The 57,671-nt window shown below is 52.6% G+C and carries 53 protein-coding genes and 2 pseudogenes (2 of these 55 only partly in view); 20 read left to right on the forward strand and 35 right to left on the reverse strand.

All coding sequences use genetic code 11. The features are described 5' to 3' along the window. Positions 1-648 carry the 3' portion of a sugar phosphate isomerase/epimerase family protein gene (locus ET464_RS05630; protein WP_129438996.1) on the forward strand. It extends 201 nt beyond the left edge of the window, so the window shows 648 of its 849 coding nt (coding positions 202-849); its start codon lies beyond the left edge, outside the window; its stop codon occupies positions 646-648. 230 nt (positions 649-878) lie between these two features. On the opposite strand, the gene ET464_RS05635 is transcribed toward ET464_RS05630, so the two are convergent. From ET464_RS05635 to ET464_RS05660, 6 genes are all read right to left on the reverse strand, one after another. Further along, on the reverse strand, positions 879-1,328 hold the full coding sequence (locus ET464_RS05635) for a hypothetical protein (protein WP_129438998.1): 450 nt from the start codon (positions 1,326-1,328) through the stop codon (positions 879-881). Next, positions 1,241-2,617: an RNA polymerase sigma factor gene (locus tag ET464_RS05640; RefSeq protein WP_129439000.1), complete on the reverse strand. Its 1,377-nt coding sequence runs from the start codon at positions 2,615-2,617 to the stop codon at positions 1,241-1,243. Before ET464_RS05640 ends, ET464_RS05635 begins: the two co-directional genes overlap by 88 nt. Before the next feature lie 159 nt (positions 2,618-2,776). Beyond that, a complete protein-coding gene (locus ET464_RS05645) occupies positions 2,777-3,337 on the reverse strand; it encodes an SLOG family protein (RefSeq protein ID WP_129439001.1) in 561 nt (186 codons plus the stop codon). 30 nt (positions 3,338-3,367) lie between these two features. After that, on the reverse strand, positions 3,368-4,294 hold the full coding sequence (locus tag ET464_RS05650; protein WP_165279918.1) for a phosphotransferase family protein: 927 nt from the start codon (positions 4,292-4,294) through the stop codon (positions 3,368-3,370). Between the two features lie 305 nt (positions 4,295-4,599). Then, positions 4,600-5,169 carry a GNAT family N-acetyltransferase gene (locus ET464_RS05655; protein ID WP_129439005.1) on the reverse strand — a complete coding sequence of 190 codons (570 nt, stop codon included), beginning with the start codon at positions 5,167-5,169 and terminating at the stop codon, positions 4,600-4,602. 8 nt (positions 5,170-5,177) lie between these two features. Beyond that, complete coding sequence (locus ET464_RS05660) at positions 5,178-6,182, reverse strand: GNAT family N-acetyltransferase (protein ID WP_129439007.1); 1,005 nt, start codon at positions 6,180-6,182, stop codon at positions 5,178-5,180. A gap of 235 nt (positions 6,183-6,417) precedes the next feature. On the opposite strand from ET464_RS05660, the gene ET464_RS05665 reads away from it, so the two are divergent. The 4 genes from ET464_RS05665 (at position 6,418) to ET464_RS05680 (ending at position 12,949) form a co-directional block, all read left to right on the forward strand. After that, positions 6,418-7,215 carry an SDR family NAD(P)-dependent oxidoreductase gene (locus tag ET464_RS05665; protein ID WP_129439009.1) on the forward strand — a complete coding sequence of 266 codons (798 nt, stop codon included), beginning with the start codon at positions 6,418-6,420 and terminating at the stop codon, positions 7,213-7,215. Next, the gene (locus ET464_RS05670) at positions 7,212-7,979 is read left to right on the forward strand and encodes an SDR family NAD(P)-dependent oxidoreductase (protein WP_129439011.1); all 768 of its coding nucleotides are present in this window, start codon (positions 7,212-7,214) and stop codon (positions 7,977-7,979) included. The genes ET464_RS05665 and ET464_RS05670 overlap by 4 nt, the downstream gene beginning before the upstream one ends. A 24-nt stretch (positions 7,980-8,003) precedes the next feature. Beyond that, complete coding sequence (locus ET464_RS05675; RefSeq protein ID WP_129444126.1) at positions 8,004-9,398, forward strand: mandelate racemase/muconate lactonizing enzyme family protein; 1,395 nt, start codon at positions 8,004-8,006, stop codon at positions 9,396-9,398. A 221-nt stretch (positions 9,399-9,619) separates the two neighbouring features. Then, positions 9,620-12,949, forward strand: coding sequence for a DEAD/DEAH box helicase (locus ET464_RS05680; RefSeq protein ID WP_341869753.1), 3,330 nt, complete (start codon positions 9,620-9,622; stop codon positions 12,947-12,949). 110 nt (positions 12,950-13,059) lie between these two features. On the opposite strand, the gene ET464_RS05685 is transcribed toward ET464_RS05680, so the two are convergent. From ET464_RS05685 to ET464_RS05700, 4 genes are all read right to left on the reverse strand, one after another. Next, positions 13,060-14,043, reverse strand: a complete 984-nt coding sequence (locus ET464_RS05685) for a mannonate dehydratase (RefSeq protein WP_129439015.1) — start codon at positions 14,041-14,043, stop codon at positions 13,060-13,062. A 62-nt stretch (positions 14,044-14,105) separates the two neighbouring features. Then, positions 14,106-15,386, reverse strand: coding sequence for an ABC transporter substrate-binding protein (locus ET464_RS05690; RefSeq protein WP_341869754.1), 1,281 nt, complete (start codon positions 15,384-15,386; stop codon positions 14,106-14,108). A gap of 23 nt (positions 15,387-15,409) precedes the next feature. Continuing rightward, positions 15,410-16,240, reverse strand: coding sequence for a carbohydrate ABC transporter permease (locus tag ET464_RS05695; protein ID WP_129439017.1), 831 nt, complete (start codon positions 16,238-16,240; stop codon positions 15,410-15,412). Further along, positions 16,237-17,199, reverse strand: coding sequence for a carbohydrate ABC transporter permease (locus tag ET464_RS05700; protein ID WP_129439019.1), 963 nt, complete (start codon positions 17,197-17,199; stop codon positions 16,237-16,239). The genes ET464_RS05695 and ET464_RS05700 overlap by 4 nt, the downstream gene beginning before the upstream one ends. 271 nt (positions 17,200-17,470) lie before the next feature. Between ET464_RS05700 and ET464_RS05705 the strand changes: the two genes are divergently transcribed. Next, on the forward strand, positions 17,471-18,376 hold the full coding sequence (locus tag ET464_RS05705; protein ID WP_129439021.1) for an RraA family protein: 906 nt from the start codon (positions 17,471-17,473) through the stop codon (positions 18,374-18,376). Positions 18,377-18,497: 121 nt separating this feature from the next. Then, positions 18,498-19,076 carry a hypothetical protein gene (locus tag ET464_RS20825; RefSeq protein ID WP_425271783.1) on the forward strand — a complete coding sequence of 193 codons (579 nt, stop codon included), beginning with the start codon at positions 18,498-18,500 and terminating at the stop codon, positions 19,074-19,076. Here the strand turns inward: ET464_RS20825 and ET464_RS05715 are convergent. The 5 genes from ET464_RS05715 to ET464_RS05735 form a co-directional block, all read right to left on the reverse strand. Then, positions 19,021-20,190 (reverse strand): helix-turn-helix domain-containing protein, encoded by a 1,170-nt coding sequence (locus tag ET464_RS05715; protein ID WP_129439023.1) that lies wholly within the window; start codon positions 20,188-20,190, stop codon positions 19,021-19,023. The genes ET464_RS20825 and ET464_RS05715 overlap by 56 nt on opposite strands. A 31-nt stretch (positions 20,191-20,221) precedes the next feature. After that, on the reverse strand, positions 20,222-20,860 hold the full coding sequence (locus ET464_RS05720) for a GntR family transcriptional regulator (RefSeq protein ID WP_129439025.1): 639 nt from the start codon (positions 20,858-20,860) through the stop codon (positions 20,222-20,224). Between the two features lie 342 nt (positions 20,861-21,202). Further along, the gene (locus ET464_RS05725) at positions 21,203-21,568 is read right to left on the reverse strand and encodes a GNAT family N-acetyltransferase (RefSeq protein ID WP_244226686.1); all 366 of its coding nucleotides are present in this window, start codon (positions 21,566-21,568) and stop codon (positions 21,203-21,205) included. Between the two features lie 299 nt (positions 21,569-21,867). Continuing rightward, the gene (locus ET464_RS05730; RefSeq protein ID WP_129439029.1) at positions 21,868-22,380 is read right to left on the reverse strand and encodes a hypothetical protein; all 513 of its coding nucleotides are present in this window, start codon (positions 22,378-22,380) and stop codon (positions 21,868-21,870) included. Between the two features lie 206 nt (positions 22,381-22,586). After that, a complete protein-coding gene (locus ET464_RS05735; RefSeq protein ID WP_129439031.1) occupies positions 22,587-22,937 on the reverse strand; it encodes a hypothetical protein in 351 nt (116 codons plus the stop codon). A 134-nt stretch (positions 22,938-23,071) separates the two neighbouring features. Here ET464_RS05735 and ET464_RS19755 point away from each other — a divergent pair, with 134 nt between their 5' ends. Then, complete coding sequence (locus tag ET464_RS19755; RefSeq protein WP_165279919.1) at positions 23,072-23,218, forward strand: hypothetical protein; 147 nt, start codon at positions 23,072-23,074, stop codon at positions 23,216-23,218. Positions 23,219-23,305: 87 nt separating this feature from the next. Here ET464_RS19755 and aroC read toward each other — a convergent pair whose 3' ends face one another. Then, a complete protein-coding gene (aroC, locus tag ET464_RS05740) occupies positions 23,306-24,361 on the reverse strand; it encodes a chorismate synthase (RefSeq protein WP_129439033.1) in 1,056 nt (351 codons plus the stop codon). Between the two features lie 120 nt (positions 24,362-24,481). Here aroC and ET464_RS05745 point away from each other — a divergent pair, with 120 nt between their 5' ends. After that, entirely contained in the window at positions 24,482-25,381 is a 900-nt protein-coding gene (locus tag ET464_RS05745; RefSeq protein WP_129439035.1) for a LysR family transcriptional regulator, read from the forward strand. Here the strand turns inward: ET464_RS05745 and fabI are convergent. Next, entirely contained in the window at positions 25,378-26,133 is a 756-nt protein-coding gene (gene fabI, locus ET464_RS05750) for an enoyl-ACP reductase FabI (protein ID WP_208543928.1), read from the reverse strand. The two genes, ET464_RS05745 and fabI, sit on opposite strands and share 4 nt — an antisense overlap. A gap of 270 nt (positions 26,134-26,403) precedes the next feature. Here fabI and ET464_RS05755 point away from each other — a divergent pair, with 270 nt between their 5' ends. The 3 genes from ET464_RS05755 (at position 26,404) to ET464_RS05765 (ending at position 29,201) form a co-directional block, all read left to right on the forward strand. Then, positions 26,404-27,063: a phosphatase PAP2 family protein gene (locus ET464_RS05755; protein WP_129439039.1), complete on the forward strand. Its 660-nt coding sequence runs from the start codon at positions 26,404-26,406 to the stop codon at positions 27,061-27,063. A gap of 233 nt (positions 27,064-27,296) precedes the next feature. Next, positions 27,297-28,460, forward strand: coding sequence for a ParB/RepB/Spo0J family partition protein (locus ET464_RS05760; protein ID WP_129439041.1), 1,164 nt, complete (start codon positions 27,297-27,299; stop codon positions 28,458-28,460). Positions 28,461-28,556: 96 nt separating this feature from the next. After that, positions 28,557-29,201 (forward strand): hypothetical protein, encoded by a 645-nt coding sequence (locus tag ET464_RS05765; protein WP_165279920.1) that lies wholly within the window; start codon positions 28,557-28,559, stop codon positions 29,199-29,201. 134 nt (positions 29,202-29,335) lie between these two features. On the opposite strand, the gene ET464_RS05770 is transcribed toward ET464_RS05765, so the two are convergent. Both ET464_RS05770 and fabF read right to left on the reverse strand, forming a co-directional pair. After that, a complete protein-coding gene (locus ET464_RS05770) occupies positions 29,336-29,686 on the reverse strand; it encodes a hypothetical protein (protein ID WP_129439045.1) in 351 nt (116 codons plus the stop codon). A gap of 102 nt (positions 29,687-29,788) precedes the next feature. After that, a complete protein-coding gene (fabF, locus tag ET464_RS05775; protein WP_129439047.1) occupies positions 29,789-31,033 on the reverse strand; it encodes a beta-ketoacyl-ACP synthase II in 1,245 nt (414 codons plus the stop codon). Between the two features lie 149 nt (positions 31,034-31,182). On the opposite strand from fabF, the gene ET464_RS05780 reads away from it, so the two are divergent. Then, a complete protein-coding gene (locus ET464_RS05780) occupies positions 31,183-32,013 on the forward strand; it encodes a helix-turn-helix transcriptional regulator (RefSeq protein ID WP_129439049.1) in 831 nt (276 codons plus the stop codon). Between the two features lie 92 nt (positions 32,014-32,105). Here ET464_RS05780 and ET464_RS05785 read toward each other — a convergent pair whose 3' ends face one another. From ET464_RS05785 to ET464_RS05805, 5 genes are all read right to left on the reverse strand, one after another. Further along, positions 32,106-32,873, reverse strand: coding sequence for a GNAT family N-acetyltransferase (locus ET464_RS05785; RefSeq protein WP_129439051.1), 768 nt, complete (start codon positions 32,871-32,873; stop codon positions 32,106-32,108). A gap of 199 nt (positions 32,874-33,072) precedes the next feature. Continuing rightward, entirely contained in the window at positions 33,073-33,366 is a 294-nt protein-coding gene (locus ET464_RS05790; protein ID WP_129439053.1) for a DUF6509 family protein, read from the reverse strand. Continuing rightward, complete coding sequence (locus tag ET464_RS05795) at positions 33,363-35,300, reverse strand: ATP-dependent DNA helicase (protein WP_129439055.1); 1,938 nt, start codon at positions 35,298-35,300, stop codon at positions 33,363-33,365. Before ET464_RS05795 ends, ET464_RS05790 begins: the two co-directional genes overlap by 4 nt. Before the next feature lie 169 nt (positions 35,301-35,469). Beyond that, positions 35,470-36,219, reverse strand: a complete 750-nt coding sequence (locus tag ET464_RS05800) for an ABC transporter permease (RefSeq protein WP_129439057.1) — start codon at positions 36,217-36,219, stop codon at positions 35,470-35,472. After that, positions 36,219-37,139 (reverse strand): ABC transporter ATP-binding protein, encoded by a 921-nt coding sequence (locus ET464_RS05805; protein WP_129439059.1) that lies wholly within the window; start codon positions 37,137-37,139, stop codon positions 36,219-36,221. The genes ET464_RS05800 and ET464_RS05805 overlap by 1 nt, the downstream gene beginning before the upstream one ends. Positions 37,140-37,285: 146 nt before the next feature. Between ET464_RS05805 and ET464_RS05810 the strand changes: the two are divergent. Then, a pseudogene (locus ET464_RS05810) lies at positions 37,286-38,604 on the forward strand (MFS transporter). Positions 38,605-38,724: 120 nt separating this feature from the next. Here the strand turns inward: ET464_RS05810 and ET464_RS05815 are convergent. Then, positions 38,725-39,246 (reverse strand): YfiT family bacillithiol transferase, encoded by a 522-nt coding sequence (locus ET464_RS05815; protein ID WP_129439061.1) that lies wholly within the window; start codon positions 39,244-39,246, stop codon positions 38,725-38,727. Positions 39,247-39,370: 124 nt separating this feature from the next. Between ET464_RS05815 and ET464_RS05820 the strand changes: the two genes are divergently transcribed. The 5 genes and pseudogenes from ET464_RS05820 to ET464_RS05840 all read left to right on the forward strand — a co-directional run bounded on the left by ET464_RS05820 (position 39,371) and on the right by ET464_RS05840 (position 42,478). After that, the gene (locus ET464_RS05820; RefSeq protein ID WP_129439063.1) at positions 39,371-39,586 is read left to right on the forward strand and encodes a hypothetical protein; all 216 of its coding nucleotides are present in this window, start codon (positions 39,371-39,373) and stop codon (positions 39,584-39,586) included. Positions 39,587-39,751: 165 nt separating this feature from the next. Further along, entirely contained in the window at positions 39,752-40,633 is an 882-nt protein-coding gene (locus ET464_RS05825) for a DMT family transporter (RefSeq protein ID WP_129439065.1), read from the forward strand. Between the two features lie 178 nt (positions 40,634-40,811). Next, a pseudogene (locus ET464_RS05830) lies at positions 40,812-41,290 on the forward strand (DUF2975 domain-containing protein). A gap of 244 nt (positions 41,291-41,534) precedes the next feature. Further along, on the forward strand, positions 41,535-42,035 hold the full coding sequence (locus tag ET464_RS05835) for a MarR family winged helix-turn-helix transcriptional regulator (RefSeq protein ID WP_129439066.1): 501 nt from the start codon (positions 41,535-41,537) through the stop codon (positions 42,033-42,035). A 5-nt stretch (positions 42,036-42,040) separates the two neighbouring features. After that, positions 42,041-42,478 carry a flavodoxin domain-containing protein gene (locus ET464_RS05840; RefSeq protein WP_129439068.1) on the forward strand — a complete coding sequence of 146 codons (438 nt, stop codon included), beginning with the start codon at positions 42,041-42,043 and terminating at the stop codon, positions 42,476-42,478. 142 nt (positions 42,479-42,620) lie between these two features. Here ET464_RS05840 and ET464_RS20225 read toward each other — a convergent pair whose 3' ends face one another. The 3 genes from ET464_RS20225 to ET464_RS05850 all read right to left on the reverse strand — a co-directional run bounded on the left by ET464_RS20225 (position 42,621) and on the right by ET464_RS05850 (position 45,040). Next, entirely contained in the window at positions 42,621-43,091 is a 471-nt protein-coding gene (locus tag ET464_RS20225) for a DUF4097 family beta strand repeat-containing protein (RefSeq protein WP_244226687.1), read from the reverse strand. After that, on the reverse strand, positions 43,088-43,531 hold the full coding sequence (locus tag ET464_RS20230; protein WP_244226688.1) for a DUF4097 family beta strand repeat-containing protein: 444 nt from the start codon (positions 43,529-43,531) through the stop codon (positions 43,088-43,090). Before ET464_RS20230 ends, ET464_RS20225 begins: the two co-directional genes overlap by 4 nt. Positions 43,532-43,753: 222 nt before the next feature. Next, positions 43,754-45,040, reverse strand: coding sequence for a stalk domain-containing protein (locus ET464_RS05850; protein ID WP_129439069.1), 1,287 nt, complete (start codon positions 45,038-45,040; stop codon positions 43,754-43,756). Between the two features lie 252 nt (positions 45,041-45,292). Here ET464_RS05850 and ET464_RS05855 point away from each other — a divergent pair, with 252 nt between their 5' ends. After that, complete coding sequence (locus ET464_RS05855) at positions 45,293-45,736, forward strand: DUF441 domain-containing protein (protein WP_129439071.1); 444 nt, start codon at positions 45,293-45,295, stop codon at positions 45,734-45,736. 279 nt (positions 45,737-46,015) lie between these two features. On the opposite strand, the gene ET464_RS05860 is transcribed toward ET464_RS05855, so the two are convergent. The 7 genes from ET464_RS05860 to ET464_RS05890 all read right to left on the reverse strand — a co-directional run. Continuing rightward, complete coding sequence (locus ET464_RS05860) at positions 46,016-47,884, reverse strand: ABC transporter ATP-binding protein (RefSeq protein WP_129439073.1); 1,869 nt, start codon at positions 47,882-47,884, stop codon at positions 46,016-46,018. Then, complete coding sequence (locus tag ET464_RS05865; RefSeq protein WP_129444132.1) at positions 47,877-49,616, reverse strand: ABC transporter ATP-binding protein; 1,740 nt, start codon at positions 49,614-49,616, stop codon at positions 47,877-47,879. The genes ET464_RS05860 and ET464_RS05865 overlap by 8 nt, the downstream gene beginning before the upstream one ends. Positions 49,617-49,748: 132 nt before the next feature. After that, a complete protein-coding gene (locus ET464_RS05870; protein WP_165279921.1) occupies positions 49,749-51,170 on the reverse strand; it encodes a serine hydrolase domain-containing protein in 1,422 nt (473 codons plus the stop codon). 89 nt (positions 51,171-51,259) lie between these two features. After that, positions 51,260-51,922 carry a ribose-5-phosphate isomerase RpiA gene (rpiA, locus tag ET464_RS05875; protein WP_129439076.1) on the reverse strand — a complete coding sequence of 221 codons (663 nt, stop codon included), beginning with the start codon at positions 51,920-51,922 and terminating at the stop codon, positions 51,260-51,262. Between the two features lie 156 nt (positions 51,923-52,078). Continuing rightward, a complete protein-coding gene (locus ET464_RS05880) occupies positions 52,079-56,800 on the reverse strand; it encodes a DEAD/DEAH box helicase (RefSeq protein WP_129439078.1) in 4,722 nt (1,573 codons plus the stop codon). A 193-nt stretch (positions 56,801-56,993) separates the two neighbouring features. Beyond that, complete coding sequence (locus ET464_RS05885) at positions 56,994-57,332, reverse strand: antibiotic biosynthesis monooxygenase (protein WP_208543901.1); 339 nt, start codon at positions 57,330-57,332, stop codon at positions 56,994-56,996. A 59-nt stretch (positions 57,333-57,391) separates the two neighbouring features. Further along, positions 57,392-57,671, reverse strand: partial view of an iron-hydroxamate ABC transporter substrate-binding protein gene (locus tag ET464_RS05890; protein WP_129439082.1) — the end only. It continues 716 nt past the right edge of the window; 280 of the gene's 996 nt are visible here — the last part of the coding sequence; the start codon falls outside the window, past its right edge; it ends in the stop codon at positions 57,392-57,394.

The raw sequence follows: 57,671 nt of genomic DNA on the forward strand, positions 1-57,671 counted from the left end.
ACGGATGAAGCTTATTTGCTGGAGCTTCGCAGCTCATTTGCAGCTGCCGGCATTTCGTTCGATACGCTGCTGCTTGACTACGGCGACTTAACGTCTGAAGACAGCCGCCGCGTTGAGGCCGATCTTCAGTTGATGAAGCATTGGATCGATTCGGCGTCCGTATGCGGCGCCAAGCAAATCCGGATTGTAGCAGGCGAAGCGCAGCCGGCGGATGAAGAGGCAATCGCGAGATCTGCCAAGCTGCTTGCAGAGCTGCAGGCTTATGCCGCTCCACAAGGCGTGCGGGTCATCACGGAAAACTTCAAGCCGCTTACTTCTACAGGAGACAGCAGCATGAAGCTGCTGGCGCAAGCCGATGAAGGCGTCGGCTTTATTACCGATTTTGGCAATTTTAAAGGTTCCGCCAAATACGGCGAAATTCAGATGACTGTTCCGCGCAGCGTATCGGTTCATGTTAAACCGTCTTATGACGACAGCGGTTATCCGGACAGCGATGAGCTGAACCTATGCCTGCAGGCGGTGGAAAAAGCCGGATTTAACGGCGCTTATGTGCTTATTTACGATGGACCGGGCGACATGTGGGCCGGCTTGGAGCGCGTCAAGCAGCTCGTGAAGCCGTACGTGGAAGCAGGAGCCTCGCACGTATAAACCAATTGCCGAATCGCCGCTTTACGGCACATGTCCGGTGGAAGTTTCAATAAACCGATGGCGCAGGCGAAGAGCGGCGAGCGAGCGGCACATCCCTATCGAATAGCAACAAAAGGACTGCCCCGATGGGGCAGTCCTTTTGTTGCTGCGTACATCAGCCGCAAGGGGCAGCCTGCCTCGTCCCGGCACACCATCCGCCGGCGGCAAATCCGCCGCTGATTCGAGAGGAGTTAGGACAGTATTCGGTGAAGCTGCTCCAGCAGCGCAAACGCTTCGGTCTCCAGCTTATACGCTTGCTGCAAAGCGGCAATGGCTGCATTGGCTTCTGCTGCTGCATGCGGATCTCCGCCCGCCGGGAACGGAAACCTTGTTGTCAGCGTCTTCAGCTGCTCCGCCGTTTCCCCATACAACGCCGCCGCCTCCCGGCATATCGCGCGGACTTCGGAATCCGCATCCGCATCTGCATCTTGCCCGCTTTCCCAGCTTTCCGCCAGTTCACTCAGGAATAGGGAGGCATACATTCTTGCTTCCTGAATAACAGCCGCATTATAGGCGTTGCCGTTAGGTTCGATTTGTCCGCCCCGGAACGCATCTATCCATGTTTCATAGGCGGCAAGCCCGTGAACAATCGTACCGTTTGGCGCCTCGACGCCGTTATAATGACGGATGATTTGCTCCAATGCAGAGCGGAGTCTATCCTTCGGTTCCCGCCCGTTTCGATCAGCGATCGACAACACAAACAGATCCTCCAGAAATCCCCGTCCCAAATGATCGTAAGGAATCGTATCCCATTTGCCGCATTCGTGCGCGTACAGCTGCCGCTCATGGTCGTCATAACCGTAAATAACGCCAAACTCCGGTATAAACAAATCCCAGGACAACACCGGGTATCCCGGTCAATCGCATAATGGATCAGCTCCAGCGCTTGCGGCAGCTCTTCCTGCTGCTGCCGTTTCTCTTTAGCGGATGGCGTCAGCAAATACGGATCAGCCAGGCTGGCGTTTGGTCCAATTACAGGCTTGAGTGCGGAAACCACGTTTGCTTGATAGCCAAGCTGGCTGAGCCCTCTTGTCAATACATCTTTGAAGCTATAGCTCGTTGGCCCCGCGATATGAACGTCACCTTGGCTAATGCTGATGCGAAACGCAAGCGACGTATAACCCATAACAGCAGGCAAAGAAAAGGCAGATTCCTTGTAATTCACGAGAGCATACAGCGCAGCCCCTGCGGAAGTCCATGCGCATTGCCCCAATATGTCTTTCTTATCCAGCAACTTTGTTTTCATTCCGGTCCAGTCCTTCCTCATATTCATATATTGGTCGACCAACAGGCGGGCTTTCTCCGCGGCAACCTTCTTCCTTGAACGGGAGATCAGCTGATAGACGTTCGACGTGGTCAGCTGGAACAGACCGGCAATTTGTTGGGGCGACAGCTGCTCGAAAAAATACGCCTCGAACACCTTTTTTTCTCGGCCATTCAGACAGCGCATCATCGCTTCAATCAATTCGAGCAGCTCTGCCCGCGCCAGCTTCCGCTCCGGTTCCAGTTCGTCAGCCGGCCTTACAGCCTGCTTCGATAATTTCCGCAATAAGGATTCCATATCGCCCCAGTCCTCTTGCTTCTCTTCCTGTGCGGCTGCCGTAAGTCCGGTAAACGGCTGCTCATGCTTTAGCGGCCTGCTGTTTAGTTTCGTATAGGCCTGATTGCGGACAATTTGGCGCAGCCAAGGGAGAAAACGTCCCATGTCGGCCAGCGTGCCCATATGCAAGAAGGCTTTAATAAGCGCATCCTGCACAATATCCTCCGCTAAATACGGCTCGCGTGTAATTGCTCTGGCATAACCGTACATTTGACCGCGATGCCGCCGGACCAGTTCCCCAAATGCTTCCCGGTCTCCCGTCTTGGCCAGCGCTGCCAGAACGTCATCTTCCAATTGCTCCATCCGGCCGCGCCGCTCCTCTTCCATCATTAGCCGCTGCCCTCCTTTTTAAGTTCGCCTGTATGATAGACTCCGCACCGGATTCATTTCTGACAAATCGGCCAAAAAAATTGTCCCTTAATCATTTTCAATGATTTGGGGGACAATTCCTGTTCTTTATTCTCCTTTATTCGTACAGCCGCAATCCGTTTACGCCCACTCTTCGCCGTGCATGCCCTCATTTGCTATATCTTGAACATCCTCTGCCGTAATGCCGATATAGCCGTATCCTTCTTCCACATGTTTTTTCCAGGCACGCTGCTTCATATATTTAGGGCTTGCTTCACCCGAGTCCTCATCGTAAAACAATAAAATTCCGTCTGTTTTGCGGAACAGCAGCTCATCTCTTGCCTTCAGCTGCCAGACGCCGTTATACGGCTGCTTGCTGACGATGCCGTAATAATCGGCCTGGCGGACTATCTCGCGGTAATACTGCTGCTTATCTTCCTTCCACCGGGCCTCCTGCCCTTCGTAAGCGGCAAGAATAGAAAGCTTTAAATCCGGGTAGTGCCGTTTCATGGCAATAACTACTTCACACGCCCACAGATCAGCGCCGTATTGTCCCGGTGTAATAACCCACTCCAGCCCATTTTCCGCCAGCGGCAGCAGCCGTGCTTCAATCGCTTTTTTAATAAACGGTATTCCTTTATGCTTTTGGTCGAAAATGCCCAGCTCATGCGCCCGGTAACCGGTCGCCAGTATATTTTTCACGTATGCCTTCCCCTGTTCTGCTTCTCCGCGTTATCCTTTCAAGCTTCTAATAATGCCGGCGGCGTATTCATCAAGCCTGTCCCGCACGATTTGATCGGTTAATCCGGCAACGCCAGCCGCGGTCCAGCCCTCATAGACGGAAGGCGGCCCGAATAAAATATCCGTCAAGGATACCAGATCCCAATAAGGTTCATATTGAAACAAATAACCGGCACATTGTGAATACGCAGCCAGCATCATATCTGCGGCGGCTTTCCCGTGAAGCTGCGCCAAGTTCAGGCGGCAATGCCCCAGATCGGCGCCGGCCGGGCCTCTGCACGCGTTAACCCAATCCACAACACCGCTGACCCGCTTATCTTGCCATAATACATTCCCGGGATGATAATCCCGATGAATAAATACCGGATCATAAACAGGCGGAGGCGTCTGTACAACCGCGATCACTTCATCCCAAATCCCCGGGTCCGATGACCAGGTTTGCTTACCAAGCCTGGACGCATCCATATATGAACGATAAGGCCATGGAAAATCCGCAGCCGATGTCTGATGAATAGCAGCCAGCGAATGCGCCATCCCCCAAATCCAGTCATCCAAATACTCCGGCTCCAGCACAACCTCGCCCTTCAGCTCCGTCATTAGCACAGTCGGCAAGCCGCATGCATGCCCCGTTTCGTCAAAGGCAAGCAGAGCAGGTGTTTTCACCGCCGTTTCTTCGGCGAGCCTCAGACTGGCAGCTTCATGCAGCGCCAAATCCGGCTCCTGCTTTAACCAGTCCGCTTGATCAAACTGCCTTAATATATAAGAAGATTTATCGTATCGGCCGCTGATTTCAATCCGGTAGACCGCGGATGATGTTCCGCCCTGCACACGATTCACGCTTGTCACATCCGCGTGCTGATCCGTATGCTGAATCACCCAGTCCAATACGCCATCTGATAACAGCCATGTGTTTCCCACTGCGGATAACCCCCTTCCAACGACCCGGTAAAATATCTCTATTGATCTATTTTACCATAGCCGGCGCAAAACAAAGAAACGGTATTCGGGGCATTTGCATAAACATTTACGTCCGGCAAACATATAGTTAATTATGTGTTGAATAAAACCGTCTATAATCAGGTTTGAAAGGAGGCCAGCCGAGAATATGTATTATGACGAAGATCGTGTTCCTTTTGAGGAACCGGACCCGGCAGTTCATGATAAAGAAATGAATGAAACAGAGCAGGCTGGTGAATAACCCTATGCCTGCTCTTTTTAATGGTTTAATTCATTTGCAGATGGACCCATTCCTGCTGATCCAGCCTGTACCGGTTATACATTTCGTTTTCGATGGCGATTTGGCCTTGTAAACGGAACCCGCACTTTTGGATGACTCGATTTGACGGCGTATTGTCCGGCAGCGCAATCGCGCTAATCGTTTCAGTGTCTGTATATTTAAATAAGTAGTTTATCATTCCTTGAGCAGCTTGGGTTGTGTACCCTTTGCTTCTATGAGCTCTGGAGATCGCATACATAATTTCCCGGCTCGGAGACGGCAATTCGTCTTTGATTCCGGTGCAGCACCACCCGATCCATTCGCCGGTTTCCTTCAAAATGATCCCCAAACGAAAGCGAAGCTGTCCGATGCTTTCCCCGTTCCAAACGGCTTGTAAAAACCGCTTGTTTTCCGGAATTTCGTACTGAAGCAGCCACTCTTTGCGCTGCTCCATCGAGACGTTCCAGCCGGGCAAATACGTGTAAATTTCAGGCTGCCAGGTAAGCGAATGAAAAGATTTCAAATCCGTTGCGAGAAACTCCCTTAACATAATATCTCTGCAATTAATAGTAAACATGGTGCCTCCTATTCAGAGCGCGCGCTGCCTTTCATTTCACCAAACTTGCCTGCCATCCGGTAAGTGCCGCGCAGCGCCTTGTAGCCCAGCCTGCGGTTCACGGATAAAATGGGGGCATTCGCGGAATCATTATCCGTCTTGATATAGGCCGCTTGATTGTTTACGGCCAGCCGCACCGCTTGTATTTTTAAATCCTGGGCAATTTTGCGGCCGCGGTACGGCCTGCTCACGCCCGTAAATTCATGGTACATCCCGTTCGTCTGCAGATTATGCAGTACATTCGTTACGCCTACAAACCTGTCGCCGTCTACTGCGACAATCACCCGCTCCGGCGCATAACCTTCTACCATCAGATGCCATTTGCGCCATTCTTCCAGCACCGGCACTTCACCCGTAAATCCGGGAATATCCACCAGCGTTTCTTTGTAAAGCTCATACAGTTTCTGTTCGCTTGCTCCATCCTGTTGCAATTCGGCGTAAGTGGCGTACCGAATATCGGGATTATATACATCCTGCTCCAGCCATTTCGGATCTGCCGCGCTTATCTCGAGCACGGACTGGAACGCATGCGTATCGATGTCAAGACCGGCGCGCCGCGCGAAACGAAGCGAATCCTCCTCATCGTCCCAGATCGTCGTCACGAACGTATCCGCGCCAAGAAGCGTCCCCCATTGCAGCGCATGCTCCAGCAATCTGCTGCCAATGCCCTGTTTGCGGAACGGTTCAGCGACTACAATCGTATGGTTGAGATGCCCCCTCTCCGTCCATGGTGCCCGCCAGCCCCAAACATAACCGGCAATAAGTCCATCTTCTGTGGCGGCAACGATTCGGGTCCGGTCATAGCCGGCAAGCCGGCCTTCCTCATCTCTGTACGTATGGCCAGTCGTATACAGCTTGCGGTCATCTTCTTCCAGCCTCTCCGAGGTCACCGGCTCCGACCAGTGTGTGTTAAGAAGCGCCGCCAAACCCTTATAATCTTCCGGCAGCCGCAGCTCCCGAAGTATAATCCCCATTGGTTCTCCCCCAGTCCTTCATTCAAACATACCTAATTATTCCATTGAATGACGCGCCAAGTATAGATAAAAAACGGCTCTATTTGTTTTTGCCTGCCTCCGGGCATATGCCATACGCCGGCGCTTTGAAAAAAAACAAACAAAATCATAAGTTTAACGTGTCGCGTAACCATCCGCCCGTTCATTATGATGGAAGAGGAATAATATCGCTTACAAGCACTGTTGGAGGTGATTTATGACACGTCAGGCTCAAGTTGTACTTATAACGGATGCAGACAGTCCTTCCGGCAAAGCGTTCATTCAGGCGTTCTCCGCTGCAGGGGCCAAGCTGGCTCTGAACAGCCCGTCCAAAGGGGCGGCGATTGGGCAGGAGCTGGACGCTGCCCGCTCATTCGGTATCGGACTGTTCATTGGATCAGCCGATTTGACCGACAGCGTCCAGGCCAATATGCTGCTGGAGGAAGCGGAGCAGGAACTGGGTCCGTTGGACGTCCTCATCCATAACGATGATGCCTATATGCCCGCGCTTATCGAAACTTGCGAGGAGCAGACTTTTCTTGCCGTCATGGATGCCAACGCCAAAACCGCTTTTGTATGCACGCAGCAAGCCGGCAGACGGATGGCGGAGCGGGAATCCGGCTGTATTCTGTATTTGACCTCTATCCATGCCGAAAAGCCGACGGGCTCTTCGTTTGCGTACAGCTCCTCCAAAGGAGCCGTCAAAATGTTATCCAAGGAAGCCGCGTTATATTGGGGCCGCAGCGGCATTCGCGTCAATACGATCGAGATGGGACCGGTCGAAGGCGCCTCCTCCCGTTTTCCAAGCACAATGACTACGCTATACGACAACTACGAATATAAAGTGCCCAGCGGAAAGGCAGGCCGTTGCGAGGATGCGGCCAAGCTCGCTTTATTTCTATGCTCGGAAGAGGCGGGATACGTGAACGGAGCCGATATCCGGCTGGACGGCGGCTTCCTGCTGCACTACATGGATCATAAAATGAAACGTCCAAGGCCGGGTGATCGCCAATGAGCTTAACCGGAAAAACAGCGCTTGTAACCGGAGCCGGAACAGGCATCGGCAAAGGTATTGCGCTTGAGATGGCCAGACGCGGCGCTAAAGTAGCCGTTCATTATAACCAAAGCGAAGCCGGCGCGCTTGCCACCAAACAAGCGATTGAAGCAGCTGGCGGCGAAGCGTTCACCGTACAGGCGGATGTTGCCGTGAAAGCGGACATCGACCGGATGACGGAAGAAGTGGCGGCAAAATACGGAGGCGTCGATATTCTCGTCAACAATGCCGCGCTTCAGCTGAACAAAGATTTGATGCAGCACGATCTCTCGACGTATGACCGGACGATGAACATTAATCTAAAAGGATATTGGCAGTGCATGCAGGCGGTGGTGCCTTATATGAAGGCTAACGGATTTGGCCGTATCATCCATATTGCCTCCGTCCATGCCAAACGGCCAACCGACTTTGACCCGGTATATGCGATGACCAAAGGCGGCATCCGGATGCTTGCCCGGGAGGCCGCCATCGAGCTTGCCCCGTACGGCATTACCGTAAACGCCATTGAGCCAGGCGCTGTGGATGTCGGCAAGCAAAAAAAGCCGCCGGACAGAACGCCGGAAGAGCAAGAGCAGCATCTCAAGCGGCTGCGCCTTAAATTTCCCGGCGGGCGGGTCGGTCTGCCGCATGATGTCGCCCTTCTCGCCTGCTTTATCGCTTCCAGCGAGAACGAATTTCTAAACGGCGCCGCCATCCGGCTGGACGGCGGGAGTATGCTGCTGTAACCGATTCATTAACACGAAGGAGTGATGCAAGTGGCGCATAAAGAAACGTTCGAACAAACGGTCGCCCATGTTTCAACCTATTCCAGCCCTTCCGAGCTCCGCATTACCGATATCCGGTTTACCGACGTCGTAGGCGGCCCGTTCCACAGCAGCCTGATCAAGGTATACACCAATCAGGGAATTGTCGGCTTCGGCGAAGTGCGTGACGGAGCGGATAAAGTATACGCCCAGCTGTTAAAAAGCAGGCTGCTTGGGGAAAACCCATGCCAGATCGACAAGCTGTTCCGCCGCATTAAGCAATTTGGCGGCCATGCCAGGCAAGGCGGCGGCGTAAGCGGCCTGGAAATTGCGCTTTGGGATATTGCCGGCAAAGCGTACGGCATCCCGATCTATCAGATGCTCGGCGGCAAATTCCGCGACCGGATCCGCATGTACTGCGACACGGATGTAAACGGCAAGGATACGGGCCTCGCCATGGGCAATGCACTCAAAAAACGGATGGAAGACGGCTTCACGTTCCTGAAAATGGATCTCGGCATCGGCCAAATCATCCACGAGCCGGGAACACTCAGCGCGCCGCTTGGTTTTCTGGAAGAAATGCGCGAGCTTTCGCAACAACGGTACGCTGCAGACAAAAGCCTGCTGACCGAGGAGCAAATCCGTTACAATGCCAACCGGCATTACGATATCTACAATATCCCTCACCCTTTTACCGGCATCCATGTCACCGAAAAAGGGCTGGATCTGCTCGAACAATATGTTGCCAATGTCCGCAGCGTCATCGGCTGCGAGGTGCCGCTTGCGATCGACCATTTTGGCCATATCGGACTGGAAGACTGTATCAAGCTGGGCAAACGGATCGATAAATACAATCTCGCCTGGATGGAAGATATGATTCCTTGGCAGTATACCGATCAATATGTGCGTCTCTCGCAATCCGTTACAACGCCGATATGTACAGGCGAAGATATTTATTTGAAGGAAAACTTCAAGCCGCTGCTGGAAGCCCGCGCCGTCTCCGTCATCCATCCCGACGTGCTCACAACGGGCGGCATCCTCGAAACGAAAAAAATCGGCGATATGGCGCAGGAATACGGTGTTGCGATGGCGATTCATATGGCGGAAAGCCCCATCGCCTGCCTCGCTGCCGCCCATGTCGCCGCAGCAACGGAAAACTTCCTGGCGCTCGAATATCACTCCTGCGAGGTGGATTGGTGGGACGATATGATTATCGCTTCGAAGCTGCCGAACAAACTGGTGCAAAATGGCTTCATTACGTTGTCCGACGCGCCGGGGCTAGGCATCGACGACCTGAACGATGAAGTGCTCGCCGAGCATTTGCATCCGCAAATTCCGGGGTTGTGGGAGTCCACCGACAACTGGAACCGCCATTATTCCAACGACCGTTTGTGGAGCTGAAGCCGCCGCCTTATTCGAAGCCATCCTGCTCCAGCCCTCCGTCCGTTCCTCTCCTGTCCGATCAAAACCTGCTTTCAGCCGCCGGGATCGCTTTGTCCCGCCTGCGGCAGAAAGCAGGCTTTTTTTTGCCGCTCCCTCTTCCCTTCTGGTAATATAGTTACCAATTAGAACAACAGAATCGGGCAAAAATTCTGGTTAGGAACAGCAGAAAGGTCGGTTACATGGCTATGAGCTTTCAATTGACGAATCGGATTATTAAATTGTTATGCGGCGCGCTTTCGTATGAACGGGGCGAACGCTACTGGAAGGAGGGGCGCGTTCGGCTGATAGACACGGACCAGGCCGGAATGCGCTTTACCGCAGAAGTAGCCGGCGGCAAATCCGGCAGTTTCGTGCAGGTGCACATCGACGGGGACGGAGATGTCGAGGCGGAATGCACCTGCCTCTCTTCGCTGGCGGAGCAGCATTATTGCAAGCATATTGCCGCCGTTCTGCTTGCCGTACATGATCTTGTCAATGGCGGTTCCGCACCTGTACGGTCTTATTCGCATCTGCTTGGAGAAACAGAAGCTCCTTCAGCCGGGCTGACGGAGCGCCGGCTTTCCTCCCGAACCCGGGCTGCTTTCGTCAGAGAGCTGCCTGTGCCTTCCTCCGACAAGCTGCTCCGAATGTTCGGCGGCAAGCCACGCCGTCCGCCGGTCATGGGAACCTTTGCCGATAACCGCTTGCTGCTGGAATGTGAATTCAGCTGCCGACTCCATCCTTACGGCGACGGCAAGCAGCTGTTTGGCCTTTCCGTCAAAATCGGGCCTAAAAAGCTGTACACCGTGCAGCGGATCCGGGATTTGCTTATCCATATCGAACGGGGCGAGCCGTATACCGTATCCAAATATTTCACCTATGATCCGGAAGCCCACTGCTTCCGGACAGAAGATTATGAAGCCGTTCAAGAGCTTGTACAGGCCTGCCGCAAAGAGCAGCTGTACTGGGAAGCCGCCAGTGTAAAAGCGGGGCAGCCTTTCCCCGGCGGAGACCGGATGCTCCTTCTCCTGCCCGATACGTGGGAGGCGCTGATGCCCAAGCTCGCAGCCGCTCCGCGTGTGAATCTGGAGTATGGCGGACAATCCTATAACGGCTTAACCGTTTCCGATGAGCCGCTGCCGCTCCGGTTCGAATTCAGTGAAACCGGGCAGGAGCAATATGTGATGGAAGCGGAAGGATTACGGGCTGTCGGCATATTGGAGCCGTACAGCCTCGTCCTGCACGAAGGCAAGCTGAAGACTCTGCCGGCGGAGCTGTGCCGCAGCCTGCTGCAGCTGCAGCAAATGCTGGAGCCGTACGACAGTCCCGCTGTCCCCATTGCTCCGGGACTTATGGAGCCTTTGATCGAACGGGTTGTTCCAAGCTTGAAGCGGCTAGGCGCAGTCCATATCGCCCCTTCCGTATCGGATCGGATCGTGCACAAGCCGCTCAAAGCCAAGCTGTTCCTCGACCGTATCCGGGACCGGCTGGTAGCCGGACTTGAATTTCAATACGGGGAAATCGTAATCAATCCGCTGGAGCCGGAGCGGAGACGGGCGGCGGAGCAAATCGTCATGCGCGACAGCGACCGGGAGAACCGCATCCTGCAGCTGATGGAGCAGGCTTCTTTTGCCAAGACGGAAGGCGGCTATTTTCTCCACGAAGAGGATGAACAATACCGTTTCCTGCACTATATAGTGCCGCAGCTGGAACCGCTGCTTGACGTATACGCCACGACAGCCGTTAAAACGATGCTCGTCCAAGGGCTTCAGCCGGTTATGAAGGTGCAGGCGGATGAACGGACGGACTGGCTGGACATCCAGTTCACCATCGACGGCATTCCCGAATCGGAAATCCGGAAGCTTCTTCAATCACTGGAGCAAAAAAGAACGTATCACCGCCTGCCGGACGGCGCCTTCGTACCGCTAGATACGGAAGAGATGCGCGCGGTCGCGCGGGTCATCAACGAGCTGGGCATGACGAGAAGCGAGCTCGCAGATCCCGCCCTGAAGCTGCCGGTTATGCGCGGCATTCCGCTTATGGATGCGGCACAGCATCCGAATGTGAAGTTAGGCAAATCGTTCCGCAAGCTGCTTGATCATTTGCGCAATCCCGACCATTTGGACTTTCCGGTCCCGCCGGGCCTGGAGCCGATATTGCGGGATTACCAGAAGGACGGCTATCAATGGATGAAGACGCTGGCGCATTACCGGTTTGGCGGCATTCTGGCGGATGATATGGGCCTTGGCAAAACGATTCAAAGCATCGCCTTCCTTGTATCCGTGCTGCCGGAAATACGATCGCTCCGCCAGCCGGCGCTGGTCGTTGCTCCCGCCTCGCTTATCTACAACTGGAAAAACGAAATCGCAAGGTTCGCGCCTGAGCTTCAGGCGGTAATTGTGGAAGGAACGGCGAATGAACGGCAAACGCTGCTCGCCGGACATATGGAGCGTACGGATGTGATCATTACGTCCTACCCTGTGCTGCGCAAGGATGCAAAGCTGTTTGCCGCTAGCGATATGCGGTTCCATACCTTAATTTTGGATGAGGCGCAATATTTTAAAAATTATGCGACCCAGACCGCTCATGCCGTTAAGCAAATTGCGGCGATTCACCGGTTTGCGCTGACCGGCACGCCGGTCGAAAACCGGCTCGAGGAACTATGGTCGATTTTCCATGCCGTATTCCCGGCCTTGTTTCCGAAAAGAGACGTATTCGGCGAGCTGACGAAAGAGACGATTGCGCGCCGCAGCAAGCCGTTCCTGCTCCGCCGCGTCAAAGCAGACGTGCTGAAGGAACTTCCGGACAAGATCGAGACGGTGCAGGCATCCGGGCTGTTCCCCGAGCAGAAAAAGCTGTATGCCGCCTATTTGGCCAAATTGCGTCACGATGCTTATAAACATTTGGATAATGATACGTTCAATCAGAATCAGATCCGCATCCTCGCAGGCATTACCCGGCTTAGGCAGCTGTGCTGTCACCCGGCGCTGTTCGTTGAAGATTATACCGGCAGCTCCGCCAAATTCGAGCAGCTGCTGGAGCTGGTTGAGGAATGCCGCAACGCCGGCAAGCGGATGCTTGTGTTTTCGCAGTTTACGCAAATGCTTACGCTGATCCGGCGGGCGCTTGCCGAACGCGAAGTGTCGTTTTTTTATTTGGACGGGCAAACGCCGGCGGCCGAACGGGTCGAGCTGTGCAGCCGGTTTAATAACGGAGAGCGCGAGCTGTTCCTTGCTTCGACGAAAGCCGGCGGCACAGGGCTTAATCTAACCGGCGCCGATACCGTTATTTTGTACGATTTATGGTGGAATCCGGCTGTCGAGCAGCAAGCGATGGACCGCGCCCACCGGATCGGGCAAAAAAATACAGTCCAGGTCATCCGACTCGTCAGCGAAGGAACGGTCGAGGATAAAATGATGGAGCTGCAGGAGCGGAAACGCAACCTGCTCGACGAAATTGTAAGTCCAGGGGATAAGCTTGCCGGCAGCCTGACGTCGGATGATATCCGCGAACTGCTTCAGCTTGTGTAACCGATCACAGCAGCGGCAACCAAGCAGCCCGCAAGTCATAACCATGACTTGCGGGCTGCTCCGTCTGCGCTCCGTAATGCTTCTAAGCTGCAGCATGCCATGCTGCGCTGTTATCCGACCGGCGTAACGCGCGTCATGGCTGCTGCCGCTTGCATCAGACCGGTAATATATCCAACGCCGTACAAGCGGCCGAGCAGCTCGTACCCGGGATTCGAATTATCCTCTCCTTCCATCGTTGGCACATGGTCGGGACGGGCAGGACCGGCGTAGCCTGCCTCATAATACGTCTTCATCGCCTCCAGCATATCCGTCTTGCCGTCATCATGGAACGTCTCCTCGAACTTCTCAGCCGTGCCCCGAACGTCGCGGAAATGAACAAAAAACAGTTTGTTTTGTTTGGAGAAATGACGGATGACGGCCGGAATATCCTCTCCGGCTGTAGCCAACGTGCCTTGGCATAACGTGATGCCGTTGCACGGGCTTGGCACCAGATCTATTGCTTGTTGCAGCGCTGCCGCGCTGCGCAAAATACGCGATACGCCGCGGATCGGCGTAATCGGCGGATCATCGGGATGAAGCGCCAGCTGTACGCCTGCCGCTTCCGCAACCGGTACGATCTCTTCCATAAAATAATGCAAATTTTCCCACAGCTGCTCCTCCGTTACAATTCCCGCTTCCGTTAACGGGGCATCCTTCATCAAGCTGTGGTCATAACTCGATACGAGCGCTCCCCCTCGCGTGCGGGTAGTCGTGGAGGTGCGGAACCAGTTAAACTGGGCCATAAAGTTATAACACAACACCGGAATGCCGGCGGCCCCCATGTTCGTTACAAACTGCTTGAACTGCTCGATCTCCTCATCGCGCCCTGGCGTGCCCAGCTTAATATGGTTGCTTGGCGGCATCGACTCAATTACCGTTAAGGCAAGGCCAGCGTCGGCGAAACGCTGCTTCATTCGGATAAGCGGCATCAGGTCCCACGGCTTTTCTTGTTTTTCTTCCCAAGGCAAACCGCCTACCGCATAATTGACGTTCATTTGCTTGGCTAATGCCCACAGCCGGTTTGGCTGCGACGGAAAAATTTCAGCTAATTGCATGAATCGCACCTCTTTCAATGGGATGAACTTTTATTCCGGCTGTTCGGCCCGGCCCCTTACGCTCAGCCCCCGGCTTTAGCCGCCAGGTCCTGGCCAAGCTTGTTGATTTTGTTATATGCGTCCTCAATGGACTGCTGGCCGAACGTCACAGCGTCCATCTCTTTCTTGTAGGTGTCCACCCATTCCGAGAAGCCCGGAGCCGGCGAATAGAACGGCAATGCCTGATCAACGGACAAATCGTAGATCTCTTTGCCCAGCTTATCCTTTTCTTCAAGATTCGGTTCAAGCGATTGGTAGATTACCGGGTTAATCGGAATGCCTCGCGTAAGGCCAAGCGTACGGCCGGCATCCGGATCGGTAATAAACCATTTTACGAAGTTTTTGGCTTCTTCTTTATGCTTGGAATTGGCGCTGACGCTTAAGAAGATGGTCGATTGCGCCCAGCCGCCGCCGGCCGGGCCAACCGGCATATTAACGACGCCGACTTTGCCCGGCATAAGCTGCTCCAGCGCGCTTACGGAGCCGGTTGTTGCCCCGCGCGTCATAACAGTGCCGGATGCCATCGGATCGGCCTGCGGGTCATTTTCAAGGAAAGAAGCCGCCAGATCGGCAGGCGGAACGACTTTATCTTTCCGGAACTGCTCATATGTTTGATAGAACTTCATAAATAAATCTTTGTCCAGCGTAAACGTCTTGCCGCCGTCCGACATAATCGGCGGTTTGCCGTTTGCCGTCTGGTAGTAGTTGAAGCCGTCCCATGTCGAGGTGTCGCCAATCGGGTATTTGCCTTCCGGAAGCTTCGCCCTTGCGTCCTTTGCCCATTGGAAAAACTCATCGTACGTCCAGTCTTTATGCGGCAGCGGAATGCCGTATTGCTCCAAATCAGCCTTATTAAAAGCAATGCCCTGCGCATTCTGGCTAAGCGGGATGCCGTACAGCTTGCCGTTGATTTTCAGATTCTCAATGACATTCGGATCCACGATGCCGTTCAGATCAATATCCGTCAAGTCTTCCAGCTGGCCTCGTGATACATACTCCTGCAAGTAGGCGGCATCCATCTGCAGCACATCCGGAATCGTCTTGGAGGCCGCAAGCGTCGGGAGCTTTTGCCAATACGCATCCCATGCCATATACTCCGGCTTGAAACTGACGCCTTCATGCTGCTGCGAGTACAGATCAAGCGCCTTCTTGGTCGCTTCGTGCCGTTCGTCCGCCCCCCACCACATTATGCCTAACGTCGTTTTTCCGTCCGAGCTGCCGCCCCCGCCGCCGCTGCACGCCGCCAAAGCAAGCATGGAAGCCGCAAGCAAAGCTGTAACCACCCCGTGTTTTTTGCCCATCATTTTGCCTCCCCATTGTTTTTGTATTAGCCTTTAAGCCCTGTTGTCGCAATCCCCTCCACAAAATGTTTCTGTGCAAATAAAAAGATGATGACGGAAGGAACAACTGACAACAAAGACATGGCAAGCAGTTGGCCCCACTGGATATCAAACTGGTCGATAAACATGCGCAGCGCAAGGCCAACCGTAAATTTGTCGACCGAGCTGATGTAAAGCACTTGCGCAAAAAAATCGTCCCAGCTCCAGATGAATGTAAATATCGCTACCGTCACAAGCGCGGGTTTGATAAGCGGAAACACGATTCGTACAAAAATGCCGTATACGGATGCCCCGTCGATCTTCGCCGCTTCGTCAAGATCACGCGGGATGCCCCGGATAAACTGCACAAGCAGAAATATAAAAAAGGCGCCGCCGCCAAAAAAATGCGGCAAAATTAGCGGAATATAGCTGTCGACAAACCCCAGCTTGTTAAACAAAATATATTGCGGCACGATCGTGACCTGCCCGGGCAGCATCATCGTCAGCATCAGAATCGAAAACCAGAAGCCGCGGAACTTGAAGTTCAGCCGGCCGAAGCCGTAAGCGACAAGCGCCGCTGTCAGCACGCTGCCGACCACGTTCCATAATTCCATCAGAAGCGTATTGCCGAAAAAATGAGCAAAGGTATATTCGCTGGAAAAATGCCAGCCGCTGCTGTAATTTTCCCACATCGGCGTTTTTGGCCAGAGTGACGGAAGGCTCAGCTCTTCCGTTTTTTTCAGCGAAGCGCCGACCCACCAAATGACCGGGTAAAGCATCAGCAGGGAAAACAAGGTAAGCAGCACATGATCGGACAGCTTGGAACGCCATGTTGTCATTTGCCCTTCCCTCCTTCTGCCGAGGACTCGTAAAACACCCAATACCGGGAAGCAAAAAAGTTAATCGCCGTCAATACGCCAACGATGACGAGCAGCACCCAGGCAAGCGCGGAGGCGTAGCCCATCTGGTAATGCTTAAACGCTTTTTCATACAGGAACAAGGCGTATACATACGTCGAATTGATTGGTCCGCCTTTCGTAATGATGAACGCTGCAGTAAACGTCTGGAATGAACCGATGATGCCGAGGATCAGGTTGAAGAACATAACCGGGGACAACATAGGCAATGTGATGTTCATAAACTTCCGAACCTTGCCCGCTCCATCAACCGAAGCGGATTCATATAATTCCTGCGGAATTTGCTTAAGCCCGGCCAGGAAAATAACCATCGTGGAACCGAATTGCCATGTATTAAGCAAAATAAGCGTTCCAAGCGATGTATGCGGATTGGAGATCCAACCGATGCCATGGATGCCGAACCAGGCCAGCACTTGGTTGATATAGCCGTCTACGCCAAACATATTGCGCCATAAAGCCGCTACTGCAATGCTCCCTCCAATTAGTGAAGGAAAATAAATCGCCGTACGGTACAAGTTCATGCCCCGGATATTTTTATTAAGCGCAACCGCAACAAGCAGCGAAAAAAACAATTTAAGCGGCACGGAAAACAATACGAATATAAAAGTAACAGCCAGCGATTTCGTAAAGGTTGCATCATTCGTAAAGATGGCGGTATAGTTGGACACCCCCGTCCATACCGGCTGTTCGAGCAGTGAATATTCGGTAAACGACAAATAAAACGATTGGGCGATCGGCCATAACGTTAACAAGATAAAGCCGATCAGCCATGGAGAAATAAAAATATAGCCGGCCAGATGTGTTCCGCTTCTTCTAACCCGCTTGCGCGTAGTTTCCTTCACCGCTTGGGCGACATTCGATTGAGCAGCCACTCCATTCATCTCCTCCTCTCTCCGCCACCGGTGTTTCGAAACCGGTGTAGCCTTACTTTATACGAAAGCGGTTTCACGATTGAAGGCGACGATTTTACGATAATGTTTGTTTTTTTAACAACCCGTTTCGGAGCTGGTCCGGCTGGTGAAAAATTTATAGCAAATGCTTGAAATCCCTTAAAAAACTCGCATCGACAAAGGGCGAGATGTCCTTAACAATGAAGGTATTACGCTCAGCCAGATCAGCTCTGCTCAAAATCGAACCGGAAGAGGTGTTTGTATGAAATTCGATAATCCTGAAGATATTGTCCAGCTTACGCCGTTATGGAAAGGAGAACGTTTCCCGAACGGGCGGCCGAAAGTGCCGGAAGACGTACTGCGCAGAATCCGCAAAATAACGCTGGAGGAAGCTTGGGGGCCGTTATGGAACAGAGGTTACAAGTCCCAATTTGAAGGCGATTTCAAAATCATTCATCCGGACCAAGTGATGGTCGGCCGGGCGGTAACTGCAGTCATGGTGCCGAAGCGTCCGGATCTGGACGAAACGCTGCTTCATTACGGGCATGAGCAGGAGAACCGGAAAGGCTACTACAATCAATGGGTCATTGATTCGCTTGTGGAAGATGATGTGGTCGTGGTGGATATGTTCGATAAAGTGCATCTGGGCACTTATGTCGGCGGCAACCTGTCAACGGCCATCTCCACCCGCACGAAGCGCGGCGGCGCTGTCATATGGGGCGGTATCCGCGACAATCAGCAGGTCGTGGAGATTGATAATATTAACGTCTATTACAGAGGCAGCGACCCTACCGCCATTGCCGATGTAACGATGGTCGGGATGAACGTGCCGGCACGGATCGGCAAAGCGGTCTGCCTTCCGGGCGACGTTGTGCTCGGAACGCCGGCCGGCGTCATTTTCATCCCGCCGCATCTGGCGGAATTAACCGTTACGCAAGCGGAAAAATCCCAGGTTCGCGACGTATTTGGTTTTGTCCGGCTGAAAGCCGGCGTCTATACAACTGCGCAAATCGACGCATCCTGGGGCACGTCGCTGTGGCAGGACTTTATCCAATGGTTCAAAAGCGACGAGGCGGCAGCCGGCTATCAGCACCTGAACTGGGATGGAGAGCTGCAGGAGGCTGCCAGACAAGAGAAGCAGGGACCGCAAAACGACGTCCGATTGTAGCATAACGCACAAGCGGCAGCCCGCATCCACATTCTTAAAGCTCCCGTTGGCATAATCAGTTCACGGCTTCGAATAGGTATACAGAAGCATATAAAGTTCTGAGCGAACGGGAGGTTTAGGAATGAACTATAACAATAGCGGCGTACCGCCCGGCGGGCAGCAGCCCCGGAATAAGACCCATCCAAAAGACGGGCTTACCCCGGCGCAATGGGCAGCTGCCGACTTGCCGGCGGAACTTCATTCGCAAACGGTTGGCGAACGCGGACCGGTACTGGAGCAAGACAATGTAGCTCATGAAACGCTGCAGATATCGAAGGCGCCATTGAACGGAGCGATCTGGCCAAGACGGATGATTTCTCACAAGCCGGCCAATATTATAATTCGCTTCCCCCTGTGCAGCAAGATCATCTGGTCGCGAATCTCGCAGCCGATCTGGCCGTCATATCTCTGGAAAACCTTAGTACGGTTCTGGGATATCTCTATCAAGCATCGCCGCAGCTTGGCGAACGGGTCGCCCGCCAAATCCAGCCGCAATCGGAAGGATGACGGCTTCATCTCGCTGAGTCCCCCTGTGAAAAAAGACTCCATCTTGGCCGTTTGCCTTACTCCGGCCAAGATGGAGTCTTTTATTTGGAGCTGCTCGCTTATTTGCATATCAGCTCCCGGTATTCGCTGGGCGATACGCCAACTTTGCGTTTAAAAATTTGGCTGAAATAACGGGAATCGTGATAACCAACCTTCTCGGCGACCTCATAGTTTTTGTAATGGGTGCTGCGCAGCATGTCTTTCGCCTTGTCGATGCGGATATCGGTCAAATGCTCGATAAACGTTTTGCCGGTATTAGTTTTGAACAGCAGGCTTAAATACGTCGGCGTCATATATACCTTTTCCGCTACGCTTTGGAGCGATGCGTATTGGCATTCCTGCTCCATATAATGCATGGTCTTTTTAATAATGCTGCGGTGGGTTTCTTTTTGATTCGGCGACGTCACTTCCCACAGCCCGCACAAAAACCGGCACACATAGTCTTGCATATCTTCAAGCGTATCATGCTTGACGATCTCCATAATTTCAAGCGGCGCATATGCCGGAACATGGCGTTCCTCCTCCAGCACACGGTTTTCGAGCGCAACCAGCGTCCGGATCGTCAGTTCATAGATGCAAGGAACATCAATCCGCTTGCCCTCCAGCACTTCTTCATAAAAAACGTTCACCGCTTCTTTAATGTCGGCTGGGGAGACCGCTGACCGGAACGCATCATAAAGCTCCTTTTCTTTGGCAGCAGGATACACCTCGATCTTCTCCATCCGTGTCTGCTCAGCGTAATAGAGGATGGAAGCTCCGCCGTTATAAAACTTGCCGCGCAGCGCTTCCAGCGCCTGGCCATACGACTGATGAACATCATACAGATGGCTGCACGGCTTGCCGACTCCGATATGAAAGGAACAGCCAAAGCGGCCGCTTAGCAATCCGCGTAGATGCTCCAGCACCTCTCTGGAATCCCAAGAGAACAACAGGCCTGCTCTGCCGTCTTCATCCAGAAAAGCAAAGCTGCCGTCCTGAATCTGCTTCTGCAGAAATTCTCTTGCCTGCTCCATGTACAACATCTTCTCATGATCGGAATTGGCGAGCTTTCTAGGCTCAAACAGCGCTACGGCCGGAAAAGTAAAATAAGGGTTTAACTGTAAATCGGTTAATACGTCTTTCAAATTCAGCTTAGGATCAATGGTATTGGCAAGCAAATCGCGCATAAACCGGTCTCTCATCCACAATCGAACGGCATCGTCATCCAACATGAAACAAGGCTTGCGCATAAGTCATTTCCCCTTTTGAAAGGTTGATGAACTAGTCCACATCAATCACTTTATAGGCATGCATATGTTCAATAAAAGCAGCCTCCGCCGCTTTCTCATCCCCCGCGCGCAGCGCAGCTACAAGCACTTGATGCCACTCCGCAAGCGAGTCCGTCGTATAATGCCGGTTCGAGATGGCCATAAAGCGCATCACTTTGGATTTCATATGATTCCATAACTCCAATATCGCCTGATTATCGCATTTTTGATAAAAAAATCCATGAAACTGCATATCCAGTTCCAAAATCAACAACGTATCTTTCCGCTTGTTCGCATCATCCATCTGTTCAATTATGTTTTCCAGCGCTGCATAGTCCCGCTCCGTCAGCAGCGGCATGGAGGTGCGTACAGCAAAACCTTCGATAATTTCCCGAAGCGCAAAAATATCCCGGATTTCCTTCGCCGTAATGTTGGATACGACAGAACCTTTGTTTGGAACGCCAACGATCAGCCCTTCCTGCTTCAGCCTTTCCAAAGCTTCCCGGACAGGAGCCTGGCTTGCATGAAACCGGCTTGCCAGCTCCAGCACAATTAAACGGGTACCCGGTCCAAGCTCGCCGGCAAGAATCTCCTGCTTTAAGGTCAAATAAATATGCTGATTGATGGAATGAATGATCGGAGCATTTTGCATGATTCTCACCTCTCCGGATATACCATACAAACACATTATCGATTATCGATAATGTGTAGCGAAAAATTAAAGTAACCGCTTACAAACATATGTTTCAATATGATCGGCTCCCGCTGTCTTAAGTGGATGCACGGCCCCGCTTCCATTATCGATAATCGATAACTTGCTTATATTATATGAAGGAAATTTAAAGACCGCAATCGGAGATTTTATCGAAAAATGTAGGTTTTTCTATGGATCATTAGCCTGCCGCATAAAAAAATCCGGTTAGCAGCTTCCCTTCCGCTCCAGGCGGGAAACAAGGGCGGCTGCATAACCGGATTGAAGCGATAAATCGCTGGCCTATGCCTCGAACGGCTTGTACCAAAACAATGCTTTATCAATATTCGGATTAAACGTATACTTCATCGCATCGACACCGCCCAGCTGCATCCCCATCCGGATATAAAAACGGCATGCGGCAAGATTGTCATCCTGCGCTTCCAGCGAGATGCCGCGCAGCCCTTTTTCCTTCGCCCAGCGCTCGCCGGCCTCGAACAAATACCTGCCGATTCCGGCCTTCCGGTATTCCTTCTTCACGGCAATATTTTCGATGTAAGCGAAGCGAGTCCAATCCCGCACGATCCGGAGCTGGCCCACGCAACGGTCACCGTCAAATGCAAACAAAATAGCTTTGTGGTCATTATCCATATAAGGCCCGCAGTCCAAACGGTCATCTGGAAACTTCGTCTCGCGCGGTTCAAACAGCTCTTCGCTGAAACTCCATTGTCCATCAACAAAGACGGGGACAAGCCTTCCGAATAAAGTGAACGGGTCGTTGGTTTCATTTAATAAATGTTCATTCCCCGGTTAATCGGGACGATTCGTATAGTGCTGGTCATGTTCGTCTCTCCTCCCATCTTTCCTCAAGTATGCTACCATGTTTGACGGCAAAACAAAAGGACAAACGCTTGATGCGCTTGTCCTTTTGTCTGCAGCGGGCAGTTCGTTGTCCCCGCTCGCGTTCATTAAGCCCAGTTGCTTTTATACTTTTCCCACCATGTTTCCGCTTCGATAATTTTCGGAACTTGCGTTACCGGGTCGAAATCCAGATAGCCGTGAATATAGTCATCTTCAGCAAACGCCTTAACATCCGGCTCCTGGGTAGCCAGCAGCAGCGCGTATAACGTTAAAGCCCGCTCGTAATCATCCGGCGTGCCCAGATTGGCAATCAGCGCAGGCACTGCCTGTTTGCCAAGCAGCCCCAAATCTTCCGCCGCTGTATACCATACGAAACCTTCACCGTACGTTCGGGTATACGAACGGTCTTTCAGCTTGCCGATCAGCGTCTCCACGCTTTGCGCCTCCGCAGCAGCCTCCTGCTTGTCCGCAAAAGCAGCCGGGCCAGCCGGAAGATGCGGCTGTACAAACCGGGCAATCGCGCCTGCCGGCGGCTGAACATGGTTTTCCGCGCTCCAGGCCGTATGGGTTCCGGCCAGCGTAATCGTTAACACCATAAAAGAAATTGCCATTTTATTCATAGAACCGCTCCCTATCTGGCGTTTGATGTGTTGGCAGCAGCAGCGCCAGCAGCCGCCTGCCTTCCCGTCATCCATCATTAATCATGCACATGATTAACGGCCAAAGTTAAGCCTGATTCCTCGTGATTGCTAAGCCTTATAAAACCATTTCGCTTCCTTGCCCCGTTTTCCTGCCTGCGGGATTTAGCTTTGATTAGCGGCATTAGTCATATTTTGTCTACTTGAAGCAACGTGATCTTTTTAACTGAGACCGCTTCTTGAAGGATCTCGTCGTTAATGACATTAAGCTTTAGAAGCCCCGCAATTTTGGCGTTGTCCGCTTTCGAAAGCAGGCGCCACAGGTCAGGATCGGGCAGCGCGTTATACAGCTTCGCATCATCGTAATCCTTCCGCTCCTGACGGACGATTTTGACCGCATAGGAACCAATCTCCAGCTCCGAGAGCGCTTGTTCTTCGCAGTATTGCACAATATGTCCGCGCAGGCCGCTAAGCTCCTGCTCCATCTCTTTCATTTTTTTCTTCAACTTATAATATTGGCGTACTTGCTCATGAATCATACCTACCACGCTCCTCTACGTTCGATTTGTATGCAAAAATAACGCAACAAATGATTGCCTGCAGGAATAAAGGGCATGATATAACTGCTTACCCGCCAATACCTGGCATTTGAAACAGCAAGGAGGCATCTGTAATGGGACGCAAAAAGCAGCAGACGGAAGCCGGCAAATATGCAGGCTACGCCGCACGTTCCAAGCAAGCCGAAAATCATTTGGCTGAGTCGACGGAACAGAACCGCAACCAGAAAGGCCATTTGCCAAACAGTCCTTCTACCGGCTGAAGCCGGGCATCACCAAGCAAAAAGGAGCATTCTTATGCCTCACAGGCATAAGAATGCTCCTTTTCTATTCTCCAGCGGCGGCGGCGATTACGCGTGAAGCGCCGCTTGGCGTTTGTACATATCTTCAAGCACGATGCAGGCCATCGCTTCAACGACAGGCACAACGCGCGGGCAAATGCTCGGGTCGTGGCGGCCATGCGTCTCGATCGTCTGCTCTTCGCCGAAAATGTTCATCGTCTGCTGTGCAACCGATATCGACGAAGTTGGTTTTACGGCAATGCGGAATACGATTTCCGCGCCATTGCTGATGCCGCCGATAATGCCTCCGGCGTTGTTCGTCACATAACCGTCTTTGGTCATTTGGTCGTTATGCTCGCTGCCAAGCATATTCGCCGCTTCGAATCCTTTGCCGAACTCGATGCCTTTAACGGCGCCGATGGACAACATCGCTTTCGCCAGCTCCGCGTCCAGCTTATCGAATACCGGTTCGCCCAGTCCCGGCTTGACGCCGCGGATGCGGCATTCGACGATGCCGCCGCAGCTGTCGCCGATCGAAGCCAAATGCTCGACTTTTTTAACCATCTTCTCGGCTGCAACCGGATCGCAGGCGCGTACCGGGTTTTTCTCGATAATGCTTTCGTCAAACGTTTCGCATTCGATGCCGCCAATCGCTTTCGTATAAGCGACAATGGAAACGCCTCTGCGTTCGAGCAGCTTGCGCGCGACGGCGCCTGCCGCTACGCGGCCAGCCGTCTCGCGCCCGGAAGCCCGGCCGCTGCCGCGATGATCGCGGATGCCGTATTTCTCCAGGTACGTAAAGTCCGCATGGCCCGGACGGAACGCGTTTTTAATGTCACTGTACGCTTCCGGCCTCATATCTTTGTTGTAAAGAACGATAAACAGCGGCGTTCCGGTCGTTTTCCCTTCGAACATGCCGGATAAAATATGGATTTCGTCATACTCTTTGCGCGGCGTTGTAACTGACGACTGGCCTGGCTTTCTCCGGTCCATCTGGACTTGAATATAAGCCTCGTCCAATTCGACTCCCGGCGTTACGCCATCAACAATAACGCCAACCGCCTCCCCGTGCGATTCTCCAAACGTCGTTATTTTAAATTGCTCTCCGTAGCTGCTTCCTGGCATCTCTGATTCCCTCCAAATTCGATTTGTACGTTCTCTCTTTATGATAGGTATAGTATAATGCATATCATGAAATAAATGAAATCATAAAATCATGGTTGTGATATAGAGAGGATTAATAACATGATCCATATGGAATGGTATCGCGCTTTCTGGTATACGGCCCGTTTCGGCAATTTATCCCGCGCAGCGCAAGAGCTTCATGTGACGCAGCCCTCAGTCAGCTATGCCATCAAGCAGCTGGAAGAGAACCTTGGCGTGAAGCTGTTCGACCGGCTGTCCAAAGGCGTGCAGCCTACTGCGGAGGGGCTGGCGCTGCTTGACTACGTAGAGAAGTCGTTCAACCTGCTGCAAGCCGGCGAACAGCATCTGAGAACGTTAAAAGAATTAACAAGCGGAGAACTGCGCATTGGCGCCAGCGGCCCCGTCATCAAGCAGCTGCTTCTCCCTTCCTTGGACCGATTTCACGCCGCCTGCCCGGATGTCCGTATCCGGCTGTCGCAGGGCAAAACATCAGAAATCCGGAAAAGGCTGCTCGATCATGAAATTGATCTTGGTCTCGTCCATCTCCCCTATTCCGACCCGGAGCTGGACATCGAGCCGATGGCGGGCATCCAGGACGGATTTGTTGTAGGCGAAGCCTACAAGGAATGGTCGCTTGGCGGCCCGCTGACCGGCGAGCGCCTAACGCAAATACCGCTTCTGCTGCTTTCCAAGGAAAGCAGCACCCGCTCGTTCGTCGAGCGATGGCTGGCTTCACAAGGCATAAGCGCAGAAGCGGATATGGAATTAAGCAGTATGGATATGCTGGTCGAGCTGGCGAAACGCGGCTACGGCGCAGCATTTGTGACGTATGCATTCGTTCAAGAGGAGCTTCAGGATGGACAGCTGTTCAAGCTGGACACTGCCGTTCCGATTCCTCCCCGGTCCGTCGGCATTGCTGTCCGCCGCGCGGTTTCGCTTCCCGTCATCGCCGATAGCTTTCGCCGGCTGCTGACGGGGACGTCCGCTGCAGCCGATTAACGGATATGGTAACCTGCATCCACGTGAAGCACTTCGCCCGTAATGCCGCGGGAAAGGTCGCTCAGCAGGAACATCGTTGCGTCGCCAACCTCTTCTTTATCCACGTTCCGGCGGAGCGGCGCACGGTTTGCGATTTCCGAGAACAAGTCGTTAAAGCCGGATACGCCTTTAGCGGCAAGCGTGCGGATCGGGCCGGAAGACACCGCGTTGACGCGAATGCCGTATTTGCCAAGATCCTCGGCCAAATAACGGACGCAGGCTTCAAGCGAAGCTTTGGCAACGCCCATGACGTTGTAGTTTTCGATCGCGCGTTCTGCGCCTATGTACGTTTGCGTAACGATGCCGCCGCCTTCCGTCATCAGCTTTTTCGCTTCGCGCGCTACGGCAACAAGCGAGAAGGCGCTCGAGTTTTGCGCAAGCGCAAAGCCTTCGCGGGTCGTGTTGACGAATTCGCCTTGCAGCTCTTCCTTTTGGGCAAAAGCAACCGAATGCACGACGCCGTGAATCGTGCCTGCCGTGCGGCCGATTTCGGCAAAAGCGTTCGCAATGCTTTCATCATCCAGCACATCGCACGAAACAGAAGCCGCTTCGATGGCGTTATCTTTCAGCAGCTTTTGGATTTTCTCAAACGAACGTTCCTTGCGGTACGTAAAAATAAGCTTCGCGCCTTGCGCATGAAGCGATTTGGCAATGCCCCAGGCAATGCTTCTTTCATTGGCAACGCCCATGACAACAATTGTTTTTCCATTCATTAAATTCGACACAGTTGGTCCTCCTAGCAGCAAAAATCAATTATACATCCTTATTACTATACATGTTTTTCAGCAGAAATTGAAATACAAATTGGATATGTGCAAGAAATAACGGTCTGAAGCCGGCGCTTCGCAGCTTGATGTATTTGATTTACTATTGCAACCCGTGTCACAATATTTTATGATTACGTAATTGTTTGGCCGGCTTAAGAAAAACGATGAAGCCCGGTTCGAACGGAATGTATCGAACGGAAAGGAGTGAAGTCTCTTATGGTCAATGCCATGAAGAAACTTAAACGCTTCGCGCCATTGCTCGGCATGCTGATTTTCCCGGTGTTAGGCTGGATATATGCCCATACGGATAAGCCGAAGCATCACATATACAGCCTGATGACGGATTTGGACCGGGCGATTCCGCTTGTGAAGCTGTTTGTTGTACCGTATTCCGTCTGGATTTTTTATATTTACGCCTGCTTGATCTATTTCTTCTTCAAAGACATCAACGTATACCGCAGGTCGCTTATGACTTACGCCATCTGTGCGCTCGTTTGCTACGGCATCTACACGGTGTTTCAGACGACGGTTCCGCGTCCCGATATTTCCGGCAGCGACCCGGTAACACGGCTGCTCCTGTTTATTTATCACCGCGACGAGCCGTTTAATTGCTTTCCGAGCATCCACTGCTTCTCAAGCTTTATGGTCGCACGGGCATTATATGCAAGCAGCTTCCGCAGCAAGCTGAACCAGTCGCTTATTTACAGCATGTCCGCCCTTATTATTGTATCCACATTTTTCGTGAAACAGCATACGATTTTGGATGCTGTTTGCGGCATTCTGCTTGCGGACCTCGTATACCGCACGCTGCTTCTGCTTGAGCGGTTATTTAAGACACATAAATCTAAACCAGCCGTAAAGCAGGCCAATATGTAATCCACACCGTTTGGAACTAAGGAGCTTATAGCGGAAGGAATGGAAAGGGCGATCCCGTCCCGTCTTTAGACGGCGGAATCGCCTTTTTGGCATCAAACTATTAACTAGTCTAATAATCTGGTAAACTTTTTACATGTACAGGCGAGTCCGGGATTGCGCGTGACAATTATAACCATGTAAACATCCATGCATGGAATGATAGCCTTTTTATACATATTCTAGGAGGTTTCTGAATGGATATCGTACAAATTCCGGTGCATCTCATTGACGAAGACACCGACCAGCCGCGGTACCGGTTTGGCGAGGAGTCGCTGCAGGAGCTGATCAGCAGCATCGAGGAGCTCGGCCTTCTTTCCCCGATCAAGGTAAGAACATTGGAGAACGGAAGATACAAAATTATTTACGGCAACCGCCGGTATAAAGCCACCATGGCTCTAAAACGCGAAACTATCCCATGTATCGTGTCCAACGCGACCGATGAAACCGAAATTTATTTGGAACAAATCGCAGAGAACTTGACACGCGAAGGCTTTACGCCGATTGAGGAAGCGGAAGCTTTCGACAAGCTGCTTCACAATCCGAAATTCAACAGCTCGGTTAAGTTTCTGGCAAGCAAATTCGGCAAACCCGAATCGTATATTAAAAACAAATGCGAGCTGCTCAAATTCGGCAGTCCGGTAAAAAAACTTGTAGTCAGCGGAACCGAAATCCGCGCAAATCAACTGACCGAGGAGCAGCTGCTCCCGCTAAAAGATTTGCCAATCGAATACCGGGATACGCTGGCGCTAACGATGGCCAAAGATGAAATGCCGGTCAGCGACGTCAAAAAAATCGCCAAGCTGTTTAAAGACAAGGACATTTCCGACAGCACCAAAAGCAAGCTGCTGTTCAAGTCTGGACCCGGCCTGCTTGAAACATGGTCCACGCACCGGCTGAACAAAGCCGAACGCGAAGCCAAAGCAGCACAAAAGCAGGCTGCCGCAGAAGCTCAAGCGGCAGCGGCCGGCTCCCTGAACAGCCGCACGGGCGATGCGGACGCAGCAGCGCCGCTCGAGGCGCCGGCCCTTTCCGCTGCACAAGCGGCAGCGGCCGGCTCCCTGAACAGCCGCGCGGGCGATGCGGACGCAGCAGCGCCGCTCGAGGCGCCGGCCCTTTCCGCTGCACAAGCGGCAGCGGCCGGCTTTGCCGGGCTGGAGCGCAGCGCGCAGCTGCTGCAGCAAGCGCTTGACGCTTGCGCTGCAGCCATGGATGCCAGTGCGCTCCATTCGCTCGCCGGCGATGAGCGCGCCGGGCTGCTTGCCCGCTCGGAGCAGCTTCTTGAGCTGCTGGAGCAGAACAGCCAAATGTGGCGCGCCATACAGGGAGCTGTCCAAACGGCTTCCGCAGCGCAAAATTAATGGGCGGGTTCCGGCTATGCCGCTGCGGCAGCGACGCTATAGCCGGAACCTTGCAGTCCCATGAAACTAACAATCGCCCGTCTGAAGGGAGACCCTATGCGAAAACGAAACCTGGTTTCGAATTGCTTGTTAGCCATTGGCTGCGGCATAATTGCCGTCGGTTTTATTGCCGGAATAGCTTTATCATGGGAAATGGGCCGTTTTCATTTTGTTATTGCGCTGTATTGGTGGCTGTCCGCCATCGTAAGCGGATTTGTATTTATCGGTTTGTCCGAAATCATTCATTTGCTTCAAAACATATATGACCGGCTAAACTGTTCCGCCCTTCCTCAGCCTGGCCATCACTCCTCCTTCGAAAACGGCGCAGTCCGCGCAAACAACTTAGACGACAGCCCAAATGAACCGGTAACGCCAGACTCGGAGTCCAGCCATAACACTCCGGTAAAGTTTAACGGACTCACCGTTCGTCTCGATCAAGAAAAAATGAAAGCGGAATTTTGGATTACCGCAGACTCACTCCACATTATGAAACGATCCGTATTCCAGCCTGAATTCGACGCCAAGCTTATAAAAAAGATCAGAAAAACAGACATTAACCGTAATTTCGAAAAAGAAAAAGATTACTTGATTTTCACTTTCCATGATCCCGGAACCCGTACATGGCACCGGCTTGCTTTCAAAACCTATACCATCCATGACTATGAGCGGATCGTAACGCTGCTGCAAAATGTGAAACCATAACCCCCGGACGCCAAGGCGCAGAGAAAGCTGTCGCCTATCTCCCAAAGCAAAAGGCAAGCGGATGACTTCATCCGCTTGCCTTTTGGTTGTGGCCTTGCATGTATGGCTGTTATTCAACAGTACGGCGTGAGCCGTCAAATTGGAATACGATATTCAGACCGTTCTTCGATAATATTTTCCCCATCCATATAAGCCCATTTGAAGGAAAACTCATTGCCTTCGTACCCTGTTCTCTTCCGGATATCCGGCAATATAACCGACTCAAAATGTTCACGAATCGTCTGCTCCAGCTGCTGCAGCCTGCTTGCATTGCTTTCATACAGTTGTTCCGCCTGCTCTTTCGTTTCGGCTGTCAGCATAAAATATGCGATCCCAATTTCGTTCATATCCATGTTATCGTCCAGCGGATAACCGGAACCGCGGAACACTTCCTTCACCGTTTCCTGCCAATCCTCTTGCAAATTCATATGAATCGTATAACTCATTGCGCACCTCTTTTCCCCTTGCATCGTTACTAACAAGGATAATGGGTGGCTCGTTATTTTTCAACAAAGATATGATGATCTGCAAGCCGGAGAGATTGTCGGCTACTCCGTCATTTTGCGCAGCACGATGACAGCATTATGGCCGCCGAATCCGAATGAATTGGACATGCCTATTGTAAGCTCAGCCTCCCGCGCTTCATTCGGCACATAATCGAGATCGCATGCCGGATCGGCTTCCGATTGATTGATCGTTGGCGGAATGATGCCTTCCTGCAAGCTTTTAATCAGCGCAATCGCTTCCGCTCCGCCGGATGCGCCCAGCATATGGCCAAGCATTGATTTGTTGGCCGTGACGGGAACGCGATAAGCATCTTCGCCAAGCAGCCGCTTAATTGCCGCGGTTTCGGTGGCGTCGCCCAGTTCGGTACTGGTCGCATGCGCGCTGATAACGTCAATTTCGGCCGGCTCGATGCCTGCATCTTTCACCGCAAGCTTCATCGCACGATAAGCGCCGTCGCCTTCAGGGTGAGTAGCTACCATATGATAGGCGTCCGAGCTTGATCCGTAACCGATCACTTCGGCGTAAATACGAGCGCCGCGGCTCTTCGCGTGGGAAAGCGACTCCAGCACCAGAATGCCCGCTCCTTCCGACATTACAAAACCGTCTCGTCCTTTGTCGAATGGTCGGCTCGCCTTCTCCGGCTCATCGTTCCGGGTGGATAATGCCGTCGCATTGCCAAAGCTGGCGAGCGAAATTTCCGTTACAGCCGCCTCTGATCCGCCTGCAATGATAATGTCCGCCCGGCCGCCGCGTATTGCGTGGAACGCTTCGCCAATTGCGGTATTGCCGATCGAACATGCCGTAACCGGCGCCATTGTCGGCCCGTAGGCGCTATATTCAATGCTGATCATGGCAGAAGCCATATTAGCGATCATCATCGGCACAAGCGTTGGGCTGACCCGCTCCGGACCGCGCCCGGACAAAATCCGATCCTGCTCCAACAGCGTCTGCAGCCCGCCGATGCCGGAGCCGACATAGACGCCAAGCCGCTCATGGTCAATTTCATCCATCCGCAAGCCGGAATCGGTTACCGCTTCCTGGGCGGCGGCCAATGCGAAATGGCAAAACCGGTCCATCCGCCTTGCTTCTTTTACGCCAAAACGCTCCTTCGCATCAAAATTTTTTACAAGGCCGGCGATTTTGCTTTTGAATCGTTCTGTATCAAATGTATCGAGCAGGGTAACCCCTGATTGTCCTTGTGTAAGGCCGCTCCAAAATGTCGCAACATCATTCCCGAGTGGAGATATGACACCTAAACCTGTTACAACTACTCTTTCTCTTTCCATTGTATAGACCTCCATTTCGTGGGATATCGTTTCATTATCTTGCCATGACAAGTATCCTATTACAAGTTGTAGTTTATCCTAGTATAATAAGTAACAGGCTAGCTTCTCGGGAACGGCCAACAAAACTATCGCTTGCGAAAGGAGCCGTTATGAATCAGAACATCCGCCTGCACGCGCTTTCTGCATTTCTGAAATCGCAGCGGGCCAAAATCACTCCCGAATCGGCCGGTTTTCCCGCCGGGACAAGACGGAGAACGCCAGGGCTCAGGCGCGAGGAAGTCGCGCAGCTGGCAGGGGTAAGTACGACCTGGTACACCTGGCTGGAACAAGGGCGGGATATTAAAGTGTCCGCATCTGTTTTGGATTGTATCGCCGTTGCGCTGCAGCTTACGCCAGATGAACGCAAATATATGTTTTCGCTTGCGCTGGAAACCGGCACAGCCGGCCTCCTCAAAGACGAGCCGCCCAAATTAAGCGCTCCGCTCGCCAAAATTTTGCAGGAGCTGAAATATTGCCCGGCCATTATTACGGACCGCAAATATTATATCGTCGGCTGGAATGAAGCCGCCGCGCATGTCTTTGTTGATTTTGAACAGGTGCCGCCGGAAAAACGAAATATGATCCGGCTTCTATTCGAACGGAAGGAATTGCGGAGGCTTGCCGTCAACTGGGAAAAATACGTCAGCGATTATTTGGCCATCCTGCGTTCTTATTACGGGCAGTACGTGGAGGATGAGTGGTACGACTCGTTTATATCGGATATGACCGCCTGCTATCCGGATTTTCTCCCGTTGTGGGAACAAAGCAAAGTAAGCAGCGCACCGGAGCTTGTGCTTGAATTCCGCCATGCCCGCGGCGGCAAAATGCTGTTCCAGCTCACTTCACTGCAGGTGCAAGGCGGCAGCGACTTAAGGTTCAGCGTCTATACGCCGCTCACCGACACAACGACAGAAGCAAAGCTGAAGAGGCTGATGCGCTAATTTCCATTCGCCCCGCAGCTCCAGCTGCGGAAGGGCATGCAGTTGACGCCTTTGGCCGCATGTGCCTGCTCCTCCTGTGCTGCCTCTTCAGCTCATTGATAATGATCCATGGTCATAAACGGGACCAGGCCGATCGCTTGCGCCAGCTGCACGGACGGCTCGTTGGTATCCAGCGTCAAATAACGCGGCGTATAACCGGCTGCCAGCACAAGATGCAGCGCGGTTGACACTGCCGCTTTAGCGAAACCGGCGCCTCTCCACTGCTCCAGCGTACGGACTGCCCCGATTTCCCATACATGCTTGTAATTCGGAAAAACAAGGCAGGTGCTGACCGGTTCACCGTTTACATAAACGGAGCAGGAATAAGCGCCATTCCTAAAATAACGCTGCACCTCGTCCGCTCCGTACCCGTTGGAAGCCCAAAGCGGCATCAGCCGCTCTTGAAACGAATGCTCAACGGCCACCCGGCTGTCGGCTTCGAATTTCGCTCCAGGTTTAACTGTATAGGATGTAAACGACCTCATTTTGAGCAGCGGCCGAATCCGCCGTATAGCAGCTGCGTAACTTTTGGACTGCAGCTTGTAAACGGCGGGTTCTTGCACGGGCAGCTGTCCGGCCAGCCTCTCAAACATGCGGTCGGATGAATAAGCGATAAATACAATGACCCGGCTGCTCGGATAAGCCGAACGGTCATAAGGCACGACCTCCGTTGGCAGCAGCAGAAGCACTCCCCAATCGCCGTCTTCCTGCACAAGCCGTATATCCAGGCAAGGCTCGTAAGACTCAATCATTTTTAACAATGACAAATGTAAAAGCACGTCCTGCTCCAGCAGTGTTGCAACCTCCAAACGGTCTGCCATCGTAACGCCTCCTGCGGATGTTCTCTTGTTGCTCGTAATTTCTTGTTCCGCACCCGATAATCCTTTTTTTGTAACAGCTGTAATGAATTTAATGTACCGGTCCCCAATCAAAATAAGCGCAAATCATTGCCGCGACCGGCCCCAGTAACGTTTGACGAGGACAGCCGCCGGATGATTTGCGCTCATTTAGCACGAACCGTTATTCTGCTTCCGTATCCAAATGCTCTTTGCAAAATGCTTCAAGGATATCGACCTCATCGTCCTCCAGATCGAAATCAAGATAAGCGTCGGTTCCCCTCTCGTGAAGCTCGTATTTGACAAGGCCCGATTTATTGCCGGCCACGCTGTAGATGGCGCGGACATACAGGCCGTTATCGGAATAAAGCTCGTCATCCTCATCTACGTCAATGATGATGATAAACTCGTAACGCGCTCCTTCCAATATGCCAAACGGGTCTTTAATCGGCTCTACACTGTATTCGGTAATTTTCATAACGTAACCCTTTCAACTCCTTGTGGTAAAAGCTGATGTACTTTGCTGTGAATGGACGGATCCGCAAGCTCTTTGCCAAAAATCGTAACCGTCCCCCGGTCGTCGCGCGAACGGATCAGGCGGCCGATGCCCTGCTTCAGCCTGAGCAGCATGTATGGCATATCGACCTCGTGAAGCGGATCGGCTGCATCGCGGCGTTTGGCTTCAAATACCGGATCACGCGGCGGGAACGGCAGCGACCATACGATAACCTGCGATAAGGAAGGCCCCGGTATGTCAAGCCCTTCCCATAACGTTACCGCGCACAACACGCTTGGCTCGTCGTTCTGGAACGAGGAAATCAGATGGCTGATTTCCGCTTCACCTTCGTACAGGAACCGGTAGCTGCCGAAACCTGGGAACAGATGCACATCCCTTTTAAACTCGGCAAGCTCCTCATGCGACGGGAACAGCAGCAGTGCCCGCCCGCCCGTCTGCTGCAGCAGCTCCAGCGTTTGCTTCATTTTGGCCGAAACCGCGCTTTCCGCCTGCACATTCACCTTCATGCTGGACGCATAATCATAAGGCGAATCCACGGAAAACGATAAATATTGCTCGATGCCCAGGCTGGCGGCAATGTAGTCGAACGAGCCTTCCACAGACAGCGTAGCCGATGAAAAGACGATTGGCATATGCTGCGAGAATACGCGCTCCTGCAGCACTTCCTTCACTTTTTTCGGCATGATAACAAGCGTAGTGCCGTCTTTATCTTCCGTTACCCACGAAATCAGCTGCTTCGGCTCCCGGAATAAAGCAAGGGCAAGCTGAATCATCTCGAGATGCTCCTCGACAATCTTCAGCTGGTATTCGTCCAGCGTAAACGTTCCGCTCTCAAATACAAGCTCGTCTTCAATCTTGGCAATGGAAGCCCGGAACCGGTCGACCTCGCGCAGCAGCTCGGCATCCACGGCAAATTCCTTCCGGTCCGAGCCGATGACATGATGGCCTTTCCGGTCGAGCAAATTAAACAGTTCTTCGCTGTTTGATATCGCATCCTCGATCGTATACGCAAACGACTCCCGCACTTCCCCTTGCAGGAGGCGTGTAATGATGCTTTCGAACTGGAAGTGGTTCAGCTTGTACGTCAGCGCGTTTTGCGCGGCCGTCTCGAGCAGATGCCCTTCGTCGAACACTACGGAACTGTGCGGCGGCAGGAGCGGCAGCTGGCCTTCGCGTTTTCGGGCTTCGTACGTCCATACATGCTCCATATAAAAATCATGCGAACAAATAATCAGGTCCGCCGATTTGCGGTAATGCTCGCGCGACAGCGTCTGGCCGCAGCGGTGGCGCTGGCTGCATACGAGGCAGTCCTGGAATACGTCCCAGCCCAGCTTGCCCCACTGCTCATCCGACAAATCCGGGTAATCCTTCCGGTTGCCGTACGGATAAAACGATTGAAGCGTTTCAGGAAAATGGACAAAATCAGGCAGCTCTTCGTAAATGCCGCGGAACCGGTCGGCATCGCCTCCGATGTCCGTTCTCGCTTCGTCCAGCTTATTCAAGCACAAGTATTGATCCGGCGATTTGGCAAGCCGCGCATCAATCTGCAAATTCAAATGCCTGGACAGCTTCGCGATATCGCCTTCCGGCTTCACCAGCTGCTCGATAAGCGATTCATCCGCACATGCGATAATCGCAGGTTTTCTCGTATAACGGGCATACGCAATCGCATACAGCAAATAAACAAACGTTTTGCCCGTTCCTACGCCCGCTTCGGCAAAAATCGTTTGTTTATCCTGATACGCCCGCTCCAGCTGAAACGCCATATAAATTTGTTCGTCCCGCGTTTCAAAGCCGGCTTCCGGCAAAATATCGTAAAACACATCGGCAATCCAATCGCTTGCCTGCTTCATAAACGGCTGTGAATGATCGTAATCAAAAGGATAAGAAGTCAATCGTAACGGCGCCTCCAACACAAAGAAGATTTCAAAACAAACCCAATCCCTTTATTATACCGTAAAACAACAGCAGCTTAAAGGCGTTATCGTTTCCGATATGACTATTTTTATCGGCATTTTGGATGCTCCTTAAACATCTTGTTGTCTGAGCATCACAAATACTTCATTAATGGTTCTCCCACTTGAACAATAAGACCGCAAGCGCACCGAATGCGGCAGCCATTCCGGCCAATACCCCCCAATTCAGGCCGTAATCAAACATCGACGAACCTGTCCAAACCCCTTGCGCAAGCTCCACGTAATAGGTCATCGGAATAAAATCGCTGATAGCCTTCAGCACACTTGGCATATAGTCAATCGGGTACGAAATGCCGGACAGGAACAGCATCGGGAAGAAGATCGCCATCGCAAGTCCGCTCGCCGCCCCCGGCGTACGGGTAAGCCCGGACAAAGCGAATCCAAGGCTGAAAAATCCGATGCTTCCGAACACAATGGCCAGCAGCAGTTGCCATACCCCGCTTGCCGTTACGTCAATATTCCACATCAGCTTGGCTATAATGACGACCTCGATTCCCCCGGTTACCGCGAACAGCAGTCCTTGCACCGCATGGGACAGCAGCACTGCCATCCGTTTAACTGGCGTCACGCGGAAACGCCGGAGGATGCCGCTTTCGCGGTACTGGATCATATTAATATTTAACGTAAATACCGATACGGACATGACATTCATGACGCATAATGCCGGGACGTAATCATCAATATACCGTTTGCCTTCCTGAAGCCCTTCCTGGCTGCCAAACAAGGAACCGAATAAAATCAGCATAAGAACGGGATATACCAATATCCAAAATATAGTCATCCAATCGCGAAAATAAAGGCGTAAATCAAAGGCAATAAGCCGCAAATAAGCGTTCATTAAGCGAGCCTCCCTTCCAGCCGGGTCATTTCGTTAAAGACATCGTCCATCGACGCCTGTTCAATTTGAAGCCCTTTTACGATCCATCCCTGTTCGTCCGCCAGCCTGAACAATTGCTGCAAGGTCTGATCCATATCGGCTGTTTCCAATACCGTTATGCCCGGTCCGGCCTCTACTCCCAGCACGCCGTCAAGCTTCTCCAGCTCTTCCTTGCCGAGCTGCCCTTCGTGACGGAAACGAAGTTTCCTTGGCGCATTCACCTGCTGCTTCAGCCGTTCCGGCGTATCTACCGCCATTACGGTGCCGTTTGCAATAATCGCCACCCGGTCACACAACGCTTCTGCTTCTTCCATATAATGCGTGGTGACGACGACCGTTCTTCCTTCGCTGCTCATGCTTTGTATCATGCTCCACATTTCACGGCGGGCAGACGGGTCTAATCCCATGCTCGGTTCATCCAAAAATACGATCTCCGGATCATTAATCAGTGCAAGTGCCAGCGCCACCCGCTGCTTCCAGCCGCCCGAAAGCGACTTGTACAAAGCGTGCTCCTTGCCATCCAGCCCAAATGCCCTTTTGACAGCCGGCAAATCCGCATTCCTTGTATAAAAAGAACTAAACAAACGAAGCAGTTCTCCTACTTTCGCTTTTGGAGGGATAGCGGTTGCTTGAAACAATACGCCGATCCGCTCCTTAATTGCCGCTGCATGGTCCGCTATATCCATGCCCAGCACCCGAATGGAGCCGCTGTCCGCTTTGCGCAACCCTTCCGCCATCTCGATCAAAGTAGTTTTGCCGGCCCCGTTTGGGCCAACAATGCCAAATATTTCACCTTTTCCGATTTGAAGCGATATGCCGTTTACAGCTGTTTTCGCACCATACCGTTTTATCACTTTATCCATACGGATAACGGTTTCCATAACCAGCCTCCTTTCATTCTCGTTAAAAGGGTACGACACACTTCCATTACTGTCAAATTTTAGTGTGAAACGGTAAACTGTTTTTCTTTTTCATAGTATTTCCGTTGTATTAGTGGAGCTTTTGGTAATAGCCGAATGCTGTTAAAATGAAACAATTGCTGTCTGAACAACAGGGGGATAACATCGTGGCAAGATGGGGACAAAAGCGGCTTCTATTTGATCAGTGGCCCAAACATGTACGGCTATTTTTAATCTCGAATCTTCTTTATCAAATTGGCAGCGGGATGTTCTCCGTGCTCTACAATCTATACATACAGGAGCTTGGTTATGGCGGGGGATGAACGGGAAACTGATCAGCCTGCAATCGCTGGCGACTGCTGTCTGTTTCATCCCGATCGGCTTTATGGGCGACCGGTTCAGCCGCCAAAAACTGCTCGCCGCCGGAGCCGCCTTCAGCGGTATCGTGTTTGCCGGACGGTCGTTCCTGGAAGCGGAAGGCGGGCTTTTGGCGCTGGCCGTCTTGTCCGGCTTATTCGCTTCCATCTTTCAAGTATTGGCGATTCCGTTTCTCGCCGAAAATACAAGCAAAGCGATGCGCCTCAAGCTGTTCAGCTTTTATTCGGCGCTCACGCTGGCTGCGCAGGTGCTTGGCAGCATGGGCGGGGGCGTCCTTGCAGACGGCCTGCAGGGGCTTGGGTTACACCGGACTGCCAGCCTGCAGGCTGTGCTTCTGCTTGGCAGCATAGCTACGCTGGCTGCCTTTATCCCGCTGCTGTTTCTGCGAGATAGCAAACCGGCATCGCAGCCGGTGCAGCCTCCGGCCGAAGCCGAAGCTGCGCCGGCCGCTGTCCGCTCGGCGGGATGTTCCGATTATTTGTTCATCGCCAAGTTTGTTGCGATTCAGCTGCTGATCGGTTTTGGTTCGGGGCTTGTGGTTCCCTATTTGAACTTGTATTTCACCAACCGGTTTTCCGTGTCGCTCAGCGGGATGAGCTTGCTCCTTTCACTCGGGCAGCTGATGACCATTGCTTCCATGCTGATGGGGCCGAGGCTTGTCGCCAAGGTTGGCAACATTAAAGCGATTGTCATCTTCCAGGTGCTGTCGCTGCCGTTTCTGCTGCTGACCGGCTTTACTCATCTGCTGCTTGTTGCTTCGATCAGCTTTTTGTTCCGGCAAGCGCTGATGAACTCCGCCAACCCGATCCAGTCCGCCGTCCTGATAGACCGGGTATCGGACAACAAACGCGGTATCGCCAATTCCTGCATGCAAACCGCGTTTATGTTAGGCTGGGCGACGATGGGGCCCGTGCAGTCCTGGCTGATCGACAAGTACGGTTATTATTGGGGATATGCCGTCACCTTCAGCATTACCGGCCTTCTGTATGTGACGGCTTCCATGCTGTTCTGGCTGCTGTTCCGCGAGCGGCGTGCACAGGCCATTGCGGCGGGCGCCGTTCGCGGATAACGGTAGCAGCAGTTGGACAGGACGATATCCGGCCTGTCCGGTTGCCGCTCATTCCACATGCACTCCTGAACAGCAAACCAAAAGCCGGCAGATCTCTGCCGGCTTTTGGTTGTTCATCGCTTACCAGTTCATCCGCTCGCGAAGCGCGGTAATATGCCGGATGTGGTGATTGCCGTGCCACGCGTACAATCCGGCAGCGTAATCCAGCCTCGTAAGCCCGTTTACCGGGTGTGCGAACGCTTTTCCCCATTGTTCGGCCGTTAAGGAATGCAGCAGCACTTCCCAGCGGGCATGAAGCTGCTCAAACAATACGAGCGACACTTCCGCCGGCATCGTTCTGCCGTCCTCCAGCTCCGCCCACAGCTGCTCCTCATAAGTTTTGATAACCGGCGTATCTTCGGTCAATGCCAGCTTGAACCGGATATAGCAGTTCATATGGCTGTCCGCCAAATGATGCACAACCTGGCGTATGGTCCAGCCTCCGTCCCGGTAAGGCGTATCCAATTGCTCTTCATTTAATCCGGCAACCGCTTCCCTCAGCTTCGCAGGTTGTCCGGCAATCACCCGGATCCACTCCTGCAGCTGCTCGCCGCTTATATCCCCTTTATGCTCAAATGTGCCAATCGGGTATCTTACATCCACAGGTCAGCTCTCCTTTGCTTCTTTTATTTTAGAATTGCGCCAGTTGTTAATTCTAGGAATCTATTAGCAAATCCTTCATAGACTAGAGTCAAGCAGGTAAAAAGAAGAAGGAGCGTGGCCCAACATGAATACGTCTTCCGACTTGACCCTATGGATGACTGAGTTTTTGAGAAGCACGGACCAGCATAAAAAGCTGTTGATTCAAGAAGCCCGGTCGCTTGCAGACGCCGTACTGCTTGACAGCATTCGCTTTCATCTTGCTTTGCGGGACAAGCTTCATCTGCTGCAGACCTCCGGCAATGAGCCCTATAGCTCCATACACAATGCACAGGCCAGCTGAGCCGCTTGTCCGTTAACAGGCTCGAGCTGCCGTTATGCCGGATATGACTTGTCCTTTCATTTCAGAACCTGTACAATATGTAGGCTCCATTACATCTAGGAAGGACAATGAACTAAAAATGAAAGCTTCTCCCCGATTAACCCGATTATACCTTTAATTGTAGGTATGGTTGCCATCTCCTTTGCGCCCATACTGGTCCGGTATTCTGACGCGCCCGTCTCGGTGCAAGGAATGTACCGCATGTTGTTTACGTTTTTGCTGATGCTGCCTTTCAGCCGGAAGCAGCTGCCTGCCGTTCGCAACGTTTCCGTAAAAAACTGGCTGCTGCTCGTACTGGCAGGGCTGTTCCTCGGCTTGCATTTCCTGCTGTGGATGGCATCGCTAAACTATACATCGATCGCAAGCTCTACCATTATTTTATCGCTGGAGCCCGTCCTCGTGATGGCCGGTGCTTATTTTATCTACAAAGACCGTTCCAGCCGCAAGGCCGTGCTCGGCATGCTGATCGCTTTGGTTGGCGCCGTCGGCATCGGCTTCGGCGATATTGGCTTGTCGCATCGCGCTTTTATGGGCGATTTCCTGTCCTTGCTTAGCGCGGTTGCCATTGCGGTTAATATGCTGATCGCCAAAAAAATTATGGAACAAGTGCCTGCTTATTTGTACAGCTGGGTCGTGTTCGGCATCACCTTTTGTTTCTTTGCCGGCTACAATCTGGTGCAAGGCATTCCGTTTGGCGGCTATCCGTCCAAAGATTGGGTATTGTTCCTGCTGCTCGCCATTGTGCCAACCGTATTTGGCCACTTGATATTCAACTGGCTGCTGACTTATGTAAAAGCGGCAACCGTCTCGATGAGCGTACTTGCCGAGCCGGTCGGGTCAAGCATCCTTGCGATATTCCTGTTTGGCGAAATGATCAGCTCCTTCCAGCTCGCCGGCGGCGCGCTTATTATTATCGGTCTGCTGCTCTATTTGCGGTCCGAACAGTCGGAAGCCAAAGAAAAGACGGAAAGCGATGTACACAGAGCGGATTCGCCGTTAGCTTCTTAAATTTACCGTGATAAAGCAGGAGCATTTCTTGGCAAGAAGAAATGCTTCTTTTTTATGTCTCAAATGGAAAAGGATACGCACCTAATAAATCATGCAAAACAATATTATTTTATTGAATAACGATAAATATTTTGTTAAAATCAAATTGCCATTAAACAAGTGAGGTGTCTTCATGAACATGAAGCGAGGTTCAACCGTTTTCTTAAAGGCTATGATTATTGCGGCTGGCATACCCGTGCTTGCTTTGTGTATATTTGCAGTGCCCCCTATAGCGAATTTTGCAGCAAACGCATATCCGGATTTTGCCCCCTGAGATATCTTGTTTTCATCGTGATGGATGGAGCGGCAGTGCCTTTTTATATTGCCCTCTACCAGGCTTTTAATCTTTTACGGTACATTGATGTGAACAGCGCGTTCTCGGGGCTATCTGTAAAAGCGCTAAACATCATTAAGCGCTGCGCCATCGCAATTAGCGGATTGTATCTCGCAGGTTTGCCGCTCTTCCGTTTTATAGCGAAAAAAGTGGACCCTCCTGTTGGATTCATGGGACTTATCATCATGTTCTGTTCGTTGGTGATCGCTGTTTTTGCTGCTCTACTCCAGCGCCTTCTCCAAGAAGCGATTCATATTCAATCAGAAAATGATTTAACGGTCTGAGTGCAGGACATGACAGCTATACTATACAAACAGATCAAACAAGCGCCATCCTTGCCCGCCATGCTGCGGAATAAAAGGATGGCGCTTGTCTGATTATGCAGATTAACCCCTTCGGATCATGGAGTCCAATTGTCCGCTCCGAGGCTGCTGCTTATCAAGCCGCTTGATTTGACATCCTCTGGTTATTCATATATCTTAATTATCAAGTATCTTGATTATCAAGTTAATTTAGGAGGACTTTGAATTGTCAAGCAATCGGCCGGAACAACCTACGGCAAGCCAAGAAAACCTTACGAAACAGATGCGTGGACTAGGGACTAGAACGGTTCTTTACCAGCAAACGGTAGCCGCTTCCTTGGGGCTGTATAACCATGATTTTTTATCCATCGACATATTGCACGAAAAAGGCCCCGTCACCGCCGGCGAGCTATCCCGACTAACCGGGCTTACAACAGGCAGTGTAACTTCGTTAATAGACCGGCTCGAAAAAAACGGTTTTGTACGCAGGCAGCCCGATCCCCATGACCGCCGGAAAGTGATCATCGTTCCGATCTATGAGGATAAGGAAGAAATCAGCCGCACGTACATGTCGCTCCACGCGGCAATGGTCAAACTAGCCACCTCGTATTCGGATGAAGAGCTTGCGCTTATTACGCAATTTTTATCCCGGGCTAGCAGCGTCCTAGAGGAACAAATTCGCGCTCTTCACGCCGATACGAAAAAAACTTCAAATGACAAAGGATGAGTTTGATGGCTGTATTATTGATCTATGCTACGAAAACTGGCGCAACGGCGCAATGCATTAAGGTGCTGGCAGAAGAAATTCCGGATTGCGCGATATGCGATATTCAATCGGACAAGCCTTCTATCGGGGATTTCGATTCCATTATTTTGGGCGCGGGGGTTCGGGACGGTAAAATATATAAGCCGATTCGCGACTTCATCAAAAAAAACCATGCCGAGCTGCTTCTAAAAAAAATGGGCTACTTTATTTGCAATGAGAAGGCTAAGGAGACCGGCGAAATCATCACGCGGAACATTCCCGCCGATCTCAAGGAAGCCGCTGTCTGCATCGAATCGTTTGGCGGGTATAAAGCTTATGCGGCGCCAAAAGAAGGTACAGATCCACTGAAAGGTATTTTCGTGGATCGAATAAAAGCGTTCTCCTCGCATTTCGCGAAACAATAGCCCTAAGATTGGGCTGGATCAGCCCAGTGTGCCAGTCCTCTCCATCTCATGTGACGTCCGACAAGCAAAGCCGTTCCCAGGAAGGAACGGCTTTGCTTGTCGACGCGGATTAGCATTGGCTTTCGCCTATTTGAATAGAGACTTAATTTGACGACGACAATTCAATCCGGATACTGCCGCTGTCGGTACGCACCTTAACGACTTCTCCGGATGTGCCGACAGGTTCCGGGTTATGAATGGAGCCGGAATCGGACTTCAAATCGTAAGTGCCGCCGTACGATGCCGGCAATTCGATTTTGACGCTGCCGGAATCGCTTCTCACATTGGCGCCAGCGCCGTCGTCCTTCACCATCCGGATGGAGCCGGAATCCGATTTCACATCCGCCGCACCGTTCAGATGATCCAGCGTAATGCTGCCCGAATCGGAGGAAGCCGTCACCGCCGCATGTACATTTCCTGCGCTAATGCTGCCGGAATCGGACTTGAACGATACGGTGTTGCCTTCAAAACCATCCAGCTTGATGCTGCCCGAATCAGCCTTCAGCGACAGCGTCTGGCCTTTAAACCCATCCAGCGTAATGCTGCCCGAATCCGATTCAATCGTGCCGTTCAAAGCGGCTCCCCCGCTACGCGAACCGAACCGGAATCACTGACCAGCTTGAGCGTTTCAAGCGATTGCATCGCTTCGTCAGTCAGCGACACCGTCATGATCTGCTTATCGTTGAAACCGGAGAAGTCAAACAGCCCAAAATGCCATTTTTCTTTCAGACGCAAGTTAAGCCGTCCATTTTCCACTTTAGCCGCATTAATCTGATCAATGATCTCCTGTTTTGCCTTTCCTGCCAGGTGTATGGAATTGCTTCCGTCCGTGCTTTTCACGAAGTCCACTTGAAGGCCCAGGCTGTCCGTGGCAACTGCAAGCTCTTGAAGATTACCGTCAAAACGCAGCGTATGATCGTATTCCTTGCTTTTCGTTCCGCCAAACTGGTTTTGCAGCAGCGCTACCACACCAATTAATACCAGAATCACCCCAACAACCCATCTCAATTTCATTATGTCTTCCTTCCTCTCTGTACCTCATTACCCGTCGTAATTGTTCTTGAGTCTTAGTTTACGCCATACGCATCCCCTCACCAACCTTCCGGGGGATGGTTCCAAACCCGACTTTGGTCGGAGCTTTGCTTCGGCAGAGGGATGAACAAGAGGAACCGCTGCTGGCAAATAAAAACAATCAAACCGCTGAACCTTATCAGCGGTTTGATTTCTGCCTGCTTTTTAAGATTGCTGCAGCTTCGTTACCGATGCGTTAACAGCATCTACCATGTTATCCGTATAAGCGCGGAACAAGCCCAGCCGCCAGAAAGCAGCGCCTTTCAGATTGTAACGCTTCACGAGCCCCAGCTTATCATCAATGGATTGAGGCGTTTCGCTCGCCATGTTAATGCCGAGCAGCAGCTTATCTTTCGGTACGCCTGCAGCGATGGTTTGCTCAATGCCCTGCTGCACTTTGCTGTTCGGCTCCAGCACTTGCTGCGACGTGCCGGCCGGATTATACTGATAAGCCATAATGATCAAATCATCCGCGATGCCCGCCAGCGTCTTATGATCGTATCCTTTATAATTGCTGTTGGGAGGCGGTACGGCAAGCGATAACGACGTATCATCCGGCAGCGCAAGCCGTAGCTGCTTCGCATATTCGTTCAGCAAGGATGCCTGCTCATCCTTGTCCAGCTTAAAACCAAGTCCTTCGAAATCAAGCACTACGCCGCCGAACCCTTTATCTTCTACTGCAGCTGCAATGCCGTCAATGGATTCCTGACGGAGCTGGACGCTGCTCAGCATAGTGGTCAGCTCCTGATGGCCGTCACCGGAATAGACCATCAAATACGGCTGGACACCGCCCGTTTCCGCATCGGCAATGATCGACTCCGGCGTTATCGTCCCGGATGCAGCCGGCAAGTTGTATTCTGAGCCTTGCATTGTAAAATGCCCCTGCTCATCAATTCTGCTCCAGCCGAACGCTACGGAATTCATCGCCGGGATCAAATCCCGCTCCTGAAATGAGGAAATTGCATAAAATGCGCGCAAATAAACTGGTTTGGCAGGCGATACGATGGTGACGGTTTTGGTCTCCTGCGTCCACCCTACCTTCGCGCCAAATTGCGTACTGAAGAAGCTAAGCGGAATCAGCACCCGGTTTGCAGTCATTCTTGGGGCGGCAGGCAGCTTTACGCTTGCGCCGTTCACCGTCGCGGCAGCGTTTCCGACCTGCAGCGCTACGCTAACCGGCTGTCCGCCCTTTTGGCCTGTGGCGCTTACCGTTTGTGTCGCATTATCCCAGCTTAAGCTAATCCCTAACGCCTCCCCAATCGCACGGAAAGGAACAAATGTGACGCCATTGTCCAGCACAGGCGGAGCGTCAAACGCAAGCGGCACATCATCAAGCAAAATGGTAACGGCTGGCTGGCCTTCCGCAAACACTTTTCCTCCCGCAACCGGCAGCGGGCTAAACAGCGTGAAAGCCAGTGCCGTTACGGCTGCTTTTTTTCTCCAATGTTTCATTTCTATTAATCTCCTATTTTTGAAATAGTTATTTTAACCCATTTCACACAAAAATATGAATCAGGGTCTGCTCTAGTATAGCAAATTTTGATAGATAACACCAAATTGGTAGAGTCATGGCACAGGAACAGGGCTTTTCCTTCCGAAAAAATAAATTGTAAAAATTGACAACCAATAAACGAACTGCTACCATCTGAACGTAAAAACGTGATCAGGAGAATGAACCATGGATGGGAAAGGAGCTTACTGCGGATGGATATGACCGCTTTGCTTTTACTGGCGTTTGGCGCACTTGGCATCATTAGCAGCAATTCGGCAGTTGCCATTGCAGCGCTTGTGCTGGTTTTGCTTCGTGTGACGAAGCTTCAGCAAGTATTTCCCTGGCTCGAAAAAAACGGCCTGACGATCGGGATCATTGTGCTGACCATTGGCATCATGGCTCCGCTGGCAAGCGGCAAATATAACTGGCATACGCTTGGCGGGCTTTTTTTGCATTGGAAATCGCTGCTGGCCATTGCAGTTGGCATCGGCGTTGCTTATTTAGGCGGGCGCGGCGCTTCTTATATGAGCGGGGAGCCGACGATTGTAGCGGGGTTGTTGCTCGGCACAGTGATCGGCGTTGCTTTTTTCAAAGGAGTGCCGGTTGGCCCGCTGATCGCTGCGGGAATTTTATCTGTGCTCGTTGGCAAAACCTGACTGCACGCTTAAGGAGCAGAGGCCAAACTATCGGTCCTCCTGTCCGAAAAAGCCATGCGGCGCAAGCTGCCAGATCATTACAGAATGAAAGTTGTCGGGTAAATCGCCGGGCAGGTACACATTCGCGGAAATATATAAAAAGCGGGAACCCCTGCACGGATTCCCGCTTTCCTGACGGCTGCACGCTTGCAGCCTTTTTTTGTATGCCTTGTCGCTGCTATCACATAACGGCGTCTGTAAGCTGTAACTTCTTGTATATGACAGAGCTGGTCAATTCGTTCAGCCTTCAGGCTGTTCCGCCGGTCTGACAGTCAACGCGCTATGCATGCCGGAGTAAATTCCTTGCTGCTCCATCAGTTCGCCATGCGTACCGCGTTCGGCAATTTGCCCGTGCTGCAGCACGAGAATCTGATCGGAATTGCGGATCGTTGACAGCCGATGCGCAATAACAAAGCTGGTCCGGTCTTTCATCATTTCAAGCATGGCGGCTTGAATACGCAGTTCGGTGCGCGTATCAATGCTGCTGGTCGCCTCGTCTAGAATGAGGATGGAAGGATTAGCAAGCATCGCTCTTGCAATCGCAAGCAGCTGGCGTTCGCCTTGGCTTAAATTGCCGCCATTTTCAGTCAGCTCCGTATCATATTGCTGCGGAAGGCGCCGGATAAATCCGTCCGCTCCCGCCATCCTGGCTGCAGCGCGAATCTCCTCGTCGGCAGCGTCAGGTTTGCCGTATTTCATATTATCCTTGATCGTGCCGGAAAATAAATACGTATCCTGCAGCACGATGCCGAACGTCCGCCGCAAGCTGTCTCTTGTGTAATCACGAATGTCCCGGCCGTCAATCGTTATGCTGCCGCCGGTTATTTCATAGAAACGGGCCAGCAGGTTGACGATGGTCGTTTTGCCGGCACCGGTCTGACCAACGAGCGCCGTACTTGTTCCAGCGTCCGCCGTGAACGAAATGCCTTTAATAATCGGCATATCCTTGCGGTAGCCGAACTGCACGTCATGAAATTCAACAAGCCCCTTTGGCTGGAGAAGCTCGACAGCATCCGGCGCGTCCGGTTCCTCCTCCTGCTCATCCAACACTTCAAATACACGCTCCGCCCCCGCAATACCGGATTGCAGCACGTTGTATACGTTGGCCAAATCGTTCAAAGGCCGGACAAACTGTCGCGAGTAACTGAGAAAGCTGGCAATGACGCCAACGGTTATGTTGCCTTTTACAGCCAGCACGCCGCCTACAATCGCTACGGATGCAAAACCGATGTTGTTAATGACGGCGAGCAGCGGCATCATAAAGCCGGACCAGATTTGCGCTTTAATGCTCGTTTGGCGCAGCTCTTCATTGGCCCGGGTAAAATCATTAACCGCCGTCTCTTCATAATTAAATGCTTTTACGATCAAAAATCCGGAAATTGTTTCTTCAATTTGCCCGTTTAAGCGGCCCAGATAAGCTTGCTGGCTTTTGAACAGCTTGCTGGTCCGTTTCGTTACCGTTCTGGCGAGCATGTACACTAACGGTACGGTAATGAGACATGCCAAAGTCAAAAGCGGGCTTAATACAAGCATCATTACCAAAGAGCCGACCAGCGCAATCGACCCTGCCATCAGCTGCGCCGTAGTTTGGGTTACCGAGGTGCTGATATTGTCGATATCGTTGGACAAGCGGCTCATCAGCTCGCCATGGCGCCGTGTATCAAAATAAACAAGCGGCAACTTCTGTAGCTTGGCAAACAGCGTTCTGCGCAAAGATGCCACAACCCGCTGCGAGATGCCTGCCATAAACCAGCCCTGCAAAAAGGTAAACGAAGCGTCCATTAAATACGCTGCAATAAGAGCGATGATAACCGTATGCAGCAGTGAGAATTGGACTTGCCCTTCGCCTCCGGTCATTGCATCCACACCGCGGCCGATTAAATAAGGGCCAATCAATCCGATTGCAGCGCCGACCAAAATAAAAGCAAAAACAAAGGAAAGCCGTTTCCGTTCCGGACCGACAAAGCTCCATAGCCGCAGCATTGTCTGCTTGAAATTTTTAGGTTTCTGCACCGGCCTGCCTCTACCTGCGCCGCCGCGGTTCGGTCCCAGGCCAATCATTGGCTGCTGCGGTTCCCCGCCCTGCTGCTCTCTGCGTTCATTAGGCATGGCTGGTCACCTCCGTTCCCATTTGCGAACGATAAATTTCCTGATAGACGGCGCAATTCTCCATTAGCTGCGCATGCGTACCCATTCCGGCAATTTGCCCGTCATCCAGAACGATAATGTTATCGGCGCCCATGACGGACGTGATCCGTTGTGCGATCAGAATGCAAGTAAGCCCGCTGGCGTATTGCGCAATTGACTGCTTAATCTCTTCCTCTGTTTTACTGTCCAGCGCGCTGGTACTGTCGTCTAAGATAAGAATGTCCGGTTTGCGGACAAGCGCCCGCGCAATGGATATACGCTGTTTTTGCCCCCCGGAAAAATTGACGCCGCCTTGCCCGATCATCGCTTCATATTGCTCCGGCAGCTCGGATATGAACCCGTGCGCAGACGCCATCTCGGCGGCCTGCTTCACTTCCTCCAGCGTTGCGTCCGGATTGCCCATCCGGATATTTTCGAGCACCGTGCCCGTAAACAGCAGCGCCTGCTGCGGCACGATGGCAATTTTGTCGCGCAGCTCGCGCGGCGACCGCTCGCGCACATCGATCCCATCGACCAGTACGCTGCCCGAAGTCACATCGTAGAAGCGCGGAATGAGCTTGACCAGGCTGCTTTTACCCGAACCTGTCGAGCCGATAATCGCCAGCGTTTCGCCTGGTTTGCACGTAAAGCTGATCGATTTCAGCACCGGCTCGCTGTCTTCGCCGCCGTACGAGAAGCTTACATCCTTAAATTCCAATGCGCCGGCCGTAACAGCCGGCCGTTTTGCCTGGCTGCCGGAATCCGGCATGATGTTAGTTTCCTTCAACACTTCACCGATCCGCCCGGCTGAAGCTTTAGCCCGCACGAACATGTTAATAATCATCGTCATCGTGGTAAGCGAGAACAGAATTTGAGTCATATAATTGACGAAAGCGATAATATGCCCCACCGGAATATGCCCGCTGTTTACCCGGTCGCCGCCAATCCAAATGACCGCAACAATGCCGAGGTTCATCGCCAGAGATACGCCGGGACTGAACACCGCCATCATTCGCTGAGCGAAGATGGACCTTTTCTCAAATTGACTATTAATGCCATTAAATTTATCCTGCTCATAATCAAAGCGGTTAAAAGCTTTTACAACCCTAACCCCGGACAAATATTCCCGCATCACGCTGTTTAATCCGTCCAGCGCCTGCTGCACCTTAATAAATAAAGGGAAACCGACTCTCATGTTCAGAAAAATTAACAAGCCGACAACCGGAATAACCGCCAGCAGTATCGCCGATAAATACGGGTTAAGCCGAAACGCCATAATGATGCTGCCGATACATAATACCGGCGCTTTTACAAAAATGCGCATCATGCCGTTAATGAAGTTCTGAACCTGCGTTACGTCATTGGTCATCCGGGTCACAAGCGACGCTTTATCAAACCGGTCGATATTTTTGACGCTTAACGTCTGCACCTTCTCGAATAAATCCTGGCGCAGCTCGGCGCCGAAGTTTTGGGATACCCAGCTGGACACCACATTGCGTCCGGCTGCGCACACCGCTCCGCCTGCCGTAATAAGCAGCATAATGCCGCCCAGCTGCAGCACGGTGTCCATCGCTTTTTGCGCCACGCCTTCGTCCACAATCCGGGCCATCAAGGTTGGCTGCAGCAGGTCAACAAATGCTTCGCCTGTTACCAGCAATACGGATACGATAAAAAGCAATCCGTATTTTCGTATATATTTGGATATGTAGTTCAAATCAGTCACCTTCCAGCCAGCAGCATTCCCCAATGTTTTTCTATAGCTGTAGAAAAAACAAACTGTCTTTTGCGCCTGAAGAGCGCAAAAGACAGTTTTCTATCCCATTGCCCCTACCCCGTATAATGCCGGTTAATTCGAAGCACCTGCAGGTTTCGCTTCATAACCGGTAATTTGCAGCGGCTCCTGCATGCCGACATTGGCGGTTATGACAAGGGAAAGTTTTTCCCCTTCAAAACGGGCAGCAACGGACCGCCTCATCGGAGTAGTCAAGAGACAGGTATGAATGTGCAGTGTGCCCCCATTATCCCATCCGCCAATTGCAGCGATTGATTCCTGCTCGTAGCTGCCCGATGTCCATCCATCTGCCCGGACAGTAATCCGATGCTCGCCGGCTGCTGTTTCAGCCAAAAACGTCATGGCCCCTTCGCCTGCCGGTTCTATCCTGACAGCTGTCCAGCCGAATTCGTTGGCCTCCAGCGCAAAACGGCGCTCTCCGGCCAAATGATCAGGCAGTCCGGCATTATTGAATCCGCTTGGGCGCAAGCTCAGTGCTTGAATCGCTGAACGCAGTTCTTGCTGCGCAGCCTCGTCTGCCTCAAGCGGAACGGCTGCCATCGCTGGAACGAGATGTTTCCATATCGTCTCGTAGACCGGGCGTTCATCAAGGGTAGCGGAGGTCAACGCAACAATAGCGTTATGTTCCGGGAGCACCAAGCAAAGCTGATTAAACATGCCGGTGAACCGGTATGCGCCATCCCGATAGCAGCACCAAAGCTGATAGCCGTACCCGCTGTTCCAGTCGTTGTCCGGCTCGTCACCGTTGGAGATTTGTTTGCCGGACGCTTCCGCCAGCCATTCCTCCGAAACGATTCTTTCGCCTTCCCATACGCCTTTCTGCAAATACAGCTGCCCAAGCTTGGCGATATCTTCGGTCAAAAGGCGAAGCCCGTACCCGCCGGGAATTGTACCATCCGGATTCGTATCCCACAGCTCGCCGTTAATGCCAAGCGGCGCGAACAGGCGCGGCTTCAAATACTGCTGCAGGGTTTGTCCGGATGCCCGCTCCACGATAAGCGACAGCAGATTGGAAGCGGCATTATGATAAGCGAACCGGGTGCCGGGCTCGTATGTACTTGGCTTATTCAAAAATTCCGCAATCCAGCTGCCATCCGGCGTCGGCATCGTATCTTCCGCATGGCCGGTTCCCATGACAAGCAAATCCCGGATACGCAGCGGCTGTCCGTGCCTGGAATTCTGCCCGTTCGCCAGCTCCGGGAAATAAGCGATGACGCTGTCGTTTACATTCAGCAGCCCTTCATCGGAAGCGATGCCGACGGCTGTGGACGTAAACGTCTTGGTCAGCGAAAATAACATATGCGGCAGCTCGGAGCGGTAAGGCTCCCACCAGCCTTCGCTTACTACATACCCGTTTCGGACGATCATAAAGCTGTGAAGCTCCAGACTCTGCTCTTGAACCGATTGCAAAAATGCAGTAATGGCAGCCGATGCTAGCCCTTGTTCCTCCGGTGTGCTGCGCGGAAATTTATCCATCGTAAATTCCTCCCTATACCGGTTTACATGATGGTTTCTCCTGCTGCTTGACATGGCGAATCTGCTGGATTAGCGGGCCGAATGCCGGCTTACAGCGTGGAAATGCCCTTCTCGCTGCCTACGATTACACGGCTGGCCATCCGGATAAACAAACCGTTGTCAACTACGCCCGGAATAGCGTTCAGCTCATCATGCAAGCCCGCAGGATCGCTGATCGAGCCAAACGAGCAGTCTGCCGTATAGTTGCCGTTGTCCGTCTTGAATAAAGAACCGTCTTCCGTAAGACGGAGTTTCGGTTCACAGCCCAGCTTCGCCAGTTTTTTGAGTGTCAGCTCCACGGCAAAAGGCACCACTTCTACAGGCAGCGGGAATTTGCCAAGACGGTCAACCACCTTAGACTCGTCCACAATAATAATAAGCTGCCTGCTGCTTGCCGCTACGATTTTTTCCCGCAGCAATGCACCGCCGCCGCCTTTGATCAGGTTCATCTGGCTGTCCGTTTCATCCGCCCCGTCAATCGTTATGTCAATGACGTCAACTTCATGAAAAGGAACGATCGGAATGCCAAGCTCGCGTGCCAGCTTATCCGAAGCTTCCGAAGTCGCTACCGCGCGAATGGAAAGCCCTTCCTTCATCCGGTCTGCAATGCCATGAATTGCCCAGTAAGCGGTCGAACCGGTGCCAAGGCCAACCGTCATGCCGTTTTCAATGAGTTCAACGGCTTTGTCAGCCGCCAATTTTTTCAAGTTCATCTTCTTATGTTGCCTCCTTCATCTTGCGTCAAGCATTAGGGCTGCCTTGCGGCTGCCACATCCAAGTATAAACCGACCGGCTTCATTTTGTCTCTTCATTTCCCAGCATTTTCCGAAAGTTTGACGGAATACGCAATTCCCCTTCGAAAACTTGCCTTATAACAGCCGGCTGGGCCAAAAAACAAGCGATTTGCGGTCTGCCTCTGCGCCAAGCGCTCGAAGCTGCTCCCCTGCCGGCGTCTCTGTAACGGGAACGCCGTTCCAGCTGTCGATTACCAGCTTTTTCATTTGCTGCAGCCGCATCATCCGCCCCAACAATGCCGTTAGCTGCTGCAGCGCTTCGCCGCTTGCGGGGACGTCAGGCCGGTTTCCGTCCATAGTAAATATGCGCTTCCCATTATTTTCTATCCAATAGCTCCAGCGGCCTTCCTGCAAAATGATGTAATTGCCCGGCTTGCGGGCAAAGGTGCAGTCCTCTGCTTCCGGCCAATCGGCAAGCAGGCCAAACGGGTTAGCCGGATCTGCAGCGGACAATAACGTCGTCTGCCCGCCGCTTTCTTCTGCAGCTTCCTTCATGGCCCGAGCAAGCTCCGGTGTTGTAAACTGCATGCCGGCCTGTCCTTCCATAAAACGCCCGCGCGTAACTGTTCCCCACTCCTCCAGCCTGCGAAGCAGCGGTACGAGCTGTTCCCAGCTAAAAGGCGTCAGCTGTGCAGCGAGCTCTTTTGTCACAATGCCGTAAGTTTGCAGCAAATGCTTCAGCCATAACAAAGCGCTTGATTCCGGTGTGCCGGACGCGCCGGATGCTCCAGGGCCGCTTGCTCCGTCCCTTATGCCGGACGGGCCGGACGGTACTGCGGGACTTAAGCCGCCAGCTTTGCCGCTTGTGCCGTCCGTACCGGCCGGTCCGTCTTTACGCAGCGGCTCTCGTCCGCCATCCTGCTTCCCTTCCAAGCCGGGCACAAGCGAACCGGTCCAATACCAGCGGCCTTGACCGGAACCGCTTCGCGCCCATTCCTTCCCTTTTTTGCCTGTCCATAAACGGAGCGGAGCAAATTGGTCATTGGAAACGGCACCTTCCCACACCAGATCCATAAGCAGCGCCAACACATCGCTGGGAGCTTGGTCCATCTCGCGGCTGAGCTTGGTCAGGAAACTGGCGCCGCCTTCCTGCAGCAGCTTCAGTAGCTCGGGATGCGGACAATCGCGTGAGGCGGACGAGCGGATATAAGGCTCGTAGAGCAGCCTGTTATCAGCCAAAAAGAAGGCGACTTTCCCCTCTTTGTCTCCCGGCTGCTTCGCGCCTAGCCAGAGGATTTCTCCCGTCGCGCACAGCAAATCAAGATCAGCCGGCCGGTAATCCAGAACGCGGAAAGGCAAAATGACAGTCTCCCAAAGCGGCAGCGGCAGGAAGATGCCTTGCATTGTATCCAGCACAGCCCGCAGTCCGGCTTCTCCTTTCAGCTGCGTGCCCTGCAGCACATGCTGGTTCCGGGCGAACTGCGCGCACCAGCGAATGGGCGGGAGCGGCTCAGCGAGCTTGCGGGCTTCATTCATGGACAGCCGCACCATCCGTGCAGCCGCCTGCTTGCCTGTCCATATTCGTTCCTGCGGATCTGAGGCAAACGGCGCTTGTTCCACCAGTCCTTGCTCGCGCAGCCGGTCGGTGATGCGCCTCGACTGCTCCAATGAAAGCTGCGGATACCGTTCGCACAAGTCCACATCCGTATACGAAAGCCGATGCTCCGCGAACCGCGCCACAATAAAAGAGGCGGATGTCTCCTTTTCCGGAAACGAATGGTACACCTCCCGTTCATCCCCGCAAATCCATCTGGTTTCCGCCGCTGGCCCGCCTTCGCCCAATGGAATCGACACCGCTTCTCCTTCCGCTTCAAGCCGGCTCAGCCAATCGGCCGCTGCGGGGCCGGCAAGCCGGAGCGCTTCAGCCAGGCTCATATCGCCCCGCTGTTTCAGCAGCTTCAGCATATCGGCGGCAGCCTTGACCGGGAATGAGGCTGTTCCGATCCGCCTTTCTTCTTCCGCAAGCACCGATTCCGGCACAGCGCTCCTCAGCGCATCTTTGCCAAACAACTCGCCAGCCAGTTCTTTACTCACATTCATCAGCTGCATCTGCGTCGAAGGATCAAGACCGTCCCCTTCATAAATACGCGAATTCACATAATCGGCCAAAAACTGGGACGCTAGCGGAGAAGGATATTCCGTCTCCCGTATGATCACTTCCACTCGCCCGTCCTGTACAGCCTGCAACAGCTGTTTTAAATGCTCCGCATCAAGAAACTGGTGCAGGCTGTCATCCATAGCCGACTTTAAATACGGAAACTGTTCGGCGTAAGGCAAAGCGCCTTGCAGCAGTTCCTCGCTCCTCAGCCGCTGCTGCCACAGCGGCGTACGGGTGAAGCTGCACGACAGCAGCAGCGAGGTTTCCGCAATATGCCGGAAAGCTATAGCAAGCATCGGCGATCCCGCGATAGCTTCCGCGAGAAGCTCGTCGAGGTTAGCCGGGGTTACATGGCCGATTACCGAAAGCCAGGACACATCCCACTCCGGCAGCACAAATTCGATGCCGTTGTCTTTGGCGTTACCGTAAGCTTTGTACGGCAGCAGCTGCTCCATCTGGCGCTCAATGGCAAGCAGCCAGGTGCGGTTTACTCTTTTGCCGAACGTATTATGGACGATGACATGCGTCTGGTTCATCACATCTTTGTAATACTCCACAATCATTTTGCGGTCTGTCGGCATTTCGCTGAACCGTCTCTGGCTCCGCACAAGCGACAGCAGCGACTGCGCCGCCTGATCGTCCAGTCCGTATTCGCCGCCCAGCCAGTCATAGATCCCGCTAAGCTTCCGCTTGTCCTCCGCAAGCTCCTGCTGCTCCGCAGCAGCCCAGCCCTGCCCGGATGCAAGCGCCGGCTCTTGGCTGTCGTACGGCTCCAGCCGCCCGGACAGCTCCCGGTAAAAGGCTCCAATCCTAACGCCAAGCGCATAAGACCTTCCGATACCTTCATTCCGCCAAAACGGAATTTCACTAAACCGGTTGGCTGTTTCCGTAACGTATACGCGCTCCTTGTCAATACGGGTAATCATCCATGAATGGGTGCCCAGCTGAAAAACATCCCCTACACGGCTCTCCTGCACATATTCCTCATCCAGCTCGCCGAGGCGAGCCCTGCTTTCGGCATGATGGACTGGATAGGCCGAAGTAGTGGGAATCGTACCCGCACCAGTCCAAGCCGCAATCGACGAATTGCTTCTGGGAGACAACATGCCGCTTTCTCTGTTCCAATGCAGCAGCGGCCTTGCAAACGGGTAAAATCCCGCCAGCACCTTCATCATTTCTTCCAGGCGGGAGTATGGAAAGCCCCGGTAACTGTCGCTTTGCAGCAGCAGCCGGTACAGCTCGCCGATAGGCATATCGCCGGAGGCAACTATGGACACTACCTGCTGCGACAATACGTCGATCCGGTTCCGGGGCACGACAATCGGTTCGATGTCACGTTCGGCAATTTGCTTGCGAAGCACTGCGATTTCCGCCAGCGCCCCCCGGTTTCTTGCTACAATATATCCCCGGCTTGCTGCGCCCACCGCATGCCCGGCTCTGCCGATCCGCTGAATGCCTGCAGCCGCTTCAAGCGGCGAATCCAATTGGATGACGAGATCAACATAACCGACGTCGATGCCCAGCTCAAGCGAAGAAGTTGCGACAAGGCAGCGGAGCTCTCCGGCTTTCAGCTTCTGCTCGACATCCAGCCGGATTTCCTTGGCCATGCTTCCATGATGGGCTCTGGCTATTTCGTAACCGGCATGATCATTTAAATGCAGGCATACCCGCTCCGATAAGCGCCGGCTGTTCACAAAAATAAGAACGGAGCGGCAGCCTTCCATCAGAGCAAATAACCGTTCCATAATCGGTACCCATACCGCTGCGCGCGACTTCATCGGCTGGGAGAAGTCCGGCATGGTAACCCGCACCTGAAGCTGTTTATCCATCACGCTTTCGACAATTGTGACCGGACGCGGAATATAGCCAAACGGATGAATGGGTGCCCCGCTTTCGGCTTGCTTGGTGCCGCTGGCGTGTGGTCCTGTTCCGGCTGCACTTTTCTCCGCAGCATCCGATCCGGTCAGGCCCGCCGGGCTTTTGGAGTCAGCCCCGCTTGCGCCGTTATCCGCCGGCGGTTCCCAGCCCCCGAGAAACGCTGCGACTCTCGGCAGCGGTTTTTGCGTTGCGGATACGCCAATCCGCTGGATGCTTCTGTCGGCAAGCTTCTCCAGCCGCTCCAGCGATACGGACAGATGAGAGCCGCGTTTATCCGGCGCCAAATCGTGAATTTCGTCCACAATAACCATCTCCACGCTTTCCAGCATGGTGCGCCCTTTCGCCGACGTCAATAAGATATACAGCGACTCCGGTGTCGTCACCAGCACATCGGGCGGCCGCCGGAGCATCGAAGCCCGTTTGGAGCTGGTCGTGTCGCCGGTCCGAACCGCCCCGCTGATCCCCGGCCAGTTTCTCTCGCCGCTGCGTTTGGCATGAGCATCCAATTCTTCCACAAAATGAAGCAGATGATCGTAAATATCGTTGTTCAAAGCCTTTAACGGCGTTATATAAACAAGTTTTGTTTTACGGGAGGCGGCCGGCGTTTCGCTTCGCAGCTTGCCTTTCACAATGCGGTCAAGGCAAGGCAGCATCGCAGCAAGTGTCTTCCCCGAACCTGTAGGCGCGGCGATCAGCGCATGCTCGCCTCTGCCAATCGCTTCCCACGCCTGCTGCTGGACATCTGTAGGCTGTCCGAAACGTGCGGTGAACCACTCCGCAAGCAAAGGATGGCAGCTTTCATCCAAATAATGAGCAGACATCCGGTATCCCTCCATACGAATCCATGTTCGTCTATTTCATCCTTATTATACCAGCATCCTTTAACAAAGGCGACTGCAGCGCTCGCACCCGGAACAGTCTGCTGCATTTCATCGCGGACATAACAAAACCCCGGGCTGTTCCTTCCGGAACGTCCCAGGGTTTAGGTGATGCAAGGCGTAACGAACGCCGGCGTCAGATTGCGGCTGGCGCACGATAGCCTTTGATTGCTTTCACTTCATAAGCGTCATGGCTGGCTTCAATGACATACTCCGGCTTCGGCTTGCCGCGGTTTTCGCGGTGGCCTTGCACATGCGCATCGCTTTTTTCCCAGTTTTTCCATGCTTCTTTTGATTCCCAGCGGATAAGTACGATAACTTCCTCATACTCATCGCTGCGCTTCGCTTCCTTCACCATCACCTGAAGGTCGATAAAACCTTCGTTCTGCTCGATGATGCCGGGGCTGCCGAACCGTTCAACCAATTTATCCGATGATCCTTGCTGAACTTTAATGTTGCGTTTGACAACAAACATGTTCATCCTCTCCCGTCATAAATAAAATGGTTTGTTGATGCCGGACCGGGCGTCTTGTGCTATGGCTTCAGAACAAATTTCTGAACATCGTCAATGATTTGGCCGCCTGCTACATAACCGCTGTACAGCCAGCTGCTCGTTGCAGGAATTTGGAATACATTCCCCGCCTTAACGGCCGGAATGTTCTGCCACAGCTTGCTGTTTAGCGTTTCAGATACATCCGTATCGCTGTTGACTAGGAAAATATAGTCCGCATCCAGCTGCGCCAGCTTTTCCAGCGAAATCGAATTCCAAATCGCTTTGGAATCTGCCGGAATTTCTTTCGTCACATTAGGAGGC

This window comes from Paenibacillus protaetiae, from assembly GCF_004135365.1.
GTDB classification, from domain to species: domain Bacteria; phylum Bacillota; class Bacilli; order Paenibacillales; family Paenibacillaceae; genus Paenibacillus_AP; species Paenibacillus_AP protaetiae.

Coding starts and splice junctions, on each gene's coding strand:
- ET464_RS05640 (WP_129439000.1), bottom strand. CDS start 2,617: ATGATGGAAGAGGAGCGGCGCGGCCGGATGGAGCAATTGGAAGATGAC.
- ET464_RS05655 (WP_129439005.1), bottom strand. CDS start 5,169: ATGTTTACTATTAATTGCAGAGATATTATGTTAAGGGAGTTTCTCGCA.
- ET464_RS05660 (WP_129439007.1), bottom strand. CDS start 6,182: ATGGGGATTATACTTCGGGAGCTGCGGCTGCCGGAAGATTATAAGGGT.
- ET464_RS05665 (WP_129439009.1), top strand. CDS start 6,418: ATGACACGTCAGGCTCAAGTTGTACTTATAACGGATGCAGACAGTCCT.
- ET464_RS05670 (WP_129439011.1), top strand. CDS start 7,212: ATGAGCTTAACCGGAAAAACAGCGCTTGTAACCGGAGCCGGAACAGGC.
- ET464_RS05675 (WP_129444126.1), top strand. CDS start 8,004: ATGCAAGTGGCGCATAAAGAAACGTTCGAACAAACGGTCGCCCATGTT.
- ET464_RS05680 (WP_341869753.1), top strand. CDS start 9,620: ATGGCTATGAGCTTTCAATTGACGAATCGGATTATTAAATTGTTATGC.
- ET464_RS05685 (WP_129439015.1), bottom strand. CDS start 14,043: ATGCAATTAGCTGAAATTTTTCCGTCGCAGCCAAACCGGCTGTGGGCA.
- ET464_RS05690 (WP_341869754.1), bottom strand. CDS start 15,386: ATGATGGGCAAAAAACACGGGGTGGTTACAGCTTTGCTTGCGGCTTCC.
- ET464_RS05695 (WP_129439017.1), bottom strand. CDS start 16,240: ATGACAACATGGCGTTCCAAGCTGTCCGATCATGTGCTGCTTACCTTG.
- ET464_RS05700 (WP_129439019.1), bottom strand. CDS start 17,199: ATGAATGGAGTGGCTGCTCAATCGAATGTCGCCCAAGCGGTGAAGGAA.
- ET464_RS05705 (WP_129439021.1), top strand. CDS start 17,471: ATGAAATTCGATAATCCTGAAGATATTGTCCAGCTTACGCCGTTATGG.
- ET464_RS20825 (WP_425271783.1), top strand. CDS start 18,498: ATGAACTATAACAATAGCGGCGTACCGCCCGGCGGGCAGCAGCCCCGG.
- ET464_RS05715 (WP_129439023.1), bottom strand. CDS start 20,190: ATGCGCAAGCCTTGTTTCATGTTGGATGACGATGCCGTTCGATTGTGG.
- ET464_RS05720 (WP_129439025.1), bottom strand. CDS start 20,860: ATGCAAAATGCTCCGATCATTCATTCCATCAATCAGCATATTTATTTG.
- ET464_RS05730 (WP_129439029.1), bottom strand. CDS start 22,380: ATGAATAAAATGGCAATTTCTTTTATGGTGTTAACGATTACGCTGGCC.
- ET464_RS05735 (WP_129439031.1), bottom strand. CDS start 22,937: ATGATTCATGAGCAAGTACGCCAATATTATAAGTTGAAGAAAAAAATG.
- ET464_RS19755 (WP_165279919.1), top strand. CDS start 23,072: ATGGGACGCAAAAAGCAGCAGACGGAAGCCGGCAAATATGCAGGCTAC.
- aroC (WP_129439033.1), bottom strand. CDS start 24,361: ATGCCAGGAAGCAGCTACGGAGAGCAATTTAAAATAACGACGTTTGGA.
- ET464_RS05745 (WP_129439035.1), top strand. CDS start 24,482: ATGATCCATATGGAATGGTATCGCGCTTTCTGGTATACGGCCCGTTTC.
- fabI (WP_208543928.1), bottom strand. CDS start 26,133: ATGAATGGAAAAACAATTGTTGTCATGGGCGTTGCCAATGAAAGAAGC.
- ET464_RS05755 (WP_129439039.1), top strand. CDS start 26,404: ATGGTCAATGCCATGAAGAAACTTAAACGCTTCGCGCCATTGCTCGGC.
- ET464_RS05760 (WP_129439041.1), top strand. CDS start 27,297: ATGGATATCGTACAAATTCCGGTGCATCTCATTGACGAAGACACCGAC.
- ET464_RS05765 (WP_165279920.1), top strand. CDS start 28,557: ATGCGAAAACGAAACCTGGTTTCGAATTGCTTGTTAGCCATTGGCTGC.
- ET464_RS05770 (WP_129439045.1), bottom strand. CDS start 29,686: ATGAGTTATACGATTCATATGAATTTGCAAGAGGATTGGCAGGAAACG.
- fabF (WP_129439047.1), bottom strand. CDS start 31,033: ATGGAAAGAGAAAGAGTAGTTGTAACAGGTTTAGGTGTCATATCTCCA.
- ET464_RS05780 (WP_129439049.1), top strand. CDS start 31,183: ATGAATCAGAACATCCGCCTGCACGCGCTTTCTGCATTTCTGAAATCG.
- ET464_RS05785 (WP_129439051.1), bottom strand. CDS start 32,873: ATGGCAGACCGTTTGGAGGTTGCAACACTGCTGGAGCAGGACGTGCTT.
- ET464_RS05790 (WP_129439053.1), bottom strand. CDS start 33,366: ATGAAAATTACCGAATACAGTGTAGAGCCGATTAAAGACCCGTTTGGC.
- ET464_RS05800 (WP_129439057.1), bottom strand. CDS start 36,219: ATGAACGCTTATTTGCGGCTTATTGCCTTTGATTTACGCCTTTATTTT.
- ET464_RS05805 (WP_129439059.1), bottom strand. CDS start 37,139: ATGGAAACCGTTATCCGTATGGATAAAGTGATAAAACGGTATGGTGCG.
- ET464_RS05820 (WP_129439063.1), top strand. CDS start 39,371: ATGAATACGTCTTCCGACTTGACCCTATGGATGACTGAGTTTTTGAGA.
- ET464_RS05825 (WP_129439065.1), top strand. CDS start 39,752: ATGGTTGCCATCTCCTTTGCGCCCATACTGGTCCGGTATTCTGACGCG.
- ET464_RS05840 (WP_129439068.1), top strand. CDS start 42,041: ATGGCTGTATTATTGATCTATGCTACGAAAACTGGCGCAACGGCGCAA.
- ET464_RS20230 (WP_244226688.1), bottom strand. CDS start 43,531: ATGAAATTGAGATGGGTTGTTGGGGTGATTCTGGTATTAATTGGTGTG.
- ET464_RS05850 (WP_129439069.1), bottom strand. CDS start 45,040: ATGAAACATTGGAGAAAAAAAGCAGCCGTAACGGCACTGGCTTTCACG.
- ET464_RS05855 (WP_129439071.1), top strand. CDS start 45,293: ATGGATATGACCGCTTTGCTTTTACTGGCGTTTGGCGCACTTGGCATC.
- ET464_RS05860 (WP_129439073.1), bottom strand. CDS start 47,884: ATGCCTAATGAACGCAGAGAGCAGCAGGGCGGGGAACCGCAGCAGCCA.
- ET464_RS05870 (WP_165279921.1), bottom strand. CDS start 51,170: ATGGATAAATTTCCGCGCAGCACACCGGAGGAACAAGGGCTAGCATCG.
- rpiA (WP_129439076.1), bottom strand. CDS start 51,922: ATGAACTTGAAAAAATTGGCGGCTGACAAAGCCGTTGAACTCATTGAA.
- ET464_RS05880 (WP_129439078.1), bottom strand. CDS start 56,800: ATGTCTGCTCATTATTTGGATGAAAGCTGCCATCCTTTGCTTGCGGAG.
- ET464_RS05885 (WP_208543901.1), bottom strand. CDS start 57,332: ATGTTTGTTGTCAAACGCAACATTAAAGTTCAGCAAGGATCATCGGAT.